Origin of the sequence: Pantoea sp. UBA5923 (genome assembly GCF_002431095.1) — a bacterium.
GTDB classification, from domain to species: Bacteria; Pseudomonadota; Gammaproteobacteria; order Enterobacterales; family Enterobacteriaceae; genus Pantoea; species Pantoea piersonii.
On record NZ_DJDN01000036.1, the window covers coordinates 1 to 57,671 of the forward strand.

At 55.4% G+C, this 57,671-nt stretch carries 53 protein-coding genes and 1 pseudogene (1 of these 54 running past the window's edge); 25 read left to right on the top strand and 29 right to left on the bottom strand.

The features are described from left to right. The coding region (gene mpaA, locus B3797_RS09070) for a murein tripeptide amidase MpaA (protein WP_311790915.1) at window positions 1-689 on the top strand (689 nt) is incomplete at its 5' end. On the opposite strand, the gene ycjG is transcribed toward mpaA, so the two are convergent. Next, window positions 664-1,647 (bottom strand): L-Ala-D/L-Glu epimerase, encoded by a 984-nt coding sequence (ycjG, locus tag B3797_RS09075; RefSeq protein ID WP_311790916.1) that lies wholly within the window; start codon window positions 1,645-1,647, stop codon window positions 664-666. The two genes, mpaA and ycjG, sit on opposite strands and share 26 nt — an antisense overlap. A gap of 150 nt (window positions 1,648-1,797) precedes the next feature. Between ycjG and tpx the strand changes: the two genes are divergently transcribed. After that, window positions 1,798-2,301 (top strand): thiol peroxidase, encoded by a 504-nt coding sequence (gene tpx, locus B3797_RS09080; RefSeq protein ID WP_311781339.1) that lies wholly within the window; start codon window positions 1,798-1,800, stop codon window positions 2,299-2,301. A gap of 21 nt (window positions 2,302-2,322) precedes the next feature. Here the strand turns inward: tpx and tyrR are convergent, their stop codons facing one another. The 7 genes from tyrR to pspA form a co-directional block, all read right to left on the bottom strand. Then, the gene (tyrR, locus tag B3797_RS09085) at window positions 2,323-3,903 is read right to left on the bottom strand and encodes a transcriptional regulator TyrR (protein ID WP_311790917.1); all 1,581 of its coding nucleotides are present in this window, start codon (window positions 3,901-3,903) and stop codon (window positions 2,323-2,325) included. A gap of 146 nt (window positions 3,904-4,049) precedes the next feature. Continuing rightward, the gene (locus B3797_RS09090; protein ID WP_311781337.1) at window positions 4,050-5,117 is read right to left on the bottom strand and encodes a TIGR01620 family protein; all 1,068 of its coding nucleotides are present in this window, start codon (window positions 5,115-5,117) and stop codon (window positions 4,050-4,052) included. Then, a complete protein-coding gene (locus tag B3797_RS09095) occupies window positions 5,114-6,508 on the bottom strand; it encodes a YcjX family protein (RefSeq protein WP_311790918.1) in 1,395 nt (464 codons plus the stop codon). Before B3797_RS09095 ends, B3797_RS09090 begins: the two co-directional genes overlap by 4 nt. Next, on the bottom strand, window positions 6,492-6,761 hold the full coding sequence (gene pspD, locus B3797_RS09100; RefSeq protein ID WP_414693055.1) for a phage shock protein PspD: 270 nt from the start codon (window positions 6,759-6,761) through the stop codon (window positions 6,492-6,494). Before pspD ends, B3797_RS09095 begins: the two co-directional genes overlap by 17 nt. Before the next feature lie 32 nt (window positions 6,762-6,793). Beyond that, window positions 6,794-7,153: an envelope stress response membrane protein PspC gene (gene pspC, locus B3797_RS09105; protein ID WP_376751036.1), complete on the bottom strand. Its 360-nt coding sequence runs from the start codon at window positions 7,151-7,153 to the stop codon at window positions 6,794-6,796. After that, a complete protein-coding gene (gene pspB, locus B3797_RS09110; protein ID WP_120452796.1) occupies window positions 7,138-7,362 on the bottom strand; it encodes an envelope stress response membrane protein PspB in 225 nt (74 codons plus the stop codon). Before pspB ends, pspC begins: the two co-directional genes overlap by 16 nt. A gap of 37 nt (window positions 7,363-7,399) precedes the next feature. Next, complete coding sequence (gene pspA, locus B3797_RS09115) at window positions 7,400-8,065, bottom strand: phage shock protein PspA (RefSeq protein WP_311781334.1); 666 nt, start codon at window positions 8,063-8,065, stop codon at window positions 7,400-7,402. Between the two features lie 163 nt (window positions 8,066-8,228). Here pspA and pspF point away from each other — a divergent pair, with 163 nt between their 5' ends. Next, on the top strand, window positions 8,229-9,218 hold the full coding sequence (pspF, locus tag B3797_RS09120; RefSeq protein WP_311790919.1) for a phage shock protein operon transcriptional activator: 990 nt from the start codon (window positions 8,229-8,231) through the stop codon (window positions 9,216-9,218). A 647-nt stretch (window positions 9,219-9,865) separates the two neighbouring features. Beyond that, entirely contained in the window at window positions 9,866-10,399 is a 534-nt protein-coding gene (locus tag B3797_RS09125; RefSeq protein ID WP_311790920.1) for a hypothetical protein, read from the top strand. Between the two features lie 883 nt (window positions 10,400-11,282). Here the strand turns inward: B3797_RS09125 and B3797_RS09130 are convergent. Further along, on the bottom strand, window positions 11,283-11,921 hold the full coding sequence (locus B3797_RS09130) for a TetR/AcrR family transcriptional regulator (RefSeq protein WP_311790921.1): 639 nt from the start codon (window positions 11,919-11,921) through the stop codon (window positions 11,283-11,285). A gap of 467 nt (window positions 11,922-12,388) precedes the next feature. Next, entirely contained in the window at window positions 12,389-13,135 is a 747-nt protein-coding gene (locus B3797_RS09135; RefSeq protein ID WP_311790922.1) for an SDR family oxidoreductase, read from the bottom strand. 99 nt (window positions 13,136-13,234) lie between these two features. Here B3797_RS09135 and B3797_RS09140 point away from each other — a divergent pair, with 99 nt between their 5' ends. The 5 genes from B3797_RS09140 (at window position 13,235) to B3797_RS09160 (ending at window position 19,417) form a co-directional block, all read left to right on the top strand. Beyond that, window positions 13,235-14,122, top strand: coding sequence for an AraC family transcriptional regulator (locus B3797_RS09140; RefSeq protein ID WP_311790923.1), 888 nt, complete (start codon window positions 13,235-13,237; stop codon window positions 14,120-14,122). 1,170 nt (window positions 14,123-15,292) lie between these two features. Further along, window positions 15,293-16,891, top strand: coding sequence for a PTS sugar transporter (locus B3797_RS09145; RefSeq protein ID WP_311784399.1), 1,599 nt, complete (start codon window positions 15,293-15,295; stop codon window positions 16,889-16,891). Between the two features lie 25 nt (window positions 16,892-16,916). Further along, a complete protein-coding gene (locus B3797_RS09150) occupies window positions 16,917-17,756 on the top strand; it encodes a histidine biosynthesis protein (protein ID WP_311790924.1) in 840 nt (279 codons plus the stop codon). 46 nt (window positions 17,757-17,802) lie between these two features. Continuing rightward, complete coding sequence (locus B3797_RS09155) at window positions 17,803-18,615, top strand: Cof-type HAD-IIB family hydrolase (RefSeq protein ID WP_311790925.1); 813 nt, start codon at window positions 17,803-17,805, stop codon at window positions 18,613-18,615. 46 nt (window positions 18,616-18,661) lie between these two features. Beyond that, the gene (locus B3797_RS09160; RefSeq protein ID WP_311784402.1) at window positions 18,662-19,417 is read left to right on the top strand and encodes a DeoR/GlpR family DNA-binding transcription regulator; all 756 of its coding nucleotides are present in this window, start codon (window positions 18,662-18,664) and stop codon (window positions 19,415-19,417) included. A 287-nt stretch (window positions 19,418-19,704) separates the two neighbouring features. Here the strand turns inward: B3797_RS09160 and B3797_RS09165 are convergent, their stop codons facing one another. After that, entirely contained in the window at window positions 19,705-20,205 is a 501-nt protein-coding gene (locus B3797_RS09165; protein WP_311790926.1) for a hypothetical protein, read from the bottom strand. Window positions 20,206-20,584: 379 nt separating this feature from the next. After that, window positions 20,585-20,746 carry a hypothetical protein gene (locus B3797_RS09170; protein ID WP_311790927.1) on the bottom strand — a complete coding sequence of 54 codons (162 nt, stop codon included), beginning with the start codon at window positions 20,744-20,746 and terminating at the stop codon, window positions 20,585-20,587. A 169-nt stretch (window positions 20,747-20,915) separates the two neighbouring features. Here B3797_RS09170 and sapA point away from each other — a divergent pair, with 169 nt between their 5' ends. After that, on the top strand, window positions 20,916-22,538 hold the full coding sequence (gene sapA / locus B3797_RS09175; RefSeq protein ID WP_311784404.1) for an ABC transporter substrate-binding protein SapA: 1,623 nt from the start codon (window positions 20,916-20,918) through the stop codon (window positions 22,536-22,538). Beyond that, entirely contained in the window at window positions 22,539-23,504 is a 966-nt protein-coding gene (gene sapB / locus B3797_RS09180; RefSeq protein WP_120454159.1) for a putrescine export ABC transporter permease SapB, read from the top strand. It begins immediately after the preceding gene. A gap of 132 nt (window positions 23,505-23,636) precedes the next feature. Here sapB and B3797_RS09185 read toward each other — a convergent pair whose 3' ends face one another. The 3 genes from B3797_RS09185 to B3797_RS09195 form a co-directional block, all read right to left on the bottom strand. Next, window positions 23,637-24,239, bottom strand: a complete 603-nt coding sequence (locus B3797_RS09185; protein ID WP_311790928.1) for a hypothetical protein — start codon at window positions 24,237-24,239, stop codon at window positions 23,637-23,639. 492 nt (window positions 24,240-24,731) lie between these two features. Further along, window positions 24,732-25,388, bottom strand: coding sequence for a VENN motif pre-toxin domain-containing protein (locus B3797_RS09190; protein ID WP_311790929.1), 657 nt, complete (start codon window positions 25,386-25,388; stop codon window positions 24,732-24,734). 79 nt (window positions 25,389-25,467) lie between these two features. Next, window positions 25,468-25,863, bottom strand: a complete 396-nt coding sequence (locus B3797_RS09195) for a VOC family protein (RefSeq protein WP_311790930.1) — start codon at window positions 25,861-25,863, stop codon at window positions 25,468-25,470. Between the two features lie 183 nt (window positions 25,864-26,046). On the opposite strand from B3797_RS09195, the gene B3797_RS09200 reads away from it, so the two are divergent. Then, entirely contained in the window at window positions 26,047-27,570 is a 1,524-nt protein-coding gene (locus B3797_RS09200) for a sensor domain-containing diguanylate cyclase (RefSeq protein WP_311790931.1), read from the top strand. On the opposite strand, the gene arnF is transcribed toward B3797_RS09200, so the two are convergent. The 9 genes from arnF to B3797_RS09245 form a co-directional block, all read right to left on the bottom strand. Beyond that, window positions 27,565-27,948 (bottom strand): 4-amino-4-deoxy-L-arabinose-phosphoundecaprenol flippase subunit ArnF, encoded by a 384-nt coding sequence (arnF, locus tag B3797_RS09205; RefSeq protein ID WP_311790932.1) that lies wholly within the window; start codon window positions 27,946-27,948, stop codon window positions 27,565-27,567. The two genes, B3797_RS09200 and arnF, sit on opposite strands and share 6 nt — an antisense overlap. After that, window positions 27,945-28,277: a 4-amino-4-deoxy-L-arabinose-phosphoundecaprenol flippase subunit ArnE gene (gene arnE, locus B3797_RS09210; RefSeq protein WP_311784414.1), complete on the bottom strand. Its 333-nt coding sequence runs from the start codon at window positions 28,275-28,277 to the stop codon at window positions 27,945-27,947. Before arnE ends, arnF begins: the two co-directional genes overlap by 4 nt. After that, window positions 28,274-29,935: a lipid IV(A) 4-amino-4-deoxy-L-arabinosyltransferase gene (gene arnT, locus B3797_RS09215; RefSeq protein ID WP_311790933.1), complete on the bottom strand. Its 1,662-nt coding sequence runs from the start codon at window positions 29,933-29,935 to the stop codon at window positions 28,274-28,276. Before arnT ends, arnE begins: the two co-directional genes overlap by 4 nt. A gap of 33 nt (window positions 29,936-29,968) precedes the next feature. Beyond that, window positions 29,969-30,853, bottom strand: coding sequence for a 4-deoxy-4-formamido-L-arabinose-phosphoundecaprenol deformylase (gene arnD, locus B3797_RS09220; RefSeq protein ID WP_311790934.1), 885 nt, complete (start codon window positions 30,851-30,853; stop codon window positions 29,969-29,971). Continuing rightward, window positions 30,850-32,829, bottom strand: coding sequence for a bifunctional UDP-4-amino-4-deoxy-L-arabinose formyltransferase/UDP-glucuronic acid oxidase ArnA (gene arnA, locus B3797_RS09225; protein ID WP_311790935.1), 1,980 nt, complete (start codon window positions 32,827-32,829; stop codon window positions 30,850-30,852). Before arnA ends, arnD begins: the two co-directional genes overlap by 4 nt. Beyond that, a complete protein-coding gene (arnC, locus tag B3797_RS09230) occupies window positions 32,829-33,812 on the bottom strand; it encodes an undecaprenyl-phosphate 4-deoxy-4-formamido-L-arabinose transferase (RefSeq protein WP_311784418.1) in 984 nt (327 codons plus the stop codon). The genes arnA and arnC overlap by 1 nt, the downstream gene beginning before the upstream one ends. 1 nt (window position 33,813) lies before the next feature. Continuing rightward, the gene (gene arnB, locus B3797_RS09235) at window positions 33,814-34,950 is read right to left on the bottom strand and encodes a UDP-4-amino-4-deoxy-L-arabinose aminotransferase (RefSeq protein ID WP_311790936.1); all 1,137 of its coding nucleotides are present in this window, start codon (window positions 34,948-34,950) and stop codon (window positions 33,814-33,816) included. A gap of 738 nt (window positions 34,951-35,688) precedes the next feature. Beyond that, window positions 35,689-36,093: a cupin domain-containing protein gene (locus B3797_RS09240; protein ID WP_311790937.1), complete on the bottom strand. Its 405-nt coding sequence runs from the start codon at window positions 36,091-36,093 to the stop codon at window positions 35,689-35,691. Between the two features lie 213 nt (window positions 36,094-36,306). Continuing rightward, complete coding sequence (locus B3797_RS09245) at window positions 36,307-37,056, bottom strand: SDR family NAD(P)-dependent oxidoreductase (protein WP_311790961.1); 750 nt, start codon at window positions 37,054-37,056, stop codon at window positions 36,307-36,309. Window positions 37,057-37,294: 238 nt separating this feature from the next. Here B3797_RS09245 and B3797_RS09250 point away from each other — a divergent pair, with 238 nt between their 5' ends. The 7 genes from B3797_RS09250 (at window position 37,295) to B3797_RS09280 (ending at window position 44,025) form a co-directional block, all read left to right on the top strand. After that, a complete protein-coding gene (locus B3797_RS09250; RefSeq protein WP_311790938.1) occupies window positions 37,295-38,179 on the top strand; it encodes a LysR family transcriptional regulator in 885 nt (294 codons plus the stop codon). Between the two features lie 141 nt (window positions 38,180-38,320). After that, window positions 38,321-38,722 (top strand): nuclear transport factor 2 family protein, encoded by a 402-nt coding sequence (locus B3797_RS09255; protein WP_311790939.1) that lies wholly within the window; start codon window positions 38,321-38,323, stop codon window positions 38,720-38,722. Between the two features lie 380 nt (window positions 38,723-39,102). Then, entirely contained in the window at window positions 39,103-39,993 is an 891-nt protein-coding gene (sapC, locus tag B3797_RS09260; RefSeq protein WP_311790940.1) for a putrescine export ABC transporter permease SapC, read from the top strand. Beyond that, complete coding sequence (gene sapD / locus B3797_RS09265; RefSeq protein WP_311784424.1) at window positions 39,993-40,988, top strand: putrescine export ABC transporter ATP-binding protein SapD; 996 nt, start codon at window positions 39,993-39,995, stop codon at window positions 40,986-40,988. Before sapC ends, sapD begins: the two co-directional genes overlap by 1 nt. Then, the gene (gene sapF, locus B3797_RS09270; RefSeq protein ID WP_120454116.1) at window positions 40,989-41,792 is read left to right on the top strand and encodes a putrescine export ABC transporter ATP-binding protein SapF; all 804 of its coding nucleotides are present in this window, start codon (window positions 40,989-40,991) and stop codon (window positions 41,790-41,792) included. A gap of 118 nt (window positions 41,793-41,910) precedes the next feature. Continuing rightward, window positions 41,911-42,699: an enoyl-ACP reductase FabI gene (fabI, locus tag B3797_RS09275; protein WP_120454114.1), complete on the top strand. Its 789-nt coding sequence runs from the start codon at window positions 41,911-41,913 to the stop codon at window positions 42,697-42,699. Between the two features lie 198 nt (window positions 42,700-42,897). Then, the gene (locus B3797_RS09280) at window positions 42,898-44,025 is read left to right on the top strand and encodes an oxidoreductase (protein ID WP_311784425.1); all 1,128 of its coding nucleotides are present in this window, start codon (window positions 42,898-42,900) and stop codon (window positions 44,023-44,025) included. Here B3797_RS09280 and B3797_RS09285 read toward each other — a convergent pair. Next, a complete protein-coding gene (locus B3797_RS09285; RefSeq protein ID WP_311784474.1) occupies window positions 44,001-44,918 on the bottom strand; it encodes a LysR family transcriptional regulator in 918 nt (305 codons plus the stop codon). The two genes, B3797_RS09280 and B3797_RS09285, sit on opposite strands and share 25 nt — an antisense overlap. Window positions 44,919-46,054: 1,136 nt before the next feature. Here B3797_RS09285 and B3797_RS09290 point away from each other — a divergent pair. Further along, window positions 46,055-46,264, top strand: a complete 210-nt coding sequence (locus B3797_RS09290; protein ID WP_311784428.1) for a hypothetical protein — start codon at window positions 46,055-46,057, stop codon at window positions 46,262-46,264. Window positions 46,265-46,446: 182 nt separating this feature from the next. Here the strand turns inward: B3797_RS09290 and B3797_RS19580 are convergent. From B3797_RS19580 to B3797_RS09305, 4 genes and pseudogenes are all read right to left on the bottom strand, one after another. Then, window positions 46,447-46,572: pseudogene (locus B3797_RS19580) on the bottom strand (integrase); the annotation flags it as partial. Window positions 46,573-46,751: 179 nt separating this feature from the next. After that, complete coding sequence (locus B3797_RS09295) at window positions 46,752-47,465, bottom strand: YoaK family protein (RefSeq protein ID WP_311790941.1); 714 nt, start codon at window positions 47,463-47,465, stop codon at window positions 46,752-46,754. 294 nt (window positions 47,466-47,759) lie between these two features. Next, window positions 47,760-47,969 carry a hypothetical protein gene (locus tag B3797_RS09300; protein WP_120454107.1) on the bottom strand — a complete coding sequence of 70 codons (210 nt, stop codon included), beginning with the start codon at window positions 47,967-47,969 and terminating at the stop codon, window positions 47,760-47,762. A gap of 50 nt (window positions 47,970-48,019) precedes the next feature. Then, window positions 48,020-49,606: a PTS transporter subunit EIIC gene (locus B3797_RS09305; protein ID WP_311790942.1), complete on the bottom strand. Its 1,587-nt coding sequence runs from the start codon at window positions 49,604-49,606 to the stop codon at window positions 48,020-48,022. Between the two features lie 250 nt (window positions 49,607-49,856). Between B3797_RS09305 and B3797_RS09310 the strand changes: the two genes are divergently transcribed. The 5 genes from B3797_RS09310 to pdeR form a co-directional block, all read left to right on the top strand. Then, window positions 49,857-52,160, top strand: coding sequence for an FdhF/YdeP family oxidoreductase (locus B3797_RS09310; protein WP_311790943.1), 2,304 nt, complete (start codon window positions 49,857-49,859; stop codon window positions 52,158-52,160). A gap of 122 nt (window positions 52,161-52,282) precedes the next feature. Then, window positions 52,283-54,217, top strand: a complete 1,935-nt coding sequence (locus B3797_RS09315) for an exoribonuclease II (RefSeq protein WP_311790944.1) — start codon at window positions 52,283-52,285, stop codon at window positions 54,215-54,217. A gap of 181 nt (window positions 54,218-54,398) precedes the next feature. Then, the gene (locus tag B3797_RS09320; RefSeq protein WP_311790945.1) at window positions 54,399-56,465 is read left to right on the top strand and encodes a carbon starvation CstA family protein; all 2,067 of its coding nucleotides are present in this window, start codon (window positions 54,399-54,401) and stop codon (window positions 56,463-56,465) included. Further along, on the top strand, window positions 56,458-56,742 hold the full coding sequence (locus B3797_RS09325) for a YbdD/YjiX family protein (protein ID WP_311784433.1): 285 nt from the start codon (window positions 56,458-56,460) through the stop codon (window positions 56,740-56,742). Before B3797_RS09320 ends, B3797_RS09325 begins: the two co-directional genes overlap by 8 nt. A 159-nt stretch (window positions 56,743-56,901) precedes the next feature. Next, window positions 56,902-57,671: the start of a cyclic di-GMP phosphodiesterase gene (gene pdeR, locus B3797_RS09330; RefSeq protein ID WP_311784434.1), read on the top strand. Its footprint extends 1,216 nt past the window's final position; the window shows 770 of its 1,986 coding nt (coding positions 1-770); the start codon lies at window positions 56,902-56,904; its stop codon lies beyond the right edge, outside the window.

Sequence of the window (57,671 nt, forward strand, 5' to 3'; positions counted from 1 at the left end):
GACCGCGACGCGGAAAACTTGAGATTCCGTTTCAGCGCTACGGTGACAGCGTGCTGGGCGCGCCGCTGCTCTGGTTTCCCGCGCCCGCCGCCGATGCCGACAGCGGACTGATTCTGGCGGGTACGCATGGAGATGAGAACGCGGCCGTAGCCAGGCTCACCGCCTCGATGCGCACGCTGCCGGACCGGCTGCGTCGTCACCACGTGGTGCTGGCGGTCAATCCGGACGGGTGCCAGCTTGGCCTGCGCGCCAATGCCCACGGCGTCGACCTCAACCGTAACTTCCCGGCGGCCAACTGGCAGAGCGGCGAGACGGTTTATCGCTGGAACAGCGCCGCCGAGGCGCGCGACGTGCTGCTCTCGACCGGGGATCGGCCGGGTTCAGAGCCGGAAACTCAGGCGCTGTGCGAGCTGATTCACGGGCTGAAGCCGCGCTGGGTGGTCTCCTGGCATGAGCCGCTGGCCTGTATCGACGATCCGCGCGGCAGCGATATCGGTCACTGGCTGGCGCAGCAAACCGCGCTGCCGCTGGTCAGCAGCGTCGGTTACGACACCCCCGGCTCGTTCGGCAGCTGGTGCAACGACCTCGGTCTGCCCTGCATCACCGCCGAGATGCCGGCCATTTCGGTTGATGAAGCGACGGAGCGCTATCTGGAGGCGATGATCAACCTGCTGCGCTGGCAGCGATAAGCACCCTGCCTGCGCTGACCTGTATGGCGGGCTCGACATCCACCGCCAGCCAGGTCGGCCCGTCGAGATCGGCGAAGCGCGCTCCCGCCGCCAGCGGCAGCGCGGCATGGATAGCGCGCGAGGTGCAGATCATGCAGCCGAGCATTATCTCAAAACCGAGCGACTTCGCCGCTGTCGCCAGCGCCAGCGCTTCGGTCAGGCCGCCCGCTTTGTCCAGCTTGATGTTAATCATTTCATAACGTCCACGCAGCGCAGACAGGCTGTCGCGGGTATGGCAGCTTTCATCGGCGCAGATCGGCAGCGGATGGATAAAATTGGCCAGCGCCGCATCCTGACCGGCCGGCAGCGGCTGTTCAAGCATCGCCACGTCAAGATCCGCCAGCAGCTGGCAGCGCGCCGCCAGGCCTTCAGCCTGCCAGGATTCATTCGCGTCAACAATCAGCGTTGCCTGCGGCACCGCCGCGCGGATCGCCACCAGCCGCTCGGTGATAAAGGTATCGTCCAGTTTGATTTTCAGCAGCGTCGCGCCGTGTTGCCACAGCGCTTTGGCGCTGCTTGCCATCGCTTCAGGGGTGTCGATGCTGACGGTCTGGGCCGTCACGACCTCATCAGGCGCCGCGACGTCGTTCAGGGTCCAGAGATCCTGCTGTTGCTGGCGGCTCTGCAAATCCCACAGCGCGCTGTCGATAGCGTTGCGCGCCGCGCCGGCGGGCAGCGCCAGCTGTAAGGCTTCACGCGTCATACCCTGCTGCAACGCCGGGAGAATATCAGCGATCTGCGCCAGTACAGAGGCTTCCGTTTCGCCGTAGCGCGCATAGGGCGTCGCCTCGCCGGTGCCTTTTACGCCATCCTCTTCAATTTCTACCACTACCACTTTCGCCTCGGTGCGGCTGCCGCGGGCGATAACGAAAGGGGTATGCAGCGGCCAGGACTCGGGATAGCTTTTTACCGTTCTCATACTCTCTCCATGTAGGTCGATAACTGCGCGTCGTCTCGGATAATCTGCGTTTTTAGCTCGTAAGTCTTTTATAGATATGTCATAAACACGTTTTCAAACCATACTTACCTGTAGCCAGTCACGCTTTTTTCTGACGTTTAAGGAATCGCTATGTCTCATACTGTTCACTTTCAGGGCAACCCGGTTGAGGTTGCTGGTCACTTTCCACAGGCGGGCGAGCAGGCTAAAGCCTTTTCGCTGGTGGCGAAAAATCTCACCGACGTGTCGCTCTCTGAGTATGCAGGAAAACGCAAGGTTCTGAATATTTTTCCCAGCATCGACACCGGCGTCTGCGCCGCCTCGGTACGCCGCTTCAATCAGCTCGCCAGCGAGCTGAACAATACGGTCGTGCTCTGTATCTCTGCCGATCTGCCGTTTGCCCAGTCGCGCTTTTGCGGCGCCGATAACCTGAATAACGTCGTCACGCTCTCGACGCTGCGCGGCGCTGAATTTAAAAATGACTACGGCGTTGAAATCGCCGCGGGCGCGCTGGCGGGTCTGACGGCGCGTGCGGTCGTGGTGCTGGATGAGCAGGATAAGGTGTTGTACAGCCAGCTGGTGGATGAAATCACCACCGAACCTGATTACGATTCCGCGCTGGCGGTACTGAAGTAGTATTAACGGCGGCGGCGCCTCTTAGCCGCCGCTTTTCTCTTCCTTTTCGCCGCGTTTCTGCCCTAACCCATATTCGCGCAGTTTATTAGCGATCGCCGTATGCGATACGCCGAGGCGTTTCGCCAGCTTGCGGGTGCTGGGATAGGACAGATAAAGACGCGTCAGCACAGAGCGCTCGAAGCGGCTGGTAATCTCGTCAAGGGTGCCTTCCATCGCCTCTTCGCCCAGCGAGGCATCCAGCGCCTGCTCAGGCAGCACGATATCCTGCGGGCGCAGCTCGTGCCCTTCTAACTGCGTCAATGCGCGATAGAGCGCATTCTTCAACTGACGCACGTTGCCCGGCCAGTTGTAGCGCGTCAGCAGTCCGTTAAGCTGCGGCGACAGGCGCGGACGCGGAATGCCCTGCTCATCGGCAAAGCGCGCCACAAACATTTCGGTGAGCGGCAGAATGTCCTGCGGACGCTCGCGCAGCGGCGGCAGATGCAGCGTTAATACGTTAAGGCGATAAAAGAGATCTTCACGGAACTCGCCGCGCTGCACCAGCTCAATCAGGTTTTTCTGCGTGGCGCAGATGACGCGCACGTCCACATGGACTTCATGCTCTTCCCCGACGCGACGGAACGTTCCGTCATTCAGGAAGCGCAGCAGCTTGGTCTGCATGCGCGGCGACATTTCGCCGATCTCGTCAAGCAGAACCGAGCCGCCATTGGCCTGTTCAAAGAAGCCTTTCTTGCCCTCTAAGGCGTTCGGGTAGGCGCCAGCGGCATGACCAAAAAGCTCGCTCTCTGCAACGTCATCCGGCAGCGAGGCGCAGTTCAGCGCCAGGAAAGGCTTCTTGCCGCGCGCGCTACGCAGATGGCAGGCACGCGCCAGCATCTCTTTACCGGTACCGGTATCGCCGACAATCAGCAGCGGCGCGTCATGCATCGCCAGCTTGCGCGCCTGGTCGATCACCTGACGCATTTTCGGCGTCACCGCAATAATATGATCGAACTCCGACTCGTCGGTCACCACCAGGTTTTGCAGCTGGCGTCCCATGCGCGCGGTAGATTTTAGCATCACCATCGCGCCCACCGGCTGGTCACCCGCACCTTCATCGGCGGTGAGATAGACAGGATGCGCTTCCATCAGAAAATCGCGGCCGTCGATCACAACATGCTGCGCCTGCGCCTCAACGCGGTCGCTCTCCAGCCAGCGTTGAAAATTAAAGCCGCTAATCAGATTACCTGCGCTGTAGTTGCGAATTTTCTGCTCGTCGAGATCGAACAGGTTCTGCGCCGCCGGGTTCGCCAGCTCGACTTTACTTTTCAGGTCAATGGAAAACACCGGCTCTGGCATCGCCACCAGCAGCGCGCTCAGGGCGCGATGCTCCCGCTCCGAAGGCATATAGGCGACGGTACGCACGTCGGTGACGCCAGGCGTACGGCGGATTTCCGCCATCAGGCTGCTGAACTGATCGAATTCAAGCGCAGAGAAGTTGAGATAAATACGGCCAAGGGCCGCAATTTCGATGCCGCGTAAATCAATATTACGGGCGACTAACAGATCGAGCAGCTCACGCGCCAGACCGATGCGGTCCTGGCAGAAGACTTCAAGACGCATTGCGATGGCCTTAGTCAGGTAAAGAATCTGGAGATAATACGCTAACTTGCAACAGGTCTGAAGAGGCGTGGAAGCAAAAGTTGACACCGGTGTTCATCCTGCGGTGCGCGCCGCCCAGGCGACGGCGCACCGGCAGGAAGAGGCCCTTAGCTTTCGCGCTTCGCACCGCTTTTTGGCAGCGTCTCTTTAAGCTGGCTAATAAGATCGCGACGAAAGTCGCCCAGGCGCGGCTTATCATCCTCCAGCCAGGGCAGTGGGCGACACAGCTCCATCGCCTTGATGCCGAGCCGCGCGGTCAGCAGACCCGCGCCGATGCCCTGGGCGGCGCGCGCTGAGAGTCGGGCGGCGATATCCTGCGACATCCAGTCCATCCCCACTTCCCGCACCAGCTCCGACGCACCGGCGAACGCCATATTCAGCAACACCAGTCGAAACAGCCGCAGCCGACTGAAGTAGCCCAGTTCGATACCGTAGATGGCGGCGATACGATTGACCAGCCGCAGGTTGCGCCAGGCGATAAACGCCATATCCACCAGCGCCAGCGGACTGACGGCAATCATCAGCGTTGACTCCGCCGCGTGGCGGCCGATTTCGCGCCGCGCCTGACGATCCTGCACCGGTTGCACCAGCTGCGCATAGAGCTGAACGGTTTCGCGATCGTTCTGGGTTTCATGCAGCGAGGCGTGCCAGCGCTGCAGCGCCGGGTGCGCCTGATCTATGCCCGCCTGCTGCGCCAGCTTTTCGCAAAAAGCGCGGCCTTTGCCGACGCTATGGCTGTGCAGCAGTTCACGTCCGACGTCGCGCGCTTCGGCGCGCTCGCGTAGCTTATAGAGACGACGCCACTCGCTGGTCAGCGCACCGACGCCAGCGATGACGATAAGCCCGCCAGCCGCGCCGCTGCCGAGCGCGAACCAGTCGCGCGTCAGCCAGGCGTCATGCATCCACTGGACGCTCTGCGCCGCAACGCTTACGGCAAACAGCGCGACGCCCACGCCAACCAGTCTGCGCCACAGGCTGCGCTTCGGGCGCAATGCCTGCTCAACCGCCCGCTCTCCCGCGCCCTCTTCCATCACGTCGCCAGCCTGCTCGTCAACGGCGAGAAACGCCTGCTGTGCCTCATCGTCAAATGCCTGCGCCGGGCGCAGCGGCCGCTCAGCTGGGGCCTCCAGCGGCCGGGCGAAATCAATACGCGGCTTCAGTTTTTCATCGTTCATCGCAGCTTGTCTCCTAATAAAAATTCCAGCGCGGCATCCATGCGGATATGGGGCAGCAGACGATCGATATCGAGCGGCTGCGGCCGGAACTGTTCAAACTGAAAACCCTGCTGCTGCCAGAAGGCCTGTCCCGGCAACCGCGGCGGTACTTCGCCTGGATAGAAAGTCAGGGCTTCGCCATCCGCCAGTCGATCGCCGCGCAGCGCCGGGATCTTCTCGCCGCGATGATCCACCAGCCCGCTTTGCGTAGCCTGCACCGACGCCAGCCCGATGCACTCCATGCTGATGCCCTCGAACGCCGCGTTTTGCCAGGCGTCCTGTACCAGCTGCTGCAGCAGCGACACCATATTCGCGTGCTGATCGGCGGTGATATGGTCAGCTTTGGTGGCGGCGAACAGCAGCTTGTCGATCACCGGCGCGAACAGGCGACGGAACAGGGTACGCTGTCCGTAGTGGAAACTCTGCATCAGCTGAGTCAGCGCCAGCCGCATATCGTTAAACGCCTGAGGGCCGCTGTTCAGCGGCTGCAGGCAATCCACCAGGACAATCTGGCGATCGAAGCGCAGGAAGTGGTTGCGGTAAAAATCCTTCACCACATGCTGACAGTAGTAGCGGAAACGCTGCTGCAGCATGGCGAAGTTGCTGCCTTTGTCGGCCTGCGCCAGTTTGCCGCGCTCAGATTCATCCTTCAGCGGCCAGGGAAAAAACTGCAGCGCCGGTGCGCCCGCCATCTCACCAGGCAGCACAAAGCGGCCGGGCTGGATAAAGTGCAGCCCTTCGGCTTTACAGCGGTGCAGATAGTCGGTCCAGGCGGCGGCGATGGCGGCCAGCCGGTTTTCGTCGGCAGGCGCAAAGGGATCGAGCGACGTGCACAGCTCACGCCACGGCTGCGCCCACTGTGCGCGATCGCCCTGCAGCAGGCCCAACATCTGTCGTGACCAGTCGAGGTAATCCTGCGCCAGCATCGGCAGGTCGAGCAGCCATTCGCCGGGATAGTCGACGATTTCCAGATAGAGCGTCGCGCTCTCTTTGAAATGGCGCAGCAGCGAATCCTGCGAACGATAGCGCAACGCCAGCCGCATTTCGCTGACGCCGCGCGTCGGGGTCGGCCAGGCGGGCGGCGTGCCATAAAGCTGCGCCAGCCCTTCATCGTAGGTGAAACGCGCTGTGCCCATGTCGCGTTGCGGAATGCGCTTGACGCCCAGCAGGCGCTCGTCGCGCACCACGGAAAAGAGCGGCAGCCGCGCACCGCTGTGCACGTTAAGCAACTGGTTAACGAGTGAGGTGATAAAAGCGGTTTTGCCGCTGCGGCTCAGGCCGGTTACCGCCAGGCGCAGATGACGATCCGCGCCGCGGTTGAGTAATGAGAGTAGTTCAGACTTGTTTATCATCTTTTTCCCTGATGAAGCGCGCCGCCGCCCGCTTCATTACGCGCTGCAGCAACGGCTCCAGCGCCAGGGAAAGCAGAATGCGCAGAGGACGACGCGCAACCGATTTTACTGCCCAGCCGGTCAGACCGGCAGGCCCGTAGCTCACGGCATTGATAATGATGAATTTCCCGACCGACTTCAACGCGGGGGTCGCGCGGCGGCGAAAAGAGGACGTACGTGAATATAACAAAGTAAACCTCCGGTTGATCAGCATAACGGGGCCAGAGCGGCCCCGCTCAGGAAAGGTCAGAGCTGGCGAAAGCGGCTGCGCACGCTGAAGGTTTCAGACGTTACGTAACGCTCTATCTCGCGCACGCTGTACTCATCGCGACGCAGCGCGCTCTCCAGCCGGTCCAGCAGTTCGCCAGCGTTCGGCTTGCCCGCGCCCTCTTCAGCATCCGCGGGTTTAGGATCGAGTACATATCCCAGGATAAAATAGGCGCTGACGGTAATGGCAAACAGGCCGAAAAAGAGCGACAGCACCACTATTACGCGCAGCAGACGCACCGGGATATCGAGGTACTCCGCCACGCCGGCGCAGACGCCCATCAGCTTCCCTTCTTCCGGTTTGCGCCACAGCTTACGTTTAATCATGGCTGCCTCCATTTAGGATGCTCAGCGTCCAGAATGGACTCCAGCGCCTGGATGCGGTCGCGCATCCGTTCAGCTTCCTGCGTTAGCTGCTGCAGGCGCTGAAGATCGCCTGCCGACAGGTCATTGCCGCTGCGGCGATTGCTGTAGTGCAGCCATAACCAGATCGGCAACACAAAGAGCACGAAAATGGTCAGCGGTATAGCGAGAAAAAGTGCGCTCATTGACTCTCCTTAATCAGTCTCGCAGACAGGATCATTATTATTCGCTACGGTTCATTTTGGCTTTCAGCGCTTCCAGCTGCTGACTGATCTCATCATCGGCCTGCAGATCGGCAAACTGCGCGTCCAGTGATTTTGGCTTACCGAAACGCTGGCTTTCCGCTTCTGCTTCCATATGGTCGATGCGACGCTCAAAAGATTCAAAACGCGCCATGGCTTCATCCAGCTTGCCGCTGTCGAGCTGACGGCGCGCATCACGGGAAGTAGAGGCCGCCTGGTGACGCAGCGTCAGCGCCTGTTGACGCGCGCGAGTTTCGCTCAGTTTTTTCTCCAGCTCGCCGATTTCGCCCTTCATGCGCTCCAGCGTCTCTTCAACGTGCACCACTTCCTGCTGCAGCGAGGCGATAAGGTCGGTGAGCTTCTGTTTTTCGATCAGGGCCGCACGCGCCAGATCTTCTTTCTCTTTGCGCAGCGCCAGCTCCGCTTTTTCCTGCCATTCGGCCTGCTGAATTTCCGCCTGTTCAATGCGGCGGTTCAGCTGTTTTTTCTCCGCCAGCGCGCGCGCCGAGGTGGAGCGCACTTCAATCAGCGTGTCTTCCATCTCCTGAATCATCAGGCGTACCAGTTTCTGCGGATCTTCCGCACGCTCCAGCAGCGAATTGATGTTGGCGTTAACGATATCGGCGAAACGAGAAAAAATACCCATAATGATGTTCCTCTTTGATTATGTTGGTGCGCCATGCGCTGATTGTTATATACAAAAGGCGTGCCAGTTTTTATTTACTTGATTTTGAAGGGTATTTATATTTTACAGCGCAGCGCGCGTCGCGTAAGGTAGTTAAATTGATTAACAGGTGGTGAATTTCATCATGGCTGGCAGCAACGATAATCTGTTGGGTGAATCCAACAACTTTCTGGAAGTGCTTGAACAGGTCTCTATGCTGGCACCGCTGGAAAAGCCCGTACTGGTCGTGGGCGAACGCGGCACCGGCAAAGAGCTGATCGCCAGCCGCCTGCACTATCTTTCCGACCGCTGGCAAGGCCCGTTTATCTCGCTTAACTGCGCCGCGCTAAATGAAAATCTGCTCGATTCTGAGCTGTTCGGCCATGAGGCCGGTGCCTTTACCGGCGCGCAGAAGCGTCACCTGGGCCGCTTTGAGCGTGCAGATGGCGGCACGCTGTTTCTCGACGAACTGGCGACCGCGCCGATGCTGGTGCAGGAGAAGCTGCTGCGGGTTATTGAATATGGTCAGCTTGAGCGCGTCGGCGGCAATCACGCTTTGCAGGTGAATGTAAGGCTGGTTTGCGCCACCAACGAAGATTTACCCGCGCTGGCGGCGGCAGGAAAATTCCGCGCCGACCTGCTCGATCGCCTCGCCTTCGACGTAGTGCAGCTACCGCCGCTGCGCGAGCGGCGCAGCGATATTCTGGTGATGGCGGAGCATTTCGCGATTCAGATGTGCCGTGAACTGGGGCTGCCGCTGTTTCCGGGCTTTACGCCCGAGGCGCAGGAGACGCTGCTGGCGTACCAGTGGCCCGGCAACGTGCGTGAACTCAAAAACGTGGTGGAACGCTCGGTTTACCGTCATAACAGCAGCGAAGCGCCGCTGGACAGGATTATCATTAATCCCTTTGCGCCGCGCACGCAGCCAGCGATTACAGCGCAGGAAGAAACAAGCGGCGACCTGCCCGCTTTGCCGCTCGATCTGCGCCAGTGGCAAAACCAGCAGGAGCGCGCGCTGGTAGAGGCCAGTTTGCAGCAGGCGAAATATAATCAGCGCCGCGCCGCCGAACTGCTGGGCGTGACCTATCACCAGTTGAGGGCGATGATGAAAAAACACGGGGTGGAAAAGGAATGAAAGCATTAAAAATAAGTCAGTTGGATGACAAAACGCATGGTTTCAAGTGCTTGCTTTCCATTCAGTAAATGGCTGTTTGTAGTAATTTTTAATTGAGATTTGGGGAAGGGATTTTACATCAAATCGGCGAGGCAGCACGTCAGAAGCTAATGATCTCTTACATGATCTTACTCAGCATCACCCTTTTCTTTTACTCTTCGTCGACAATGCGTTGGCCGGTTTCGGTGGGCATGCAGTGTTAGCCCTTCATTTTTCAAAGATATTTCCTTTTGCAATAGTCCCAGGCTGGCAATTTTAAATGAATTTGTTCGCTTTATTGCCCCTGCCTCAGCCCAGGATATTGCTACACGATCATAATCGAGAGAGTAACCTCCCAGACATTGGGCTCGGCTGGGATAAACTTTCACTCGTCACTATAAAGAGAGCAATTGAGGATCCGAGCCCAGGGTGGGCCCTAATGCAGCGGTGTTACAGTCTTAGCTGGCCTGGGATGAATGCCCGCTTTGTGCAAAAAGCACAGATTATTCATGTATAAGGTCGGTTGACTGGTCAAAGACTATCTCCTGATAGCTGACTTAATATTTTTTTAAGGTTTTTCCCGTATGGGTCGATAAAAACAAGAACGACAGAAACGTAAGGAGATGCGCATGTATGGAAAACTGGTCATTACAGGAATAATGGTAACGTTGTTGAGTGGATGTACAGCGGGGTTTAGGCCTTCGCTGGAAGACTATAAGGGTTCAGATGCGGCCCGGATTCGTGCTGCATCTGATGGCAACACAGCCCTGCAATTTTATGAAAAACAGACGAATGGCTGTTATAAAAAAGTTTTAGAGCGCCGTATTACGGCAGGTCTGGCAATTCTCGGTATTCCGGTGACAGGAAATAAAAGAATTGGAATGCCAGACTCATCTAACAACAAGGGAAGTTTTATAAATGAATTTACTATCAAGCCGGGGCAACTGGTGACGGTAATTCATTACTGGACACAAGCTGGCTACTATCAAAATACAGAACGATCTGTCTCTGATAGATTCATTCCTCAGCCAAATCATGATTACGATATCGTCGTTACTGGCTCAGAATTTGGCGGAGATAGCGTATCGGTAAGAGATCTGGATTCAAGCGCTAAGATAGTAGGATGGGAAGGCAATTATTGCCCCTCCGGTATATTTGATTAACTTCATGATGCAGGTCGCCGTCTGTACGTTTAAGCCCACCCAAGAGTGGGCTTTTTAATACTCGCTGGATAAAAACTTTTCTGTAAAATGATAAAACAACAGGTTTCAGAGAGTAACAGCGGAAACTTTTCTCAATATATGGGCCGAAGCGCAGAAAATAGCCATCAGGATCCTGGACGAGAAACACTCTGGTTACTCCATGTTCATGCACCCGGGCAAATATTTGTTCGGTATCATCTACCTCTATCTGAAAATTGACGCCTCGCCCTGAGGGTCTGGCAAGTTCTGTTGTGTTTCATCCACCTGGATGATATTGCTAAAGCATTAGTTGCGCCTCACCAAGGCTAATACAGGCAAAAACCGGTACTCTGGCCTGATCTTAATTCTGAAGCCAGGCAAATTAGTATAGAAGTTCAAGGAAAAGGGAAAATCCGTTACGGTGAGCTCGGGAACGATGCGGTTTCAGTAAGATTCGTTCGTATCAGTCATGTTTTTCATCTTTTTTGACTTCTGCAGCATACACCAGATGACTTGTAGGGGTTTCGTGGCCGGGATGTTATGTTCAACACAAGGGAATTAACCAGTCATTATAACTGAAACGTCTCCTGTTTGATCATAGCGGGCATTGCCTGCGCATCGGTCCGCTTTGTGCCACAAGCAGATGATAATGCATTGCCTCAGCATTGGGATGCAATGCAACACTCTCAGGTAAAAGGCCAAAAATTTGAATAAGGCACACATATTTTTAACTGAGACAATGGAAAACGTCTCTTAAAAAACCGCCCTTTATCGACCCAACCGCATAAGGCCATGCCCTCTTCGCATTCAAGCACAACCATTGTTCTTCTTCTTTTTCGACGTCGAACAATTGTGCCCGCTTCAGTCATGTTGATGCCTTTCTTGAAAAATCTTTCTCATCAACAGCTCTGTTCAAGAGCACCGATTTGACAATAAATTCGTTACACCTGTTGAGTTCTTCCTTATCAGGCTGAATTTTTCCGTATACCCGCATCCCTTCCAGCATCATAAAAATGCTCAGGGCCATTACTCGCGCGTCCTCATCCCGCCGAAAGACCTGTTGCGCCTGCCCCTTGCTCAATATACTTTCTAACTGATTGATTATTGAATTAAATTTAGTAGATACCTTTCTTTTTACTTCTTCATCACCCGGTAAAAGTTCACTGGCAGCAGCAATGGTAAAGCAACCTTTCTCTCCATCAGGGGCAGATGATACTAGAGCCACAAATTCGAGCGTTTCACGCAATGCAGCTTCTGGCGATAAATCCGCATTGCGTTTCGCTCCTCTGGTAACGCCTTCATCCATGTATTGTTGTAATGCCGCAAGATAGATTGTTCGCTTATCGGGATAGAGTTTATAAATACTGGCGCTTGCTAAGCCTGACGCTTTCATTAGATCGGCCATAGACGTTGCCCGATATCCTTTCTGCCAGAAACATTCCAGCGCAGTATTCAGAAAATCCTCTGGATCGAATTCTCGGGGTCTGCCAACAGATGATTTCATTTCATTCTCCCATGCTGATGATCAATTGTAGATCGATCAATCTACAATTGAAAGCACTTGTATATCTCTCGCTTTCAAACCCACCTTTTCTGCTTGGTGCTGCTTTAAGTACACCAACGGTATGTCTGCTTTTTGTTTATAGCGGACAGATGAGATCAGCAGCAAGCTGGCTTACAGCGTACCGCCAGGCAGGCGCGCCCATTACGGAAATCAAATAGCATATTCAGTAAAGCGCGAACGGCCGGATTTAAGCGACCACTTTCGAGCCAGAGAACGATCAGGTTATGCCGTTCAACGGAAAATTCAGCCAGAACTGAATGGCAATATTCATGCTTCGCTGTTAGCGATATCTGCCAGCAGGAGCGTCGTTACAATCCTGTTCCTGATTGCAGGCATAAGCCCCTGATGACATGACTTCCTGGCGAACTGCCCCTGATATTTACAAGGGCAGTCGCAACACCTAAGAATTAACCTACTTCCTGCATCAACGCTACCGCATCTTCTCCCGCAGGAATACGCAACGGTGCAGTGGAATCGGTGGCGGCACGCCATATCGCTTCCGCAACATCAAGCGCTTTGGTAGTGGATTGCGGCTGCTGCATACCGGTAAGTACCCGGTCAAACAGGGGCTGATAGGGTTCAGGCTGGGTGTGATCCATGCGCGACATGGCGTTTTTGCCGAAGTCAGTGGTCGGAGCCATGCCCGGTAGAACCAGATGTACGTTGATGTTGAACGGCTGTAACTCAAGCGCCAGCGATTCCGTAAAGGCATTCACCGCTGCCTTACTTGCCGTGTAGACCGCCAGTAATGGAAGAGATTTAAGCGTTACCGTAGAGGTGACGTTAATCACCGTACCGCTTTGTTTCGCGCGAAACTGCGGCAGCACAGCCTGCGTCATCGCGATGGTGCCGAGAGTATTAGTCTCAAACACATCGCGCACCGTAGACATTTCCATGCCTTCCAGCGCTGCAAGTACCCCTATCCCGGCGTTGTTCACCAGAACATCAATCTCGCCTGCTTCTGCGACAGCCTGCCTGATACTGGCCTCATTACTGACATCCAGTGGCAGCAGACGCAGATTTTCTGAATCTGGAAACAGATCGGCTTGTGGTTTACGCATAGTGGCGATCACTTTCCAGCCACGCTCGAGGAAATAGAGAGCCGTTTCATGCCCAAAGCCTGAAGAACAACCGGTGATTAAGATAGTTTTCACATTTCACTCCTGTCTGGTATTGAGTCAGGTGATTACTATATAGTCAGCCCTCTGTACTCACTACAACGCAGCGTCCAGCATTCATTCGCAGGAGTCCAAATGATCGATCCTTTAGCCGAGATAGTGTCGCTGCTGCAGCCGCAAGCGGCATTCTCTAAGCGTGTGTGCGCCAGTGGCCGCTGGCGAGTAAATCGCAGTGAAACTGGTCAGCCGTTCTACTGCCTGATGCTGGAAGGTTGCAGTGAGCTGACTATAAAAGGAAACCCGCCCATTACCCTGGAGAAGGGAGATTTTGTACTTATCCCCGCGGCGCTGGAGTTTTGTATGAGCAGCGTCGAACCGCCAGCCGCCGATGCGCCGGAAACCCTGCCGCAAATGCTCGCGCCCGGGGAATTCTGGGTAGGCGATCCAGGACAACCCGCTGATGTACAAACCCTGATTGGCTATTGCCAGTTCGACGCGCCCGATGCCGGGCTAATAGTCTCGTTGCTACCGCAGTTTATTCATGTTCGAGGCGAGTCACGTCTGACGATGCTGGTCCAGTTGGTGATAGATGAATGTCGCGCACAACGTTCCGCGCGCGATATAGTCCTGGAACGATTGCTGGAGCTGTTATTAATTGAAGCGCTACGATCGATATTGATCTGCAATGCATGTCCGGGCGTGATGAGTGGGCTGGCTGATGAGCGCGTGTCAGCGGCGATCCGCGCCATTCACGCCCGGCCAGAGTATAGCTGGACGGTCGCCGAACTGGCGAAAACAGCGGCTATGTCACGTTCCGCATTCTTTGTACGCTTCCGGGAAGCGGTTGGCGTGGCGCCGATGGACTATCTGCTGACCTGGCGAATGGCACTGGCAAAAAAACTTTTACGCGGCAAAGATATGACGGTGGCCGAAGTGGCTGAGCACGTTGGCTATCGCTCTGCCAGCGCTTTTAGCGTTGCTTTTTCCCGCCATGCTGGGATTACGCCGGTAAAATATGAATAGGTTTCTTTCGGTGTCAGCAGACATTGCCTGAGGGCTTATGGAGGCGGTGCTTCAGGCTCAGTCAGAACCGTAAAGCTTTCGGAGTCACAACGAATAATGCTGCATATGCACTTTATTGTTCCTGCGGTTTCACTGTGGGGGGCACCTGACACCGCTGCGCTATATGTCGATGGCGTAATCCATGACTGATTTCGGATGAGACGAAAACCTAAAAAAGGCTCATAACGGGGCCATGATGATAAAAATAATAAGTTATACCGGTGGTTTATTACCAGTCGTGAAAGGCTAAGGCCCGCCTTTCGCTGATAGCAGAAGACTAAGAGCAACATGATGCTCTGTCGACCTCCCCCACCCCGGAACCCATATGGAATCTCATAGCCCTTATCAGGTATCGCGTTAACGGTTGCCCGCCAGCCTCCCTCACTATTTGGGACTTTGGTATCGGGTCGTTTGCCCCTGTATTATTTGGGAGAGTAATGCACTCAAGCCAGAGTTGGGCGATGGCTTATCTGGTGCTGGCTGCCGGAGGAGTAATTACAGCCATGACTGCTGTAACGCTCAGGCTAAGAAATTAACCTGAGCGTTATGATTTTATTCGCTCTGTTCTGACCTGAGCGCTGTGCTGTCAGAAATAGCAGAAATGTAATGGTTTTTTTATCGAATCCCTTCCTTCAGTAGCCAGAGCTATATGAGCCCAATTGCGGTCATATCATTGCTGGGGCACATTTTCGAGCCAGAAGCAGAGCCCAATCGACAATACTTGCCTGTGAAGAACAGACACGTAATAAAATCCATTTAACTCAAATAATTACCTGTTCAGCTTAGCCCGCCCTGTCTTACCAGGGCCTTCATTTAGCTCTTTTCAACCCCCGTGGAGCCATCAATTCACTACCTGTTTTCGTTTGATCCACTTCACACTTCCACAAAAAACAACACAAAACAATAACAAGATATAAATCTATAAAAAAGAAACATAATAAAATAAAAAACCAAAAAATAACCATAAAAGCCAATGAATAAATATTAAATATTGTTTTATCAAAAAATTCACTGCACCAACCCAGAAAGAACCTATTGATATAAGTTGTTTTGTTTGGGAATATCCTTGAAAGCAAAACATCAACAACAAAACAACACCAGAAGAGCATCTACCCCCGAGAGGTTTTTTTTATGAAAAAGATTGCCATTATCGGAAGCAGTGGAGGAAATCTCTACAACCTGGGCGGTGCAGACCCAGAGAAGCTGCTCGCCGAAATTTACGTTCAGTGTGAAGCTGCGGGCATCGAGGTTGGCGCAGTGCAGTTTATTGCTGCTGAAGCCTCCATGGATAATGCCAAACCCACCACGCCTGCCAGCGTGTATACGCTCCCGGACGGTAGCGGTTCAAAACCCAAACGAACTTTTGACGGCAAACTGTCCGAGGTTAATGACGCCATGAAGGACACTGACGCCGCGATCGCCAGTGAAATTCGCAGCGGCAATATCCACGGCCTCATCGTCATGAGCGCAGATCCAGGCAGTGCGAACAGAGAAGTATTCAGAGCTGCGGCCGAAACCAAAGTGCCGATTGTAGGCACAGGTGGCACCTCTATGGCTATGATTGCCGCCTCAGGGGCAAAAGTTGTCGCGACATCCGGGACAACCGGAACAACAAGCCGGACCCGGGCCGTTTCCTTTGCTGCCTCTCTCGCAAAACACTGGGGTATGAAATATCGCCCGAATCTGGGTGGCGCCACCACTGGCAGTGTGGGTTCTGGCCAGAGCCTGCTCAAACGTATCAATATCCGCAGCATTATGATCCCAGCCTTGCCGGGATTCATTGCCATGGCTCTGGTGCTGGCCGCAAGTCATATTCCCGGACTGGGAAAACTTAATGACATCTTTGAAATTCTGCTTAAGGGACTGCCGGTGCTGGTGGCCGTTCTGGCCGCGAAGCAGGTTTCAGAACTTGATGAGGTGTCAATCGTATCTGGGGTGGTCGCAGGCGTACTATCGGTAGAAGGTGGACTGATTGGCGGGATCATCGGCGGCCTGTTAGCCGGTATATTCGTGCGCTATCTGTTCGAGTTGTGCCTGAACTGGCGCTTTCCTATGACGACCGTCAACATCGTGGCGGGCGGTATTTCGGGTCTTGCTGCCGGTCTGATTATGCATTATCTGCTCAGTCCACTCGCCCTGATGGCCGGTGACTATATCAAGCTGGCTATTTCAGCCACCCTTGCCTACAGCCCTATCCTGGCGGGTTTGCTTGCAGGGCTGGTTATCTGGCCGGCAATACTTGCTGGTATATACCACGCAGTCATTCTGCCGCTGGTTCTGCTGGAAATGGAAAAATCGGGCGTTAGCTTCCTGGGTGCTGTAGATATGGTTGGCCTGGTTATGGTCGCCGCAGGCATCAACCTGGCCAATATGATTGCTCCACGCGAAAAAAGTGAAGCAGCTGTCGCCACGCCGGGATTACTGATCAATATCGGCTTCGGGACTTTTGTCGAATCTGCTTATCCCTTCATGTTCGCAAATAAAGTCGTGTTCATCTCAGCAATTGTTTATGCGGGGCTGGGCGGCATGTTGCTGGGATATTTCAAAATTATGGGCGTCGCTTATGTGCCCGCATTCGTTTCGCCTTTCATGTCAAGTAATGCGCTGAATATGGCGATTGTAATGGCCACAATCCTGGTGCTCACCTGTATTACGACCGTGATTGCCAACCGCTTTAAAGCCGTCTCGAAAAAAGAAGAGTCTACCCAGGTAGCTCAGTCTGTTAAATAACTCACCAGTCTCAAAGAGGTAAATCATGTTTAAAGGTGATATGAATAAAAAACGTGCCGCAGCCATTAAAAAAGTGAAGGATGCGATTGCACTTCACGGCGGCCAGACAATTTTAAGTACAGGGATCACTGGTGATGATGCGCGCCTCGCAAAAGCAGTCTGCGAAGCGGGTGTAAAACTGCTGGAACCTAACCATCCGGCACTGGCGCTTGCTCGCGGCCATCGTGGCGTAACAAATATGCATGCCGCTGAGCAGATTCGTCACGAAATTTCTAACACCCAGATGGCGGAAGCCTGTCAGGGCGTCCGCAACGTCGTGCCTGATGACGTCTTCATCACCGTGGGTATTTCAGGCGGCTTTACCGAAACGCTGCCAGTCCCGCTGACCGACGAGCATATTCTTGAAATCGCCCGTTCGGGTGCAGATGGCCTGCATACGCATAAATCAGACTGGGATGACCTGAAAGAAGTGGTCGATCTGGCACACAAATATGGTCTGACGGTAGATGCCTATATCGGCCACCCTGACGATTTGCATACCTTTGGCTTGCCGGCTCGTACACCTGAAGAGGTTGCTCAGGTCGCAAAACGCATGCAGGACATTGGCGTGGATATGATTGGTCTGATGACTGGAATGAGCTATGAAGGTGTCGCTGCAGGTGAGATCCCGCAGGTTATCAAAGACCGTTTGCATGCGCTGGTCAATGCAGTAGACGTACCGACCCTGGCTGAAGGCGGCATTAATGTCCGCAACGCGCAGGCTTTCCGCAATACCGGCGTAAACATTCTGGTAGTAGGTACGGCAATCGATAATATGGTGCAGGCAGCAGCAAAAGAAGCCGTTTTACCGTTTATTCAGCACTAATTTTCCTTTTAAAAAGGAGCTTCGGCTCCTTTTTTTGGAGTATAAGATGAAACTTATCGCTCTTGATATGGACGGAACGCTTCTGAACTCTCAGGGCCATATTTCTGCAGCAAACCGGAGCGCGCTTAAAGAATTCACAGAACGTACCGACGGTTATATTGCCGTCTGCTCTGCCCGACCGCTGAGAACCTTATTATCCCTTCTGAAAAGCGAACAGGTCATTGCAAGCATACGTTATGTTGCAGGATTTAATGGTGGACAAATCTTTGATGTTTTGAATGATAAAATTATATTTGAGCGAAAAATGACACGGACGGAAATCCGTAGCATTGACGCAGCCGTTAAGCTTTATCAGTATGACCATCATTTTTTCACAGACAAAGAGATTAAATACAGTAATTGCAATACCGTCTCACGCCACACTCTTTACGAAGCAAAACTTTTTAACTTAACGAGTAAGCAATATCCTTTATCAGAAATATTTAATTCAACCGATATATATAAAATCACTGTTTGCGGAGATCGTTTTTTTATACCAAAATATCAGGAAAACATTCAGGAAACGCTACCTCCAGGCTTTATCAGCTTGATCACGGGGGATCATTATATTGATATCCAGCCAGCAGGTATCGATAAAGGACATGCGGTTGAACGTATAAAGTCAGAACTTTCCCTGCTAACCGAAGAGGTGATGGCAGTTGGCGACCAGCAAAATGACCTGCCCATGTTCAGGGCGGCGGGAACAGGCGTGGCGATGGGAAATGCCGGGGATGACGTCCGTGAAGCTGCAGACATGGAGACGGCGCACAATGACCGTGACGGCGTGGCGTGCGTTATCAAAAGATTGCTTTATCAATAACATAATTGTATCTTTAAGCATATTACATTAAACAGAGATCCCTTGAATGAATCCGGTATCAAGAAAAAACTACATCCTTGACGCGCTGAATAAGTCAGGGGAAGTAAGCGTACTTTCTCTTTCTGAGGAATTAAATGTTACCTCTGAAACTATACGCCGCGATCTGTCACAACTTGCTGATGAAGGATACTTAGTTAAAATACACGGAGGCGCGCTTCGCAAACAGATTTATAAAGAAGATGAGTTTTCAGAAAGGCTTAAAAGCATGCGCCCAGCCAAGGAAGCCATTGGACGCAAAGCAACAACCTTGATTTCCCCTAATGATATTTTATTTATCGACTCTTGTACAACTAACCTTATTTTCTCCGAACAGATCCCCCCTCTTCCATTGACTGTTTTCACTAACTCGTCACTCATTGCAGAATCTATAAAACAGAATAACAATTTCGCACGTGTTTATGTGATTGGCGGGGAATATAACCTTGAGTTTCGTGCGAACCTTGGCGCAGAGGTCGTTGAGAAAATTAACACCATTCGTGCTGATATTTGTTTTTTAGGTGCAGGCGGCATTACATTAAATGGTGGTGTACAGGTTAAAAACATTGATGAAGCGCATGTATCCAAGGCAATGCTTAAAATGAGCAAAAAACGTATTATTCTAGCTGATCACACTAAATTTGGACAGGAGGGAGTAATGAGTATTGCCTCACTGAATCAAATTGATGCTATTATTTCTGACCAGTTATTTGATTCGCAGCAATCTCCGGCACAAGAATATGGAAAAAAACTAATTTTAACTTAATCAAAAAGGAAGTCCTTTTTACTGTAAAACATGTTTTGAAGGTATACGGTATTTATTCTTGGTTAACTTTCTTATTCCACATCGAATGTTAATTTTATTGCAAAAAATATTTTATTTTGCTGTGTAAACCTCTTAAGACATCTTTGATATATCATGACCTTATCCTTTCTCTATAAAACCCTCTGGTTTCTGGATAAGTCGCATCATTTCTTCGACTTTTTCCCTAAAATTTTCTACACCTTTTATTAAAGCATTTCGGCGTAGAAGCTCCCCTAAAATTCTTATGTTTATTCACTCGCGAGAGTACTGTATGTTTTCTTTTCTCGATCTAATCTCATCAGACATCTGCTTTTCCATGTATTCTTTGAGCTTGTCGCCATAAGCGCCGCTCTGGCTTTTATAAAATATGAGTTAAGCTCCTGCTGCGTTGGCTCAATAAATGGCGCACCACAAATACCATCTACATTATTAATGTCTACAAATTTTAATACCTCCGCTGGATTTTCAGCTAAAGCATAAGCCATTGATATATTGAGTCCTTCCTGAAAATAGGCAACTCCCAGGAATGGAGGCTTTATTAGCTCAGGATAAAGACTTATCCACTGAGACTTCCCTTTCGATATATAATTCAAAACTTCGTCATATTCAGATAGCGCAATATGATTGCTATTATTTTTATGAATCGCCATCTTAATCTTTCTGTAGGCAACCTGCTCTTTATCATCATGAGGATTCGCCGCGCACATAGCAAGAGGCAACAACAAAATAATAATCACCAGCCATTTCATCTTATGCTTAACTCTCAACTTCCGGCATCGACGTTTTCTTTCTGACTAAAGAGCAACAGCCCTTGGCAATTGAAATTGATTAACAACCAAATAAGGTAACTCCGCTTCGTTGAGGATGCACGTTGAGCGTTTAATTACTCCGATCACGAAGCATAAATTTTCACTCCAAAACTGGAGTATTATTTAAATAATTGTTTATTCCTCATGGCTTATTTATCTTTTAATTACTCTTTCCATTAACCTTACTAAGTATCAGCCACTTAATTTATTAGATAAAGTACTGGCCTGAGCTAATCCCATGCTTAAAGGAATAAGTTACTGTAACCGTTTAGCCAGTGCGCCATGAACGAGGGTATTGATGCTAATGCGGGATATTTTTTCAGAAATCGGTTACAAACGGGCCTGAAGGCGCAGCGCCAAAGCTAGCGGGGAAAACAAAAAAAAGCCCGCTTACGCGGGCAACAATACTGGAAGCAATGTGAGCAATGTCGTGCGCTTCATCAGTAGAGCCACCGCTGAAGCGCAATGAAATAATAATCATTCTTGTTCTCACTTGTAAAGCGCTAATTGAGAATTTTTCTCATTACCATGCTAATGGTGTGTCTTTACTCTTCTGGATGGCGAAATTACCTGCAGCCGCGCCGCCATGTTTTGGGTCATCGTCCCCTTTGCGATACACTCAGCCTATTGCCCGGACACCGTTGAGTTCTATGTCAAAACTAATCCCGTCGCTGATGCTTATTCTCAGCGTATTAAGCGTCTCTGCCTGGTCGGCAGAGAACCGCGATATCCGCCACAGCGGCTTTGTCTACTGCGTTAACGGCACGCTGAGTACCTTCAATCCGCAGATGGCAAGCAGCGGCCTCGCCGTGGATACGCTCGCCGCGCAGCTGTATGACCGCTTGCTGGATGTCGATCCCTATACCTATCGTCTGGTGCCCGACCTCGCCTCCGCCTGGGAAGTGCGCGATAACGGCGCAACCTACCGTTTTCACCTGCGCAGCAAGGTCTCGTTTCAACATACTTCGTGGTTTACGCCCACGCGCGCGATGAACGCCGATGACGTGGTGTTCAGTTTCGGGCGAATGTTTGATCGCAACCACCCGTGGCATAACGTCAATGGCGGCAGCTACCCCTACTTCGACAGCCTGCAGTTTGCTGATTCTGTGCAGAGCGTAAAAAAGCTCGACAGCAATACGGTTGAGATCCGGCTCAATAGCCCTGACGCGTCGTTCCTCTGGCATCTGGCGACTCACTACGCGCCAATCCTCTCAGCGGAGTATGCTGACCAGCTGACTCGCAGCGGCCGCCAGGAAGAGCTGGATCGCCAGCCGGTCGGTACTGGCCCCTATCAGCTCAGCGAGTATCGCGCCGGGCAATATATCCGGCTGGCACGTAACCCTGCCTACTGGAAAGGGGTGCCGCGCCTGCAGCAGGCGGTGATCGATTTGGGCGCAGGCGGCACCGGCCGTATGTCCAAATTGCTGACTGGCGAATGCGATGTGCTCGCCTATCCCGCCGCGAGCCAGATCTCAATCCTGCGCGACGATCCTCGTTTACGTATGACGCTGCGACCAGGGATGAATATCGCCTATCTGGCGTTTAACACCCGTAAACCTCCGCTCGATCGACCGGAAGTACGTCATGCGCTGGCGCTGGCGATCAACAACGAACGGTTGATGGAGTCGATCTATTACGGTACGGCGGAAACCGCTGCCTCAGTGCTGCCGCGTGCCTCATGGGCATATGATAGCGAAGCGCGCGTTACTGAATACGACCCGAAAAAAGCGCGCGCGCTACTCGAATCGCTGGGCATTACCGATCTGCATCTGCGTCTGGTGGTGCCCTCCGCTTCGCAAGCCTGGAATCCCAGCCCGCTGAAAATGGCGGAACTGCTGCAGGCGGATCTGGCGCAGGTGGGCGTGAAAGTCAGCATTGCGCCGGTAGAGGGCCGTTTTCAGGAAGCGCAATTGATGTCGATGAACCACGATCTGACGCTAACCGGCTGGGCGACCGACAGTAACGATCCAGACAGTTTTTTCCGTCCGTTACTAAGCTGCGCGGCGATCCGCTCGCAGACCAACTACGCGCACTGGTGTTCTCCTGGCTTCGATGAAGCGTTGCAGAAAGCGCTGCTGTCGCAGCAGCTTGCGGGTCGAATTGATAACTATCATCTGGCGCAGCAGATGCTGGCGCGCGATTTACCTGTACTGCCGCTCGCCTCTTCGCTGCGTTTGCAGGCCTATCGCCACGATATTAAAGGCCTGGTGTTAAGTCCGTTCGGCAACACCTCTTTTGCCGGAGTTTACCGTGATGAGCGCGAGGAGCCGTAAGTGATCATCTATATGTTGCGTCGTCTGTTATTGCTGGTGATTACGCTGTTTCTGCTGTCGCTGGTGGGCTTCAGCCTGAGCTATTTCACCCCCAACGCGCCGCTGGAAGGCGCCTCGCTGTTCGATGCCTGGTGGTTCTGGTTCAGCGGTATGCTGCAGTTTGATTTCGGCGTCTCCAGCACCAACGGCCAGGAGATCGGCCTGCAACTGCGAGAGGTGTTTCCCGCCACGCTGGAGCTTTGCGTGCTGGCGTTTGTACTCGCGCTGTTAACCGGGATTCCGCTGGGCATCTGCGCGGGCGTGATGCGTAATAAATGGCAGGATAAGGTGATTAGCGCGCTGGCGCTGCTCGGCTTCTCCATGCCGGTATTCTGGCTGGCGCTGCTGTTTACCCTGTTTTTCTCGCTGACGCTCGGCTGGCTGCCGGTCTCCGGACGTTTTGACCTGCTCTATCCGGTGCAAAACATTACCGGCCTCGCGCTGGTGGACGCCTGGCTTAGCCCCTCGCCGTGGCGTCACGAGATGCTGGTGAGCGTATTGACGCATATGATCCTGCCGGTGATTGTGCTGGCGGTCGCTCCCGCCACCGAGGTGATGCGCCTGCTGCGTGCCAGCACCAGCGAAGTGATGGATAAAAACTACGTTAAGGCAGCCGCCACGCGCGGGCTGTCGCGTTTTACCGTGATCCGTCGGCATGTGCTGCACAATGCGCTGCCGCCCGTGATCCCGCGTCTGGGCTTACAGTTTTCCACCATGCTGACGCTGGCGATGATTACCGAAGTGGTATTTAACTGGCCTGGTCTGGGCCGCTGGTTAATTAACGCTATCCGCCAGCAGGATTACGCGGCCATTTCAGCAGGTGTAATGGTGGTTGGCGGTCTGGTGATCCTGGTGAATGTGATTTCCGATATCATTGGCGCGGCGATGAATCCGTTGAAGCATAAAGAGTGGTATGCGTTGCGTTAGATGCCATACTCTTCTTGCTAAGGATGTTAGCAAACCATGTGAGTTTACAAAGGCATCGCCTCACAACTGAACATCAGGATTTGTATCGTGCAGTAATAAGTAAAATCCCAGCCAAAGGGCTGGGACTTAAAATCACATTTGTAATTTCCAAAAATTCATACCATCAATAAGCCAGTATTGCTCTTTATCTGGGACCAATAAACCAAAATCATTGTTTGCCTGAGCATTCCAGTCAGACGGTACTAAAGCTTCATGGCCTCTATCCCAGTCAGTATGTCGATATATTTTTTTATCAAAATTAATATAGAATTTAGGCAGGCGCATTTTCCAAGCGTCCCACTCTGTTGCAACAGGCTCTGTTAAAGTAGATAAAAACCTTTCAATATAAGTGTAAAATTTAACAATTTCCGCATTATTTCGCCCTGAAACAAAAAACCCTTTCATCCAGTCAGATGAGTAAAAAGAAATACCATTTTTATTTATATAATCTTTAAAGGCTTCTTTATTTAATACAGGAACGCCACTTCTAAATGATTTTATGGCTTCGTCATAAAGAGACTCTTTTAGCCACCCTTTAGCAATATAGGATTTATACTCTGGCCTAACATCAATGCAGTAGTTATCCTTACTATCAAAAAGATAATAATGATTTCCATCCACAACAAAAATGGCAATATCTTTTTCGCCATTAAAGATGGCATTGAGTAATTCCTGATATTTATTTTCCAAATTCATCCAAAAACTCCTATTTTGTTAGCACTCGAGCCTTCGACGAACTTTGCTCTGTTAATCTATTCCATAATTTAGGCAACTCTAATGATACACTAGGTTGCCCTTTTGTCGGGTCTACTATCTTTGGAGCGCTTGGATCTTTAGGTACGCCCGGGAGAGGTCTTTGTGGGATTGCAGCTTCCATTATTTTTTATGGAGAACCGCATCCACCTCAAAAACAACAACACTGCCATCTTGTCTTTTATTTGTTAAATAATAAGCAGCATGATTTGGTCCATTAGCGCTGACACATAATTGACCACTACAGCCAGAATTAATGCTTATGCTTCCATCAGCATTCACATTGATTCTGTTCTGGCTTGTTTGTGTACCACTGCCCCCACCCTCAACCCGGGAATAATTTTTAGAAGATGGCTTAGATGCGTTCCCCCCAGAATTCGCTGGGGATGTATGTGGTTTTACTCCCGGAGTTAGCCCTTCCTCAATCGCTTTCCCTTAACCAATACTTGTAATACCTTCGGCAATATATATCGCACCAAGCTGATAACCCACCGCAGATTTGGCTGCTTCCTCGCTCATTCCAGTGCGTACATACGCAGCGACCATGCCGTTATATAGTTCCTGCGCCTGCTTCGCTGCCGCATTGGTACTGTTCAATAACTGCTGTATCTGCTGATAACCGACCTGGGATTCCTTCGTGTTCTGGTAACTTAAATTCTTATAGGTACTCTGCTTCTCCAGTGCATCCTGACGGGCTGCCCTACAGGCTTTTTCATCCCCTTCCATGCAGGCGTTAATCAGCGTAAGGCTGCTCTCTGCATCCTTATGATTTAGCGCATCCCGATCCTGCTGTTCCTCTGGCGTCAGGTTCTGTTTGTGGTAAAGCTCTGTCTGAAGGCTTTTCTCCAGACTGCTCAGATAATTATTCTCAACCGCATTCTTACCAACCACCGCCCCGGCACCGCCTCTCAGCGCCGAATCCGATGCTATCCCGCCAGCCAGCCCTGCCGCCATCTGGCTCAGCGCGCTCACCGCCCACGGCTCCCGCTGCGCCCGCTGCTGCGCCAGCACCGCGCCCGCCACCATGGACTCTTTCGCCTGTGAACCCCGGATCAGCAGCGCATCCGTAAAAGGGCTGGTGAGCTGAAGCATCAGGCCGCTCTGCTTCTGTTCATAGCTCTGACGGCGGGTCAGCGTGTCGTTACGACAGAAACGTAGCCGGCATACCGGGTTAATTATCGCCCCAGCGCATGTTCTGAATTACGACCCTGTAACCATCAATATCCCTGAAAGTGATGCCTTTTTGCTCCCAGTAAGGATTAAAAGATTCCACTCTGACAAAACCGGCATGACTCATTGTTGCGCAGCGCTTTTCCCAGCGTCCTTTGTCAGGCACATACAATACTAAAAGGTCTTCGGCCGACGGCGAAGGCGTCACCGGATGATGGTGACACTGCGTGAATTCAAGATGCCAGGCTAAATCCTCCCGGCCTAACATGCATCCGCTGAACCCGTCATGATCGCTAAATTCACCGATTTTTTTCAGGCCCAGGCCGTCGCAGTACATTTCACAACTTTTGCTGAGCAGGCTTACAGGCCTTGCGATGCGCATCTGTTGAAATTCCATAGTCACCTCTTTTTAAAATTGACCACCTTAGAACGAGCCCTAACGCAAAGCGCTGTGGCTTCGGCTATGACAAACGGCAAGAGAAGTGCCCTTTCATCGGCCGCCTGTCTGCGTACCGGCCTGCAGGTCCGCTTTTTACTGCTACCTTTTACTGATAACCCTCTGTTTTACTGGAGAGAGACTTTGCCATCACCCCGCACCAGAAGAACAGAGCGCTTTGTGCTGCTGTTTCTGCTTTTTATTAGCCTGTTTATCGTGACGGCATGCAGCTGGGCATTATGGCGATCCTGGCAGAACCGGCTTCAGGACGTCTCCGTCCAGGCCCGCAACCAGTCGCTCTCTCTGTCGCGGCAGGCGCAGGATACTTTCCTGCAGGTCAATATTGCGCTGGATGAAATAGCCCGCCAGACAGACCCGATCTTTAGCCACCCGGAGGCGTACAGCGGCGGACGTGGCATTCTCGCCGGACTCGCTCTTCCTCTGCCTCAGCTGGCTGGCCTGTTTGTTTATGATAAAGAGGGCAACTGGCTGGCCACCTCCCGCGACCAGCATGACACCAGGATGAATAATGCCGACCGGGAGTCGTTTATCTGGCACCGCGGCCACGCAGATGCGGGCGTTCATATCGGAAAGGTTATCCGCAGCCGCAGCGCTGATGAGCTGGTCATTCCGGTTTCTCTGCGGCTGAATGATGCTGAAGGTAATTTTCGTGGCGTAGCGCTCGGCTCGGTAAAGGTCGCCTTTTTTCGCCAGTTCTACGGCTGGTATGAACAGAGCCCTGGCGATCTGCTGGCGCTGATGAACACGGAGGGCCTTCTTCTCTATGCCCGCCCTTTCCCTGACAGCGTGCTCAACCGCAGCCTCTCCTCCAGCCCGCTCTTTACCCGCCTGCTGAGCCAGTACCGCATCGGCAGCGCCACCTGGAACAGCCGCCTTGACGGACAGGAGCGTCTTTTCGGCTACGCCCGACTGGAGCGTTATCCTCTGGTGGTGGCTGTCGGCTATGAAACCCGGGCGATCCGGCACGCCTGGTGGATGAGCAATATCACCGGCATCAGCGTTAATATTTTTACGTGGCTGCTGGTTTTGCTGTTCGGCTTTCTGGTGCTTCGGCAGCTGCATGCCAACCAGCAGAGCCAGCAGGCGCTGATGCGCTCGCAGGATGAGCTAACGCGACTCAACAGCACGCTCAGCGACCTGGCGATGCTGGACGGCTTAACCGGACTGGGCAACCGGCGACAGTTCGATTTTTATCTGGAGAAGAGCCTCGAGGGCGCCGCCTCGCCGGTCTCTCTGATTATGTTCGATGTGGATTACTTCAAGCGTTATAACGATGAGTATGGGCATATCGCTGGCGATCGCTGCCTGCAGGAGGTGGCGGCGGTGCTGAAGCACCTTCCGCTACGCAGTACCGACCGGGTGACCCGCTATGGCGGGGAGGAGTTTGCGATTATCCTGCCGGGCACAAAGGCCCGGGATGCGGAGAACGTGGCGCACCGGGCGCTGGAGGCCATTCGCCGGGCGGCGCTGCCTCATGGGGCGAGCGAACTGCCGGAAAAAATCGTTACCCTGAGCGCCGGGATCAGCGCTTCCTCTTCCGGAGACTCGCCTGACTCGCTGAAGCTTGCCGCCGACGAGGCGCTGTACGTCGCTAAAAAGGCGGGCCGTAACTGTATTGCCGGTACGGATGGCATCTGCCTGCTATAACCTGGCCTTGCGGCGTGGAACAGAGATAATGACCAGACCCAGCACGATCAGCAGCACGCCCGCGAGGCCGCTCCAACGGAACGGTTCGCCGAAGACCGGCAGCAGAACCGCAGCCAGCCACACCAGCACATAGCTCAGGCTAAGCAGCGGATAGAGCCGGTTAAGCGGCAAATGACGCAGCGCCAGCATCCAGCAAAGCATAGAAAGCCCATAGGCTCCCAGCCCGATACAGAGCAATACCAGCGGCTTGCTATGCTGTACCCAGTCGAGGTTCAGCCATTCAGCGGCGGGTGGAAAGTCCCGCATCGCCAGACGTAATACCAGCTGAGCCAGCGTCACCAGCAAAACAGAGCACAGCGCCAGACCAAGGCCTTTCACAGGTGGCTCCCTATCAGCGCCACGCCAGCGACGATCGCCAGCGTGCCGATCCACTGCTGCAGCGTGTAGCTTTCCCGCCAGATAAGACGCGCGGCAAGCGCCACCAGCACAAAATTAATGCTGAGCATCGGATAGGCCACGCTGACCGGTACCAGACGCAGCACCCAGAGCCACACCAGCATCGCGACGCCAAGCAGCAGCAGGCTTAACGCGATCCACATCAGCAGGCGTTTTTTGCCCTGGCGCGCGCCGAGGGTGGCCGCCTGTTTCTGGCACAGCTGCGCTGCGCAACTCAGCAGGCTCACCAGCATAATCAGCAGCAGATTCATGGTTTTTCGTCGTAGCCGTAATAAACCAGCCGCCCCTGACGATAAACCTCATCCGGCTTCGGCAGGCCCGCATCCGGTTCCTTCTGGCCAGAATCGAGCATCATCACCACGGATACCTTGCCAGTGCGACGATGCTCCTGCAGCCAGCCCGCGAAGGCGCTGCCATCCACATAGCGCGGCTGCGCATCGGGATAGCTGAGGCCATATTGCAGTTCGCCTTTAGCGTCATAGAGGGTAATATCGCTGCGCCGCAGCTCCCAGGCGATCGCCGAGGCGACGCCCGGATTGTCCGCCAGCAGATAGCGGCTGCCCGCCAGCCGCTCGCTTACCGCGCTGACGAAACTCTGCGGCTGTTTCGAGTCGCGCACCTTCTGTGGAATAGCGAACGCAACCAGCAGCGCCAGCGCCAGCGGACAGAGTGCCGCCAGCTGCCAGCGGTTATCGCGCGGCCGGAGGCTCAGCCAGCCCACCACGCCCCAGCAGACAAACGCCCCTGCCGCCCAGACCACGCGCATCTTCTCGTCGCTGGCGTAGAGCGGATGGTGTGCCAGCCCCCACGGCGCAAGGAATGCCACGACCGCGACCGTCGCGATCAGACCGAACAGCAGGTTGATCCAGCCGTTGATCTTAAAAACTTTGCCCAGAGCTGCGCTGCTGCCGTGGGCATAGCGCGCCATCAGCAGCGCCAGCGGCGCGAAGCAAGGCAGAATATAGGTGGGCAATTTGCCTTTTGCGATGCTGAAAAACAGCAGCGGCATCACTACCCAGCACAACAGATAAGCCGCGCCCGGCTCTTGCCCGCGCTGCCGCCACGCCGCTTTCAGCGAGCCAGGAAGCAGCGCCAGCCACGGCATACAGCCCGCCAGCAATACCGGCAGGTAATACCAGAACGGTGCTTTATGCTGCGCATCGGCTTCGGCAAACCGTTGTATATGCTCGACCCAGAAGAAGTAGTGCCAGAAATCCCCTTCCTGCCGATTGATCGCCAGCGCCCAGGGCGCGCTGATTAACAGCGCCGTTACGATGGTCAATAATCCCCAGCGCAACAGTTCAGCGAAGCGACGCTGCCAGATAGCCCAGGGCACGATTGCCAGCACCGGTACCGCCAGCGCCAGAAAGCCCTTGGTCATAAAGCCCATGCCGCAGGCGGCGCCGAGCAGCAGATAGCCGCCGAGCCGCTGCTGCGTGGTGCTCGCCTGCGCCGCCAGCCAGTAGCTGCACATCGCCGCCACCAGCCACAGCAGTAAAATGGGATCGATCACCGCATAGGTTCCGACACCATATACCAGCAGCGAAGTCAGAAAAATAAGGCCGCCGGTGAGCGCGATTGCCCGGCTGGCGAACATGCGTCTGCCAAGCCAGTAGAGCAGCAGCGCGCTAAAGGTGGTGCTGAAAATCGCCCCTGCGCGCACGCCGAAAAGAGTATGGCCAAAAATGAACTGGCCGATATTATTTACCCAGTAACCGGCAATCGGTTTTTCAAAGTAGCGTAAACCGAAAAAGTGCGGCACCACCCAGTTGCCGCCCGCGAGCATTTCGCGGCTGATTTCGGCATAGCGCGTTTCATCCGGCTGCCATAAAGCACGAAATTCAATCGGGATAAGGTAATAAAGCGCGAAGAGCGCCAGCAGCAGCGCGGTTTTAGTGCCTGTACGCATCCATGTTTCCTGTGCAAATAATTACCGTTACGTTCAGCCCTGACAGCCCAGCCAGCCTTCGCGTCCGGGGATGTGACCGCGGACGACGCTGCCACGCGGCAGCGTGCTGAGATCGGCGGGCAATAGCTCGCTGAGCGGGCAGAAGCGGATACCCTGATCTTCTGCGCGTTTCAGCAGTTCCGCGAAAGCAGATAATCCAACAATGCCTTCAACCTCGGCATGAATGGTGTAAACCGGCGAGCCGGTAACAGCCAGCATCTGTTCGAGGATAAAGTCGTTGAAGCCTGCCGCACTGATCTGCTGACCGACCACTTCGTCCCAGGTCGGCAGCGTAACCGGTACCTGCACCGTACCCTTGCTGCCGTCGCTAAGCTGCGGAATAAAGGGCCCGATGCCGCGGCAGTCGCTGTTATAGAGGAAGCCAAACGGTTCTTTGGCGTCGACCACGCGCGTATCGGCGCGCCAGCCCGCCACCGCCGAACAAGTGACAGTGTCACCTGTTATCGCCTCCAGCGCCGCTTTGCCCCGCGCGATCTGCTCAGTCAGCTTCGCCTGCGACCAGACGCCCGCCCAGGTTTGCCAGGCGAAATGGTCCCAGGCATGCAGGCCAATTTCGTGATGCTCAGCCGTGGCGCGAATAATGTCAGCCAGCCCGCGCCCAATATCCCGGCCCGGCCAGGCGGTGCCGGCCAGCAGGATATCCCAGCCGTAGAGCGAGGCTGCGCGTGAGCGCAGCATCTTCCACAAAAAGCGCGGCTTCATCAGTCGCCACAGATGGCGTCCCATGTTGTCTGGCCCGACGCTGAAAAAGAAGCTGGCCTGCAGCTGATGCAGACTGAACTGCTCCAGCAGCGCCGGAACGCCCAGCTTTGTACCTCGCCAGGTGTCCACATCGACGCGCAAACCGACTTTCTTCATGGCTTGTCCTGTAGCTCAACGGTGCGCAGGAAGAAGTCCAGCGTGTTGTCGATGGTGGTATCCATCTCTACCGTCGGCGTCCAGTTCAGCAGACGGCGTGCGTTTTTGATCGACGGCTTACGGTGCTCTACGTCCTGATAGCCCTTCCCGTAGTAGCTGCTGCTCTCGACTTCGCGGAAACCGGCAAACGGCGGGAAACGGTCACGCAGCGGATGGCGTTCGAAGCTCGCCAGCAGATGCTCAGCCAGCTCTTTGATGCTGGCTTCATTGTCCGGATTGCCGATATTAACGATCTGGCCGTCGCAGTTGCCGTTTTTGTTTTCAATGATGCGGAACAGCGCTTCAATACCGTCACGAATATCGGTGAAGCAGCGTTTCTGCGCACCGCCGTCGATCAGCTTGATGGGCGAACCTTCCACCAGATTAAGGATCAGCTGGGTGATAGCGCGTGAGCTGCCGATACGGGCAGCGTTCAGGTTATCGAGACGCGGCCCCATCCAGTTAAACGGACGGAACAGGGTGAAGCGTAATCCCTCTTTTTCGCCGTATGCCCAGATAACGCGATCCAGTAGCTGTTTTGATACGGAGTAGATCCAGCGCTGTTTGTTGATCGGGCCGACCACGAGATTAGAGCTATCCTCGTCAAAATGGTTGTCGGTGCACATGCCGTACACTTCTGAAGTGGACGGGAAAATAATGCGCTTTTTATACTTCACGCAGTCGCGGATGATCTTCAGGTTCTCTTCGAAATCGAGTTCGAACACGCGTAGCGGGTTGCGGGTGTACTCAATAGGCGTGGCGATCGCCACCAGCGGCAGCACCACATCGCATTTCTTGATGTGGTATTCAATCCACTCCGAGTGAATGCTGATATCGCCTTCAACAAAGTGGAAGCGCGGCTGATCGAGGAAACGGCTGATGGCGTCAGACCCGATATCCAGCCCGTACACCTCAAAGTTATCATCCTGCAACAGGCGTTCAGTTAAGTGATTGCCGATAAAGCCGTTAACGCCAAGAATCAACACGCGGGTGCGCCGTTTGATCGCGGCGACCGGCTGCGAGTAGAGCAGCGCGCCCGGCACCATGCCGAGGTTTTGCGCCAGCTGGCTGCCGTTCATATAGACGCCGTTATCACTCTGTCCGGTCAGCACTTCCAGCGCGCCTTCGCCGCAGGCGATCAGGAAAGGATCGACCGACAGCACCGTACCCGGCTTCGCTTTTGGCGCATCCGCATGTACGCGCCCTTTCCATACCACAAACTTCAGCGTACCGGCGAAGGCAAATGCACCCGGCCAGGGATCGGTCACGGCGCGCACCAGGTTGTTCACCGACTGCGCAGGCCATTCCCAGTTGATACGCCCGTCTTCTGGCGTGCGGCGGCCGACCACCGTGGCTTCGCTGTCGTTTTGCGGCGTGGCGGAAATGTCGCCGCGCTTCATCGCCGGTAATACGCCATCCAGCAGCTCCGTCGCACAGGCGACCAGCTTGCGGTGCAGCGTCAGAGCGTTGTCCTGCTCCTCAATCGCCACGCGCTGCTGAACGACGATATCGCCAGCGTCGGCGCGCTTCACCATGCGGTGCAGCGTCACGCCGGTTTCCGTTTCGCCATTTACCAGCACCCAGTTAAGCGGCGCGCGGCCGCGGTATTTCGGCAGCAGCGAGCCATGCAGATTAAAAGCGCCAATCCGGGCGGTCTTGAGGATGCTGTCGCTCAGCAGCGCGCGGTAATAGAAGGAGAAAATAAAGTCAGGCTGCATCGCTTTAATACGATCGACCCACAGCGGATGGCTGGCGTCTTCCGGTGCGTAAACCGGAATGCCCTGCTCCGCCGCCAGGCGCGCCACGGAGGGAAACGCATGGCTTTCAGGCGAGGTGTCAGCATGAGTGAAGATGGCGCTGATTTCATAACCGGCTTTCAGTAGCGCGCTAATGCCCGCACAGCCCATTTCGGCGTAGGCGAAGACGATGGTTTTCATTACTCGGATTCCTGTACAGAAGAAGCTTTTTGCTGTGGGTGAATAACACGCTGGATAAAGTAGCGGGGACGCGCGCGGACATCGTTATAGATACGGCCGATGTATTCGCCAAGCAGGCCCATGCCGATAAACTGCGCGCCGACAAAAATAAAGAGTACGGCGAACAGCATGAACACACCGTCGCCCGCCCAGCTGGCGCCGAGGAACAGACGCAGCACAATCAACACCAGCGAGAAGGCGAAACCAGCCAGCGCGATCAGGCTGCCGATAATGCTCAGCAGACGCAGCGGCGTGGTGGTCAGGCAGGTCACCAGGTCGTACATCAGGTTAATCAGCTTCATAAAGCTGTATTTGGAGTCGCCGAACTCACGCTCGGCGTGGGTAACCGGCAGCTCAATAGTGCGGCGCGCGAAGGTGTTGGCGAGAATAGGAATAAAGGTGCTGCGCTCGTGGCAGTTAAGCATCGCATCGACAATATGACGACGATAGGCGCGCAGCATACAGCCGTAATCGCCCATCGCTTTGCCGGTAACGCGCTGAATCAGATGGTTGATGGCGCGCGAGGCGCGGCGGCGGAACCAGCTATCCTGGCGGTTCTGACGAACGGTGCCGACCACGTCATACCCCTGCTGCGCCGCCTGCACCAGCTTCGGGATCTCTTCCGGCGGGTTTTGCAGATCGGCATCCAGCGTGATGATCAGGTCACCTGAAACATGGCTGAAACCCGCCATTATCGCCGAGTGCTGACCATAGTTGCGGTTCAGCAATACGCCGACCACATGGCTGCCGGGCATATCGGCGGCATCGTTGATCATCTGGGCGGAGCGGTCGGCGCTGCCGTCGTCCACCAGCAAGATTTCATAATCCAGGCCAATCAAGCTGCAGGCCGCATCCGTACGGCGCACCAGCTCCGCCAGGCTCTCTTCTTCGTTGTAGACCGGAATAACAACAGATACTTTGTGAATCGCTTTTTCTTCCTGCATCTCAGACTCCAGCTACGTGACGCAAGGCGTCAATAACGCGGGTGACATCGTCATCGTGCATATCCGGGAACAGCGGAATGGAGCAGATACGATCGCTGTTCCATTCGGTGTTGGGCAGAGAGAGCTGGGGATAGCGTTCGCGATAGTATTTGTGGGTGTGCGCGGCGCGGAAATGCAGGCCGGTGCCGATATCCTGCGCCTTCAGCGCTTCCATCAGCGCATCGCGGCTGATGCCGCACGTCGCTTCGTCGACGCGAATGATAAACAGATGCCAGGCGTGCTGATGAGCCCATGTCGGTTGCGACAGCGGCAGGAACGGCGTGTCGGCTAATTCACGCAGATAGCGCTGGGCGATCGCCTCGCGGCGCGCATTAAAGGCGTTGAGCTTTTTCAACTGCACCAGCGCAATAGCCGCGCTGATATCGGGCAGGTTGTACTTGAAGCCAGGCATAATCACTTCCGCCTGCGGCTTGCGGCCGTGGGTATGGCGATCGTACGCATCGACGCCCAGACCGTGGAACTTCAGGCTGCGCATGCGATCCGCCAGTTCGGCGTCATCGGTAACAATCAGGCCGCCTTCGGCGCAGGTCATATTTTTGATGGCGTGAAACGAGAAGATGGCAGTGCCCGAACTGCCGACATGGCGTCCCTTGTAATAGCAGCCCGCCGCGTGCGCGGCATCTTCAATCACCGGGATATTGTAACGCTTGCCGAGGGCGTGAATCGCATCGCTGTCTGCCGGTGCGCCCGCGTAATGCACCGGGATAATGGCGCGGGTGCGCGGCGTGATAGCAGCTTCGATTTGTTCGGGCGTAACCATCAGCGTATCGCGATCGATATCGATCATGACCGGCGTGGCGCCCAGCAGCGTGATGATATTGATGGTGGAAACCCAGGTCAGCGAGGGTGTAATAATCTCGTCGCCGGGCTGAATATCCAGCGCCAGCAGCGTAACGTGCATACCCGCCGTTGCTGAACTCACTGCGATAGCGTGTTGATTACCCGTGAGCTGGCAAAAAGCCTGCTCCAGCGCAGCATTTTGCGGGCCAGTGGTGATCCATCCCGATTCAAACACCGCTTTTATCGCAGCCAGCTCTTCTTCACCCAGCGAAGGCCGCGAAAAAGGAATAAATGACATAGTTAGATTCCATCAAATTTAAGTTGCTCGAACGTGAAATAGTTAAGCGCCGCCTGGAGAAATAAATATTACAAATATGAAGCAATTGTTTCTTTTTAACGTAATTTTGGTGAATCTCACCATGACTCCCTTTTTTCAGAGAGGCGTCGGAGAAATAATGCTGACGAAACCTTAAGACAGCCTTAAAGAGGCTATCACTTTTTTCATCTGGTGTGGAAGGTAAAGCAAGAACAACTCAAGGAGGATGCCGCTAATAACCCGCGCCCGATTTTATCTCTTATTTGAGCATTGCGTGTCATATGCGTTATTAGTGTATATGTTCTTTCTGCAAGATCAACTTACTGGTGAAAAGTTCATTAAAAACATAGAGATTTTTTATCAACTGCGATTAATGCAGGCCTGGGGAGTTCATTAAAAACGGCTATCTTTCAATTGTTTATGCCTGGTTTATTGATTTGACTCCCTATTTTTGATTCTGCTTTTCACCAAAAAATATGCGAACAAAAATCAACCAACCACAGGCAACTTTAACGGCAGTTAAACAAAAGCTATAAATAGCGGCGGTAAGAACTTATTTCGGAAAACAAATGATGAGACAGTCCCCAAAGATAAAGCATTTATACGCGGCTGCTGCCGCGCAAAAGAGCGTTATTTAATAAGCCAGCTTATTAATGCCTTCTGGCGATAATCTACTTTGCCCGCTAAGTAAAAAACAGAACTTTATAAGGGCTGGCATTGTCAAAATTCCGCCTCTTCCCCTGGCAGCGGCAGGGAAAGTTCCTGACCTTCAACGCCAGCGTAGAAAATAAGTAATTCCGTCGGCTCTTCGGTGGTATAGCCGCGGTGCGCGCTGTCGATGGTTTCATTAAGCGCCTGCCCCGCGCTAACGCTAAAGCGTTCGCCGGTGTTCTTATCTTCTACGGTTAACTGGCCAGAGAGAATATAAGCGGTATTGGGCATAGGGTGTGTATGCCAGGGTAGCTCGCTGTGGGCAGGCAATGACATACGCATCACCGATATCTGTGGTTTGCCTGCCGGGTACGCCCTGTATGCCTGACCGTTCCAGGCGGTCCCGCTTTGTAACACCAGCGTGTGTTCGATATCCGTCGGGTTTTTGTCTGATAACTGCTTCTTCTCCGTCATGGCTTCTCCTGTCAGTTAGGGTCTGGTTCGAGTGTAGCTGCCCCCGGTAAAAGCGCCCTTTTGCAGGCCCCGCCTGCGGGTTTATTAGCCGGTTATAAAAAGGAAAGGCCGCATTAAGCAGCCTCTGAAACAGATTTCACAGCCTTCCTGAACCCGATGCTATCCGCACGCTTCTGGCCTGACAGCCAGATTAAAAAATAAAACGCGTGCCGATTAAACCTGCGCCAGACCGCCATCAACATAAAACTCAGCGGCATTAATAAAAGCAGCATCGTCAGAGGCGAGAAACGCCACCGCTTTGCCGACTTCCTCAGGCTCGCCCAGCCTGCCAAGAGGAACCTCAGCGGCCAGCACCTCAAACAGCCCCTGGCGCTGTTCTTCCGGGACCAGGCCGCCCAGGCCTGCGGTGCGGATCGGGCCTGGACTGACAACGTTCACTCTGATACCGCGATCTTTTAAATCCAGCGCCCATGAACGGGCAAAGTTCCTCACCGCTGCTTTACTGGCGCTATAAACGCTGAAGTTCGCTGTGCCTTTAACTGCGGCAGTCGAGCCTGTCAGGATAACCGATGAGCCATTATTCAGGAGAGGCAGCGCCTTCTGAACGGTAAAAAGCAGCCCGCGCACGTTCGTGCCGAAGATGCGATCGAAGTGTTCTTCAGTGATTGCCTCAAGCGGCATCATATCCCCGCCGCCGGCATTGGCGAACAGGATATCAAGTCGTCCTGATTCGCTGGTGATGGTCGCAAAAACCTTATCGAGATCGGACAGACGGGAGGCATCAGCGCGGATACCGGTCGCGGCCGGTCCAATCGCCGCTACCGCAGCGTCAAGCTCTTCCTGGCGACGGCCGGTGATATAGACTTTTGCGCCCTGTGAAGCCAGCTCCTGCGCAGAGGCCAGACCGATGCCTGAACTGCCGCCGGTAACCAGCGCGATTTTATTTGCAAGTTTATTGCTCATCATTTGCTTCCTCAGGTTAAGGCACGCATATGCCTGTTGAATGTCTTTTAAGCTCTCAAGCTGAACATCGCTAAATAGAGAATTAACGGCTGCCGACGGCGTTACTGACTAAGCGAGACCGGCGACTGTGGCGACAGAAGAAGCATATCGACGAACAACATTTTTCAAAATAGAATGATTTAAAACTCATCGTTGCAGATTTGAAATGAACAGATTCCCTGATTTCGAAGGACTCGCGATGTTCGCGAAAGTAGCAGAGGAAGGATCGTTCGCCGCCGCGGCGAGAGTTATGGGCGTCTCCGTCCCAACGGTATCGCGCGCCGTCGCCCGGCTGGAGGAGAGGCTGGGCGGCAGGCTGTTTAACCGCACCTCGCGCCAGGTGGCGCTGACCGAGTTTGGCCAGAGCATGGCCGCGAAAGCGTCTGAGATTTACCGGCAGGCAGAGGAAGTTGAAAGCGAGGCGCACGAGCTTGCGGTACAGCCGCGCGGTCTGGTGCGGCTGGCGGTGCCTATGGCCTTCGGGCTGCGCTGGATCGCGCCGCTGTTGCCGGAACTGATTCGCCAGTTTCCCGAACTCAGCGTGGATTTGCACCTCTCGGACGCGTCGGTCGATGTTATCGCCGAAGGCTTTGATGCGGCGCTGCGCATTGCCGCGCTGCCGGACTCGTCGCTGGTTGCGCGTCGCTTATGCGCGGTGACACAGTTTCTGGTGGCGGCGCCTTCCTATGTTGCTCGTCATGGCGCGCCGGAGCACCCCAGAGCGCTGACATCGCGTGCCTGCTTCAGCTATGCGTACCGGGCGCGCAGTCAGGTATGGCGCTTTACGCATACCTCCGGCGTGCATGAAGATATCGTTCCGAATGGACCGCTGCGGGTAACTAACTCAGACGCCCTGCTGCCGCCGCTGCTTGAAGGTCTGGGCATCGCCGAACTGCCGGAGTTTATCGCAGCGGAGTATTTGCGCGATGGCCGTCTGGTACGCCTTCTTGATGAGTGGTCGATGACCCAGGGCGGGCTCTATTTCGTCACCCCAACCGCGCGCAGTCGACCGCTTAAGGTCAGAGTGCTTTCCGATTTCTTTGCCAAACGTCTCAGCGATCCAGAGTGGCGCTACGCGCCATGAAAGCAAAATCAGCAGGGATGATTACATAAATGAAATGGTAGGTTTCATCCTTTGCTGTTTTGTGCGCTTCTGAAGTTAATTAGGCTGGTGTCAGGCCCGCAACACTTTGTCGGCCGGTAACCACTTCAGGAGTCCCTGACCATGAAAACCGCCGTACAGCTACTGCAACTTTATCTGGATTCAATACGCGATCCCCGCGCCGCCGCGGCGCTTTTCGCCGCTGATGGCGCGCTGGAGTTGCCCTACCTGAAAACGCTTGGCCTGCCGCATCGCGCGCAGGGCGCGAAAGAGATCGAGTTCTTTATTGCTGGCCTGCTGGAGAAAGTGCCCGATTTCCGCTTCCGTAATATTGAGTTTTTGATCGATACGCCGACGCAGGCTTTTGGCGAATACAGCGTCGAAGCGGGTATCGCAGGCACCGACCGCATCTACAGACAGACCTATGCTGGTCGCCTGGTAGCGGAAGCGGGAAAAATTACCCTGCTGAGGGAGTCGCTTGATACGCTGGCCGCCTGGCGCGCCTTTTCCGGCGAACAGAGCTGAGCTGGCTTAACTGCGGAAAAGAGCACCCCGCTCTTTTCCGGCTCGCATAGCGCTCGCTTCAGGCTGGCCTGACAGCGCAGAAGCTGACCTTCTGTTACCCCTGAATGAAATTGCTGCCGCCGTTCCCTTGCCTGTAAGAGGGTTATCGACGGATAATCCTCTGTGACGAGCGGCGCGCGCCTGCGCCTTTCGCTCTTTGCTGTCTTCTGCACTGTGTACGCTCCCTTTTCGTATACGCAAGCGTGGCAACTGAATCCGTACCGCCGTTCCTGCTAAGCGCAGTACGACACGATAACGCTGAGAACCTGAGCAACACATTGATATGACAGAAAACTTTAAATTGCCGCAACCCATCCAGACCAAACCTCAAGCGACTGCGTATGCCCTACGATAATGTCTATGCCGAGAAGCGGCTGCCCGGCGCGTTTCGCCGCAGCTGGCACCACTTTTATCGCAACACCACCGCCATGATCGGCCTGTATGGCTTTGGCGCGCTGCTGTTCCTTTGCCTGTTTGGCGGACTGCTGGCGCCCTATGGCATCGATCAGCAATTTCTCGGCTATCAACTACTGCCGCCCTCCTGGTCGCGCTATGGCGATGTCTCTTTTTTCCTCGGCACCGATGACCTGGGCCGCGACGTACTGAGCCGTCTGCTGAGCGGCGTGGCGCCCACCGTCGGCTCCGCCATTCTGGTGACGCTGTTTGCAACGCCGTGCGGACTGGCGCTCGGCGTGCTGGCGGGCATCACCCACGGCTTACGCTCAGCCGTTATGAACCACGTACTGGATACGCTGCTGTCGATACCGTCGCTGCTGCTGGCGATTATCGTGGTGGCGTTTCTCGGCCCACGCCTGGAGCACGCGCTGCTGGCGGTCTGGCTGACGCTATTGCCGCGTCTGGTGCGCGCCACCTATAGCGCGGTGCACGACGAGCTGGAAAAAGAGTATGTGGTAGCCGCGCGCCTCGACGGCGCTACCAATGTCGATATTCTGCGGCACGCGATTCTGCCCAACGTGCTGCCGATGCTTATCAGCGAAGTGACGCGCTCGCTGTCGCTGGCGATCCTGGATATCGCCGCGCTCGGCTTTCTCGACCTCGGCGCGCAGCTGCCTTCGCCCGAATGGGGCGCGATGCTCGGCGATTCGCTGGAGCTGGTCTATGTCGCGCCCTGGACGGTAATGCTGCCGGGCGTGGCGCTGATGATCAGCGTATTAATTGTTAACCTGCTGGGCGACGGCATCCGCCGCGCCGTAGAGGCGGGAGTAGAATAATGCCGTTACTCGATATTCGTAATCTGACCATTGAATTTATGACCGCCGACGGCCCCGTGAAAGCGGTGGATCGCATCAACCTGACGCTTATGGAAGGCGAAGTGCGCGGGTTAGTGGGCGAATCGGGCTCGGGCAAAAGCCTGGTGGCAAAGGCGATCTGCGGCGTGACCAAAGATAACTGGCGCGTTACCGCCGACCGTATGGTGTTTGACGATATTGACCTGCTGCGTCTGTCGCCGCGCGAGCGCCGCCGCATCGTCGGGCACAACGTCTCGATGATTTTTCAGGAGCCGCAGTCCTGTCTCGATCCTTCGGAGCGCATCGGCCGCCAGCTGATGCAGGCTATTCCGCGCTGGACCTATAAAGGGCCCTGGCTGCGCCGCTTCTGGTTCTGGCGTAAAACCCGCGCCATCGAGCTGCTGCACCGCGTCGGCATCAAAGATCACAAAGATATTATGCGCAGCTTTCCCTATGAGCTGACCGAAGGCGAATGCCAGAAAGTGATGATCGCTATCGCGCTGGCCAACCAGCCGCGCCTGCTGATCGCCGATGAGCCGACCAACGCCATGGAGCCGACGACCCAGGCGCAAATTTTTCGCCTGCTGAGCCGCCTTAATCAGAATAACAACACCACTATTCTGCTGATCAGCCACGACTTGCGCACCATGAGCCAGTGGGCGGATCGCATCAACGTGATGTACTGCGGGCAGACGGTAGAAACCGCGGGCAGCGACGACCTGATGACCACGCCGCACCATCCTTATACGCAGGCGCTCATCCGCGCGATGCCCGATTTTGGCCGCTCGCTGCCGCACAAGAGCCGTCTTAATACCCTCTCCGGCGCTATCCCTTCGCTGGAAAGCCTGCCGATCGGCTGTCGACTCGGCCCACGCTGCCCTTATGCGCAGCGCAAATGTGTTGAAACCCCGCGTCTGAGCGGCAGTAAAACGCACCTGTTCGCCTGCCACTTTCCGCTGAATATGGAGGAGCAGTAGATGGAAACGCTGCTTGAGGTGCGCAATCTGAGCAAAACCTTTCGCTACCGCACCGGACTCTTTCGCCGTCAGCACGTCGAGGCGGTAAAGTCAGTCAGCTTTATCCTGCGCGAGAAGCAGACGCTGGCGGTTATCGGCGAGAACGGTTCCGGCAAGTCGACGCTGGCGAAAATGCTGAGCGGCATGGTGGCACCAAGCGCAGGCGAAATCCTGATCAACGATCATCCGCTGGAGTTTGGCGACTATGGCTACCGCAGCCAGCGCATCCGCATGATCTTCCAGGATCCCTCGACCTCGCTTAATCCGCGCCAGCGCGTTAGCCAGATCCTCGACCTGCCGCTGCGGCTGAACAGCGATCTGCCGCCGGAAGCGCGCGAGAAGCGCATCATCGCGACGCTGCGCCAGGTGGGTCTGCTGCGCGATCACGCCGGATACTATCCGCATATGCTGGCGCCGGGACAGAAGCAGCGTCTTGGCCTGGCGCGCGCGCTGATTTTACAGCCGAAGGTGATCATCGCTGACGAAGCCCTCGCCTCGCTCGATATGACGATGCGCTCCCAGCTGGTTAATCTGATGCTGGAACTACAGGAGCAACACGGCATCACCTATATTTATGTGACGCAGCATCTCGGTATGATGAAGCACATCAGCGATCAGGTGCTGGTGATGCACCAGGGGGAAGTGGTCGAGCGCGGCGGCACCGCCGACGTGCTGGCTTCGCCGCTGCACGACCTGACTAAACGACTGATTTCCAGTCACTTTGGCGAAGCGCTGACGGCAGAAGCCTGGCGACGCGAACGCTAATACAGGTTGGTTTACCCCATTTGCCTGAGACGTGCTAGAATCCGCACGTCGATTAACGCGGCCGCCTGTTTTTTAACCAATACGGCCGCCAACAACAATGACCATAAGGATTACAGCTATGGGTTTTCTTTCCGGTAAGCGCATTCTGATTACTGGCGTTGCCAGTAAACTCTCTATTGCCTACGGAATTGCGCAGGCGATGCACAAGCAGGGCGCAGAACTGGCTTTCACCTACCAGAACGACAAACTGAAAGGTCGTGTGGAAGAGTTTGCTAAAGAACTGGGTTCAGACATTGTTCTGCCGTGCGATGTGGCTGAAGACGAGAGCATCAAATCGCTGTTTACTGAACTGGCAAAAACCTGGCCAAAATTTGACGGTTTCGTTCACTCCATCGGTTTCGCCCCTGGCGACCAGCTGGATGGCGACTATGTGAACGCCGTTACCCGTGAAGGCTTTAAGATTGCCCACGACATCAGCGCCTACAGCTTTGTTGCGATGGCGAAAGAGTGCCGCGAGATGCTGAACCCGGGCTCCGCCCTGCTGACGCTCTCCTACCTGGGCGCAGAGCGCGCGATCCCGAACTACAACGTGATGGGTCTGGCGAAAGCGTCACTGGAAGCGAACGTACGCTATATGGCGAACGCGATGGGCCCTGAAGGCGTGCGCGTGAACGCCGTTTCTGCCGGTCCGATCCGTACCCTGGCGGCATCAGGCATCAAAGATTTCCGTAAGATGCTGGCGCACTGCGAAGCGGTTACCCCGATTCGCCGTACCGTTACCATCGAAGACGTCGGCAACTCAGCGGCGTTCCTCTGTTCTGACCTGGCCGGCGGCATCACCGGCGAGATCGTTCACGTTGACGGCGGCTTCAGCATCGCCGCGATGAACGAGCTGGAACTGAAATAAGTTGTAAGGGCGAGCCTGGCTCGCCCTCTCTTTTACCGCTCATTTTTCCCGCCTTATAGCTACAGGCTATTAATTATCACCGATCGATCTTTTGCCCTTCTCTACCGTTAAGCGACGATAAGCCAGCCCCCGGGCGCGCGTCACGGTTTCGGATTCACGCCATGCGCGACGTGCCAGTTATTTGCAAAAGGAATAACCATGGAACAACGCCGCTATCCTGGCCATCACCACTGGTTTTACGAGAGCCAGACCAGCCCGCACGCCATCCAGGCTGAGCCGCTGGTTCCCGAAGCAGCCCTTATCAACGACCGTTTCCTGCTCGGTTTACAGCAGGAGGCCAGCGCGCTTCAGCCGCTGTTGCAGGCCAGCCAGCCGATGCTGCTGGCCTCAAGAGATCTCAGCCAGCTGCTGTTTCCCGATCGCGTGACGGCGACGCTGACCCATACCCTGACCCTTTACGATCGACTCAGCACCGCGCTGACCGTCGCGCAGATCGCGGGCGTGCAGCGCCTGTGCAATCACTATTCGGCGCGCCTCAACCCGCTGCCCGGCCCCGACTCTTCACGGGAGAGCAACAACCGCCTGACCCAGTTAACGCAATATGCGCGCCAGCTGGCGATGCAGCCGGAACTGATTAACGCGGCGGCGCTCCGGGCGCTGGACGCCGTGGGCCTCACCGAACCGGATATCGTCACGCTGAATCAAATCGTCGGCTTCGTCAGCTATCAGGCGCGCGTCGTCGCCGGTTTGCATGCGCTGCTGGCGCTGCCGGTGCGCTGGCTGCCGGGCGTAACGCCGCCGCCTGACGCCAGCCGCGACGGCTTTGCCGAGAAGCAGACGTGGAAACCGGGCATTAAGCCGCTGGAGCTGCGCTACGCCAGCGCCGAGCAGCTTGCCGCCGTCACCTTTTGCCAGCCGCATCCCGATCTTGCCGATACGGTGTGGCTGCTGGCGCACGATGCCGCCGCGCTCTACGGCTGGCAAACGCTGCGCCTGCGCATCATCCCTGCCGCCTTTACGCCGCTGGCAGAGGCGACCTGCGCCCGCGCGCTCGGCTGCCGCTGGGCGTTTCAGTTTTTCCCGGTTGAGGTGCGCGATGCGCTGCTGGAGTCCGTTGATGAGGCCGCCAGCCAGCCGACGACGCAGGGCCGCGTTGTGGCGCTGGCGGCGCAGCTGACGCGCTCGCCGGAGCGCTTCAGCGCGGCGCATCTGCAACCGCTGGTCGCAGAAGGCTGGCAGCCGGAAGCGCTGTTCGCCCTGATTCAGGCGGTGGCGATCGGCAACTGGAACAGTCGGCTGTTTTACGCCATGGGTGAAACGGCGTAGCTTTCGAGGTGGCTGCGCGCCTCGTCGAAGAAGTGCTGCGACAGCGGCGACGCGCGGCCCGGCTCGGCAATCACCAGCGCCGCCTGGCGCGCCATATGGGTAATAGTAATCGGCCGCTGCGCCATGCCGTTCAGCATCGAAGGCAGCAGATGGCCGACAGGCGACACCAGCACCCCTAACCCCACCTGTGCGCTCTGCACCAGCTCAAGAATAGCGGCGCTCTCTACCATGACCTGCGGCGTCAGGCCCGCTTCGCGGAAAGCCATATCCAGATAGCGGCGGAAATAGCGCGTCGGCTCCGAGAGGCAGAGCGGCAAGGCGGCGAGCGCAGCCAGCGAGAGAGGCTCATCGCTGACCAGTTCGGGAAACTGCGCGGGATCGAAAATCGCTTCTACCCCGCGTTCAGGCAGAAAGGCCGTCTGAAAATGCAGCTCGCGCAGCGTCGCCAGCTCAAAAAAGCCGATGCCAACGTCAACCGTATGGCTGTTCAGCGCCTCCAGCAGCTGATCGGCGCTCAGCGCGGCGATCCGGTAGTTAAGCTGCGGATAGCGGTTCTGCACTTTTTTCAGCAGCTCCGGCAGCGCCACGCTGCACTGCGGCATCACGCCGATGCGCAACGTACCGTTGACACCATGCTTCAGCGACTCCACTTCCAGCTTTAGCCCCTGATAGACCGAGACGATTTCCCGCGCCCACGCCAGCACGCGGTCGCCTTCCGGCGTGAAGCCGACAAAGTTATTGCTGCGGTTAATCAGCGACAGTCCGAGTTCGCGCTCAAGGTTTTTCAGGCGCATTGAGAGCGTTGGCTGACTGACAAAACTGGCCTCCGCCGCCCGCCCAAAGTGGCGCTCGCGCTCAAGGTTACAGAGGTAAATTAACTGTTTAATGTCTATTTTCTTTACCTATCAATCACTTAACAAGGTTTTCTGTGTGTAAAAATAAAATTATGTACTGGCAGGCGTACTCAATAAAAAATGCCTTTGTAATTTACCTTTGATCTTCAGGTAGGGCCGCCGGGTTGTCAACGTGAAGCCCAAAATGAGATGGAAACTGCAACGCTCAGATCGTCGACCGGAACCTATTTTCATCATCGACAATTGTCGCAGTAACTTTACCTGGCACGATAATTCTCCCCATCACCTCTCCCTCCATTGTTTCTCCGTCTGGCGTGATTAGCCCGGACGCGAACAAAATCCCGATTATCGGATAACCATCATACTGAAACGCCACTTTATCACCTGGTTTCGCCTGTTCCGCGCTGTCCACGATGACAAAGCATCCTGCGTTTCGATGCGATATGTACTCGAAGCGTAGTGCGCATAATCCGGATCCGCATGATGTAAGTCGTATAGTTCATGTGAAGCTGTCACATCACGTCCCTTATGTTACGGAGCGCCGCCTTGCCGTTGCGTAGCCAGCGTTGAAGAGTCCGCCTGAGTGCGGATTTTTTTATGGATAAAAATCGCCCTCCGCCACAGGTTGCTAAACCGAAGTATGCAGTGAATGGCAGGGACAAAAATTCAAAAAGGCCGCCCGCAGGCGACCTTTTTGAATTTGAATATGCCCCACCCGGCGCTTATCTCCGGCACTCGTAATGGCTTAGCTCTTGAAGGGGCTGATAACAGGTTACTAAAAATCCCGATGTGAAATTTTGCAACAACCCACACTTTTAAGATTAATCCTATTAAAATGCGACTGGCTGACTTGCGATTACTATCGGCGTAAGTAGCCGCGGCAATTAACGCAGGCACACCGGGCTCTCTCTCACCGGACGCGCAGTATCAGGTGAAACAGACCCTGATGTATCTGAAGCAGCGTAAGGCTGACAACGAGCGGTTCCGCAAAGCAGGTGACGCGCAGCCGCGCACGTTTGAGCAGTACGATCATCCGTAACGGATGATGGCTTAGCAGAGCAGAAAGCCGCCCACCGAGGCGGTTTTTTATTGCCCACGCGGCTATAGTTCTACAAAGAAGAGTCGATGAAGTTTCCACGGGGAATGGACCCGGTATATCAGAAGGACGTCAAGGAGTGAAAAAGACAATCTATCTTCCTCAGTTTGATAAGAGCGCTGTAGCAGAAATCTTCGGGAATAAAATCACTGTACGTTATGAAGGTAACGAAGATTTCCCGAGATCTTTGAAAGTAAAAGACCAGTACTATGTAGTTATTGACGGTGAAGAAAAGACCATGGTTCTTGTTCGTAAAGCTATTGGCTCATGGCAGTTTTCCCTGCAGTAACAACCAGACAATCTAACAGACCTCGCTACGGCGGGGTTTTTTATTGCCTACAGGAAACCGAAATGACACATCCAGATCCGATAGATGAAGCAGCACGCGAGCAGCATTTGATAGCAATGGCACTGGCGAACCATCTGTGGGTCTATTCCTTCTTCCAGAGCACGCCTGATGTTTAACAGTTCATCCCGAGCGTCTTTCAGTCGCAACAGGGGATAAGTTCCGATGTCAGCACGCCGCTGCTTGCCAGCAAACATGTAACGCATCTGGAAAACTATCTTGTCTTTTCGATACGTGGATAGAGAGACCATCGCGATCGGTTTTCCCGAATCTAAATAAAAAATGACCGCTCTTCAGGCGATCTTTCGGCAGTCTCATATTGATGTCACTGTTACAGCCTGATGCGCAGAAGCGCACCGCCCCCTTCTGCCCCGGCGCTTTGCGCTCTGCAGCAGATGGATCTGTGTCGCTTTATAAAAGATGGCAGACATTACCGTCGGGGCTGCCTGAAGATAGTATGCAAGGCCAGCAGCATAAGCATAAGGCCGATCAGAATGATAAAAAGATATCCCAGCAGGCGATAGAGCCAGATACCGGCCACGCCGCCTGACAGAAAAGAGAGGAGCGTTAGGGCATGAAGTTTTAGACGATCAAGATAAAGCGGCGTGTACTCAGGAGACTCTTTGCGTCTCAGGATATCGAACAGCATTGCCAGCTCAATACCGATATCGGTTGAGGTTCCGGAAACGTGGGTAGTTCTTACCCGGGCGTTCGATATCCTCGTCACCACCGCATTTTGCAGCCCCATCAGGAAGCTCAGGCATAATATTAATACCACCCCAGGTGAAAGCGGCGTTAGCCAGGTTTCAACCACGCCGAGACCCACCAGTCCCGCTCCCTCAATCAATATATTCAAGGCGTAGACCGTGGGTATCTTTCGCCTGCGCCCGATATTAATAATGACCGTTGAGAAGGCGGAGCCAGCGATAAAAACCGCGATAACCGACAGAAAAAAGATGGCCGGGGCAATATTGGCTTTAGCAAGATTGTCTGAAAGCGAGGAAACATTTCCTGTCATATTGGCCGAGAAAAAGCCTACAACTTCAAATGCTGCGGTATTGAGCGCGCCAGCCACGGCGGCAAGCGTAGAGGCGAGTCGGATATCCGCTGAGGTGCTGCGTAATTGTTCAGTGCTGATCAGCATAGCGTCTGCAGTGCCGGAAAAACGTAGCGCTATGTTCCTCTTATCCAGTCTCAGTGACAAGCTGACAAAAGCCTGTTTTTATCTGGCCAGCTCGCCGCGCTTTCACCGGGCGTGTAACCGCTGAAAAGAAAAAGCATCAGGGTCTCCTGCAGGGACAAAGATAAAAAAGCGTGTTCGCAGCGCAAGATAAAGGCGGGAACGCCGATCGGCGGCGTGGTAACTGGAAAAGGCATTGATGCAGCTCCCACCATAACCAACCTTGTCAGCCAGGTGGGAACCCGATATGGCTAAGCGCTACTTTTTATCTCGATCCTGATAGGGATCTTTCTTGTCATCGTTATGGTCATCGCGGGTGCGAGGGATTTCGCCGTGTTCATTGGGCGCGTCAACCGCCGGATGATCGTCCTCTTCATAGGCGTTGCCAACGTGCGGCGTGCTTTCGGGGGCGCTCTTGCTCACGTCGCCTTCCTGTTTACGTTCTTCATTGGTTTTATGTTTAAACATTTCCGTCTCCTTGTTCACTTCCGGTCTGTTAAGTGTAGACGTAAATCGTTTCACGCCACGCCGAGCGCGCTTTTCACTTCGTTAGCGATCTTTTCGACCTGCGGCCCATAGATAACCTGGATATCGTGCTCGCTGACGCGATTGATGCCGTTAGCGCCGGTAGTGAGCAGCGTCTGATCCACCACCTCTTTCATATCTTTGACCCGTACGCGCAGGCGGGTAAAGCAGCAGTCGACATCCTCGATATTCGCCTCTCCCCCCAGGCCGCTGATAATAACTCTGGTGCGCTCACCCGCCGCCACCTGCTGCGGTTTTTCATCGTCAGACTCGCGTCCCGGCGTCTCCACGCCCATGCGCGTGATAACAAAGCGAAATCCGTAGTAGTAGAGCGGCGCATAGAGTGCGCCGAGCGCCAGCGTCCACCACCAGTGCGTTTTACTGCCGCCAAGGATGCCGAATACCACCAGATCGATTACGCCGCCCTGCACGTTGCCAATCATCAGATGCAGCATCGACATCAGCATAAAAGAGAGACCGGTAAGCAGCGCATGCATCAGGTAAAGCACCGGCGAAACAAAGATAAAGCAGAACTCCAGCGGCTCGGTGATGCCGGTCGTGAACGAGGTCAGCGCGCCCGCCATCATCAACGCCTTGACCCGCTGTTTATGTTCAGGGCGCGCGGTGTGGTAGATCGCCAGCGCGGCGGCTGGCAGACCGAACATCATGACCGGGATCTTACCCTGCGCGAGAAACTGGGTGGCGCTGCGCAGCGTGTCGTCAGGCACCGTTCCGGGGTGGGTCAGCGACGCGTTGAAAATATTGAGCGCCCCCACCAGCGTCTGGCCGTCCACCGTGGCGATGCCGCCAATTGGCGTAAAACGTACGGTTTCGTTGAGAATATGATGCAATCCGGTCGGGATCAGGATGCGTTCCGCCGTCCCGAGCAAAAAGGCACCATACTGCCCGCTTTTGCCGATCATCTGGCCGACCCAGGCGATGCCCGCGCCGAGCGTTGGCCAGATCAGCGCCAGCAGCACGCCCACCAGCGGCAGAAAGACCACGGTGACGATGGGCACGAAGCGACGTCCGCCGAAAAAGCTGATAGCGGTCGGCAACTGCTGGGTATAGAAGCGATTATGCAGCATGACCGTCAACAGCCCGGCAATGACGCCGCCCAGCACGCTCATGTTGTAGGTGAAGATGCCCAGCATCTGGATATATTCCGCCGAGGTCATCATTGCCGCGGTCTGATCCATGCCCGCCTTCTGTAGCGCTTCTGGCGTGGTGGTTGCCGCCGTCAACCCTTTCGCCGCCAGCGTGGCGTTGATGCCAACGTTCATGGCGATATAACCGATAACGGCGGCAAAGGCCGCCGTCGGCTTCTCTGCCTTCGCCAGGCCAATGGCGCTGGCCACCGCGAAAAAAACCGGCAGGTTGGCAAAAAGCGCGCCCGCCACTTTACGAATGAAACCGATAATCAGCTGCGGCACCTGCATCTGGGCAAAGGCGTCGCCGGTAATCGCCGGGTTCTGCATCGCGGCCGCGAGGCCGAGGAAGATCCCCGCCGCCGCGATCACCGAGATCGGCATCATTAAGGCTTTGCCAAATGCATGGATCTGACTGGTGAGCTGTTTCATGGGGTGCGCCCTTTCAGAGGAGAAGGTGCAAGTATTGACCCGATACGCCAGTAACTCCCGTTATCGGCGGGTTACCAGAGGGTAAAATTTGAGCAGCGTCACAATTACGCCTGCGCCGCGATAAATGGTGGCTATCGCACCATTAAGTCAATCAATTAGACAACTTATGATTGCAGTCGCACACTTCCCTCACCGTCAGGATATATCCTGATAACAAACTTCCTACAAAAAACATAAGCCTGCACTCACCATGAAATTCAAACGTAAAATTAAGCCTTACCGCGCCGCTGCGGGCGGTTGGGGTTCGCTGGAAGCCACTACCCGTTTCGTTTTCGACAGCAAGGCCGCGCTGAAAAATATGCGCAACCTGATGCGCATGAACAAAGCGCGCGGCTTCGACTGCCCGGGCTGCGCCTGGGGCGACGATAACAAAAGCACCTTTAGTTTCTGTGAAAACGGCGCTAAAGCGGTGACCTGGGAAGCGACGCGTCGCGTGGTCGATACCGATTTCTTCGCACAGCACAGCGTCACCAAACTCTATGCCCAGAGCGACTACTTCCTGGAGTATCAAGGCCGTCTGACCCACCCGATGCGCTATAACGCTGAAACCGACCACTACGAGCCGGTCAGCTGGGACGACGCCTTTGCGCTCATTGCGCAGCACATTAAGGCGATGGATAACCCGAATCAGATGGAGCTTTACACCTCCGGTCGCGCCAGCAACGAAGCCTCCTGGCTCTATCAGCTGTTCGGCCGTCTGGCGGGCACCAATAACTTCCCGGACTGCTCCAACATGTGTCACGAAGCGAGCGGCGCCGGTCTGAAGCGCAGCATCGGCGTCGGCAAAGGCACCATTCGTCTCGACGACTTCGATCATGCCGACGCGATCTTCGTCTTTGGCCAGAACCCGGGCACCAACCATCCGCGTATGCTGCACAGCCTGCGTCACGCTGCCGATCACGGCGCGAAAATCGTAACCTTCAACACGCTGCGTGAACGTGGCCTTGAGCGTTTCGCCGATCCGCAGAAGCCGCTGGAAGTGGTCACCTCCAAAGCGGGCACCATCAGCTCCGCCTACTATCAGCCGAATCTCGGCGGCGATATGGCGGCGGTGCGCGGCATGGTGAAAGCGCTGCTGGAGACCCATCGCGCCCGCGTAGCGGCCGGTGAGAAAGGCCTGTTTGACGAAGCCTTTATTAACGCCACCACCCACGGCGTCGAAGCCTATTTCGATGCGGTAGACAACACCGACTGGATGCAGATCGTGCAGCAGTCTGGTCTGAGCGAAGCGCAAATCCGCGAAGCTGCGGCAATTTACCAGAGTTCCGATCGCGTTATTGTCACCTGGGCGATGGGCATTACTCAGCACAAGCACTCGGTGGATACGGTACGCGAAATCGTCAACCTGCAGCTGCTGTTCGGCCAGCTCGGCAAGAAAGGCGCTGGCCTCTGCCCGGTACGCGGCCACAGTAACGTGCAGGGCAACCGCACTATGGGTATCGACGAGAAGCCCAGCAAAGCCTTCCTCGACGCGCTCGGCAGCCACTTCGGCTTTGAGCCGCCGCGCGAACATGGCCATAACACGGTTGACGCGCTGAATGCGATGCTGCGCGACGAGATCAAAGTGCTGATCGCGCTGGGTGGCAACCTGGCAGCCGCCGCCCCCGATTCGCCGCGCACCGAAGAGGCGCTGCAGCGCTGTGGTCTGACGGTGCACATCAGCACCAAGCTCAACCGCAGCCACCTGGTGCCGGGCGCAGAGAGCCTGATCCTGCCGACGCTGGGCCGTACCGAGCGCGACACGCAGGCGAGCGGCAACCAGTTCATCACCGTTGAGGACTCCTTCAGCATGGTGCACGCCTCTGAGGGCATCGGCATTCCGCTGGCGGAGACGCAGCGCTCAGAAACCGCCATTGTGGCGGGCATCGCGCACGCGGTGCTGGGCGATGAAAAAGTGAAGTGGCTGGAGCTGGCCGCCGATTACAACCTGATCCGCGACCATATCGCCGCCACGATCCCGGGCTTCGCCGACTTCAATGAGAAGTGCGACCTGCCGGGCGGTTTCTACCTCGGCAACGCGGCGGCGGACCTGCGCTTCAACACCCCGACACAGAAAGCGGAGTTCAGCAGCGCAGCGCTGCCTGAATCGCTCTTCCCGGCGGATGTGGCTGAGGTGCCGTTTACGCTGCAGACGCTGCGTTCGCATGACCAGTACAACACCACGATTTACGGCCTTGATGACCGCTACCGCGGCGTTTACGGCCAGCGCGAAGTGGTGTTTATCAACCCGGAAGATATGCAGGCGCTCGGCTTTACGGAAGGTCAGCTGGTGGATATCGAAACCCTGTGGAACGACAATATTTCGCGTCGCGTCAGCGGTTTCAAACTGGTGCCCTACAATATTCCGCGCGGTAACCTCGCGGCTTATTACCCGGAAACCAACCCGCTGGTTCCGCTCAACAGCTTCGGCGATATTAGCGGCACGCCGACCTCTAAATCGGTTCCGGTTAAGCTGGAGCTGTCGGTTTCACTGCCTACGCAGCGCATTGCGTAAGGTCAGAGTTTCCTTAGATAAAAGCCGGTTAATCCGGCTTTTTTACCCTCTTTTGCCTTGCCGCGCGCCCCTGATTCGCGTAAAACTAGCAGCCGCTCTTAGGCCACGAAACTAAACTGACTATGTTCCAGGATAATCCGCTGCTCGCGCAGCTCAAAGAGAAGCTCCACGCGCAGACTCCTCGCGCAGAAGGTGTTGTTAAAGGCACCGAAAAAGGTTTCGGCTTCCTTGAAGTCGACGCGCAGAAAAGCTATTTCATTCCGCCGCCGCAGATGAAAAAGGTGATGCACGGCGACCGTGTTTCCGCCGTCATCCACAGCGATAAGGATCGTGAAAGCGCCGAGCCTGAAACGCTGATCGAACCCTTCCTCAGCCGCTTTGTCGGCCGCGTGCAGAAGAAAGATGACCGTCTTTCCATCGTCCCGGACCATCCGTTATTAAAAGACGCTATCCCCTGCCGTCCGGTGCGTGGCCTGAGCCATGATTTCCAGGCAGGCGACTGGGCCGTCGCTGAAATGCGCCGTCACCCGCTGAAAGGCGACCGCGGTTTCTATGCCGAACTGACTGAATTTATCGTTAAAGCCGACGATCATCTGGCGCCGTGGTGGGTCACCCTGTCGCGCCATAATCTGGAGCGCGAGGCGCCGCAGGTTGGCTTTGGCGAAATGCTGGATGAAAACCTGACGCGTGAAGATCTGACCGCGCTCGATTTCGTCACCATCGACAGCGCCAGCACCGAGGATATGGATGACGCGCTCTATGTCGAAGAGAACGCCGACGGCACGCTGAGCCTCACTATCGCTATCGCCGACCCGACCGCTTACGTACCGGAAGGCAGCGAGCTGGATAAACTGGCGGCGCAGCGCGCGTTCACCAACTATCTGCCGGGCTTTAATATCCCGATGCTGCCGCGCGAACTCTCCGACGACGTCTGTTCGCTGCGTCCGAACGTGCGCCGCCCGGCGCTGGCCTGCCGTGTTACCGTCGCGCAGGATGGATCCCTGGGCGACGACGTACACTTTTTTGCCGCGTGGATCGAATCTAAAGCCAAACTGGTTTACGACGAGGTTTCCGACTGGCTGGAAAACAGCGGCGAATGGCAGCCGCAGAGCGAGGCGATCGCCCGTCAGATCCGTCTGCTGCACCGCATCTGCCTGGCGCGCAGCGAATGGCGTCACAACCATGCGCTGGTGTTTAAAGATCGTCCCGATTACCGCTTTGTTCTCGGCGAGAAAGGCGAAGTGCTGGATATCGTCGCCGAACCGCGCCGTATCGCCAACCGTATGGTAGAAGAAGCGATGATCCTCGCGAACGTCTGCGCAGGTAAGGTGCTGCGCGAGAAGCTCGGCTTCGGGGTCTACAACGTGCACACCGGCTTTGACGCGACGAACGCCGAGCAGGCTGCTGCTGTGCTGTCCAGCCATGGCGTGACCGTTGACGCCGCCGCCATCACAACGCTGGAAGGCTTCCGCCAGCTGCGCCGCGAGCTGGATGCGCAGCCGACGCAGTACCTGGACAGCCGTATTCGCCGCTTCCAGTCATTTGCTGAGATCAGCACCGAGCCGGGCCCCCATTTCGGGCTGGGTCTGGAGGCTTACGCCACCTGGACCTCGCCGATCCGTAAGTCGGGCGACATGATCAACCATCGTCTGCTGAAAGCGATTATTCGCGGCGAGCAAGGCGCGCGCCCTGATGAGGCGTTGACGGTGACCATGAGCGAACGTCGTCGCCTTAACCGTATGGCGGAGCGCGACGTCGGCGACTGGCTCTACGCGCGCTGGCTGGCACCCCATGCCGGCACCGACCGCAAGTTCAGCGCGGAGATTATCGACGTCTCGCGCGGCGGCATGCGCGTGCGCCTGCTGGAGAACGGCGCGGTCGCTTTTATCCCGGCGCCCTTTATCCATGCGGTGCGCGACGAGCTGGTGTGCAGCCAGGAAAACGGCACCGTACAGATCAAAGGCGAGGTCGTCTATCGCGTCACTGACGTAATTGACGTCACCATCGCCGAAGTGCGTATGGAAACGCGCAGCGTGGTTGCCCGCCCCGCAGTCTGAGCATAAAAAAACGGGGGGATAACGATTGTTATCCCCCTTTCTTTCTCACCGCTGCTACAAATGTTAAATTTGTTCCCCGCTTCACACTTCTCAACACATTAACTTTCACTTACATTCCATTACATTACTTTTGACTCGTTGTCTTTGAACGTCCCTTTCGGTTCATACAAGGAGTGAGGTCATGAAGAACGTCAAAACCGGCGCAATCTGGTTAGCGGTGGCGTTAGTCGGCGCGGGCGCATTCGCTATGCTGGCGTTAAATCGCGGCGAACAGGTTAATGCAGTCTGGCTGGTGGTGGCCGCCGTCGCCTGCTACAGCATCGCCTATCGCTTTTACAGCCTGTTTATCGCACGCAATATTTTTGAACTGGACGACCGTCGTCGTACGCCAGCCGAACGCTTCAATGACGGCCTCGACTATGTGCCGACCAATAAATGGGTGCTGTTCGGCCACCATTTTGCCGCCATTGCAGGCGCGGGTCCGCTGGTCGGCCCGATACTGGCGGCGCAGATGGGCTTTTTGCCCGGCACCATCTGGATCCTCGTCGGCGTGATGCTGGCGGGCGCGGTGCAGGATTTCCTCGTGCTGTTTATCTCAACCCGCCGCGACGGTCGCTCGCTGGGCGAAATGGCGCGCCAGGAGCTGGGCGCTTTCGCTGGCGTAATCACCATGCTCGGCGCGCTCGGCGTGATGATCATTATTCTCTCCGCGCTGGCGCTGGTGGTGGTGAAAGCGCTGGCTAACTCGCCGTGGGGTCTCTTTACTATCGCCGCGACGATCCCGATTGCGCTGCTGATGGGCGTCTATATGCGCTTTATCCGCCCTGGCAAAATCGCGGAAGTCTCCTTGATTGGCTTTGTGCTGATGATGGCGGCGATTATCTACGGCGGAAACGTCGCCCAGGATCCCTTCTGGGGCCCCTTCTTTACCCTGAAAGGCACCTCGCTGACCTGGGTGCTGGTGATCTACGGCTTTGTTGCCTCGGTGCTGCCGGTCTGGCTGCTGCTGGCGCCGCGCGACTACCTCTCGACCTTCCTGAAAATCGGCGTGATTGTCGGGCTGGCGATCGGCATCCTGTTCGCCATGCCGGAAATGAAAATGCCAGCCGTTACGCGTTTTATTGACGGCAGCGGCCCGGTCTTCTCGGGACAGCTTTTCCCCTTCCTGTTTATCACCATCGCCTGCGGCTCGATTTCCGGCTTTCATGCGCTGGTCTCCAGCGGCACCACGCCGAAGCTGGTGGAGCGCGAGAGCCATATCCGCTTTATCGGCTATGGCGCGATGCTGATGGAATCTTTCGTCGCCATTATGGCGCTGATCTGCGCCTCGGTTATCGATCCTGGCGTCTACTTCGCCATGAACTCGCCTGCCGCGCTGATCGGCACAACGGTAGAGAACGCCTCGCAGGTGATTAACGGCTGGGGCTTTGTGGTGACGCCGGAGACGCTCGCCAGCATCGCGCGTGACGTCGGCGAGACCTCAGTGCTGTCGCGCGCGGGCGGCGCGCCGACCTTTGCAGTCGGCATGGCGCATATCATCACCGACGTCTTTAACAGCCGCGCGATGATGGCCTTCTGGTATCACTTCGCTATTCTGTTTGAAGCGCTGTTTATTCTTACCGCCGTGGATGCCGGCACGCGCGCCTGTCGCTTTATGGTGCAGGACCTGGTCGGCACCGTAGTGCCGTCGCTGGCGAATAGCCGGTCGTGGGCGGGCAATATGGCGGGCACCGCGGTGTCAGTCGCCGGCTGGGGCTTTTTCGTCTATCAGGGCGTGGTCGATCCGCTGGGCGGCATTAATACGCTATGGCCACTGTTCGGCATCGGCAACCAGATGCTCGCTTCGATGGCGCTGATCCTCGGCACCGTGGTGCTGTTTAAGATGAAGAAGCAGCGCTACGCCTGGGTAACCATTCTGCCGACCGCCTGGCTGTTTATTACCTCCATGACGGCGGGCTGGCAGAAAATTTTCCATGAGAAGCCCTCAATCGGCTTTCTGGCGCAGGCCAATAAGTTCCGGAAAGGGATCGACGAAGGCGTGATTATCGCGCCGGCGAAGAGCGTGGCGGATATGCAGACCATCGTGTTCAGCAATCAGATCAACGCTGTGCTGTGCGGCTTCTTTATGCTGGTGGCGGTGACGATGCTTATCGCCGCGTTCTTCGTTATTCGTCGCGCCCTGCAAAGCAACGTGCCGACCACGCACGAAGCGGAGCCGTCGCTGCGTAAGGAGGTTCATCATGTCTGACGCGATTCGCCGCGCCGTCCGCCCGGCTAGCCTGGGCGGCATTATCTGCTGCCGCCCGATCGCCGCGCCCGCACGTTTTAGCTGGCGCAGGTTATGGCGTGGGCTGCAGCAAAGTTTCCGGCTGATGGTCGGCGTGCAGGATTATCAAAATTATCTTCAGCATATGCAGCGTCAACATCCGGATCTGCCCCCGATGAGCGAGCGCGATTTCCATCGATACTGTCTTGATGCCCGGTTCCCCAGCCAGGCAGGCAAGCTGGGGAAATGTCCTTGTTAAGCAGGGAAATCGGCCCCGCGGTGCGGGGCTTTTTTGTGCCATTGTTAATCAGACCGGAAAATATATTTGGCTGGCATCTTGTGCTGAAGTCAGATGCCGAATACTGTTGATAAAATAATGAGATAACGCCAGCAGAGCACTCCCCCGGAGGACCTTTCCATGACCGATGAACAAGGGCAAACGTTGCTATACACCTTGTTTGGCACGACCAGCCCTCATTGGCGCCTGACCACCGACAGCGATGCTTTGCATTTAGCAGAGGATGAAAATGCGCATACCAACATCGCCGTTGCGCTGACCCCCGCGCAGGCCAGCCTGTTGCGCGCGATGCCGGTGATCACCTCCAGCGTCAACCTGACGCTGTCGCTGCACGGCACGCCGGTGCCCATGCACTTTGTCGGCCGTAAGGTTAATCAGTCAAGCTGGGCCGGCACCGCTTCCGCCTGGGGCGATACCTCTGCGGTCGCGCGCGATCTGACCCAAGGCCTCTCTTTTGCCGAACAGGTGGTTTCTGAAGCCAACTCGGTGATCGTTATTCTCGATCAGCGCGGCAATATTCAGCGCTTTAACCGCCTCAGCGAAGAGTACACCGGCCTGAATGAGCATGAAGTGATTGGCCGTAACGTTTTCCAGCTGTTTATGACCAAACAGGAGGCGGCCGCTTCGCGCCGCAATATCGCCGGTTTCTTCCGCGACGGCAATTCCTATGAGGTTGAGCGCTGGGTGAAAACCCGTAAGGGCCAGCGACTCTTTCTGTTTCGTAATAAGTTCGTTCACAGCGGCAGCGGGAAAAATGAAATTTTCCTCATCTGTTCAGGAACGGACATAACTGAAGAGCGACGGGCGCAGGAGCGCCTGCGGGTAATGGCAAACACCGATACCGTGACCGGTTTGCCTAATCGCAACGCTATTCACCAGCAAATTAGCCT

What these genes read in the sequence shown, in the direction of transcription:
- B3797_RS09295 (WP_311790941.1), bottom strand. Translation starts at nt 47,465, where the DNA reads ATGCTGATCAGCACTGAACAATTACGCAGCACCTCAGCGGATATCCGA.
- B3797_RS09095 (WP_311790918.1), bottom strand. Translation starts at nt 6,508, where the DNA reads ATGATAAACAAGTCTGAACTACTCTCATTACTCAACCGCGGCGCGGAT.
- sapC (WP_311790940.1), top strand. Translation starts at nt 39,103, where the DNA reads ATGCCCTACGATAATGTCTATGCCGAGAAGCGGCTGCCCGGCGCGTTT.
- B3797_RS09315 (WP_311790944.1), top strand. Translation starts at nt 52,283, where the DNA reads ATGTTCCAGGATAATCCGCTGCTCGCGCAGCTCAAAGAGAAGCTCCAC.
- B3797_RS09240 (WP_311790937.1), bottom strand. Translation starts at nt 36,093, where the DNA reads ATGACGGAGAAGAAGCAGTTATCAGACAAAAACCCGACGGATATCGAA.
- tpx (WP_311781339.1), top strand. Translation starts at nt 1,798, where the DNA reads ATGTCTCATACTGTTCACTTTCAGGGCAACCCGGTTGAGGTTGCTGGT.
- fabI (WP_120454114.1), top strand. Translation starts at nt 41,911, where the DNA reads ATGGGTTTTCTTTCCGGTAAGCGCATTCTGATTACTGGCGTTGCCAGT.
- tyrR (WP_311790917.1), bottom strand. Translation starts at nt 3,903, where the DNA reads ATGCGTCTTGAAGTCTTCTGCCAGGACCGCATCGGTCTGGCGCGTGAG.
- B3797_RS09255 (WP_311790939.1), top strand. Translation starts at nt 38,321, where the DNA reads ATGAAAACCGCCGTACAGCTACTGCAACTTTATCTGGATTCAATACGC.
- B3797_RS09325 (WP_311784433.1), top strand. Translation starts at nt 56,458, where the DNA reads ATGTCTGACGCGATTCGCCGCGCCGTCCGCCCGGCTAGCCTGGGCGGC.
- B3797_RS09280 (WP_311784425.1), top strand. Translation starts at nt 42,898, where the DNA reads ATGGAACAACGCCGCTATCCTGGCCATCACCACTGGTTTTACGAGAGC.
- pspC (WP_376751036.1), bottom strand. Translation starts at nt 7,153, where the DNA reads ATGGAGGCAGCCATGATTAAACGTAAGCTGTGGCGCAAACCGGAAGAA.
- B3797_RS09320 (WP_311790945.1), top strand. Translation starts at nt 54,399, where the DNA reads ATGAAGAACGTCAAAACCGGCGCAATCTGGTTAGCGGTGGCGTTAGTC.
- sapA (WP_311784404.1), top strand. Translation starts at nt 20,916, where the DNA reads ATGTCAAAACTAATCCCGTCGCTGATGCTTATTCTCAGCGTATTAAGC.
- B3797_RS09125 (WP_311790920.1), top strand. Translation starts at nt 9,866, where the DNA reads ATGTATGGAAAACTGGTCATTACAGGAATAATGGTAACGTTGTTGAGT.
- B3797_RS09150 (WP_311790924.1), top strand. Translation starts at nt 16,917, where the DNA reads ATGTTTAAAGGTGATATGAATAAAAAACGTGCCGCAGCCATTAAAAAA.
- B3797_RS09185 (WP_311790928.1), bottom strand. Translation starts at nt 24,239, where the DNA reads ATGAATTTGGAAAATAAATATCAGGAATTACTCAATGCCATCTTTAAT.
- arnB (WP_311790936.1), bottom strand. Translation starts at nt 34,950, where the DNA reads ATGTCATTTATTCCTTTTTCGCGGCCTTCGCTGGGTGAAGAAGAGCTG.
- B3797_RS09160 (WP_311784402.1), top strand. Translation starts at nt 18,662, where the DNA reads ATGAATCCGGTATCAAGAAAAAACTACATCCTTGACGCGCTGAATAAG.
- B3797_RS09140 (WP_311790923.1), top strand. Translation starts at nt 13,235, where the DNA reads ATGATCGATCCTTTAGCCGAGATAGTGTCGCTGCTGCAGCCGCAAGCG.
- B3797_RS09250 (WP_311790938.1), top strand. Translation starts at nt 37,295, where the DNA reads ATGTTCGCGAAAGTAGCAGAGGAAGGATCGTTCGCCGCCGCGGCGAGA.
- B3797_RS09190 (WP_311790929.1), bottom strand. Translation starts at nt 25,388, where the DNA reads ATGCTTCAGCTCACCAGCCCTTTTACGGATGCGCTGCTGATCCGGGGT.
- B3797_RS09130 (WP_311790921.1), bottom strand. Translation starts at nt 11,921, where the DNA reads ATGAAATCATCTGTTGGCAGACCCCGAGAATTCGATCCAGAGGATTTT.
- B3797_RS09310 (WP_311790943.1), top strand. Translation starts at nt 49,857, where the DNA reads ATGAAATTCAAACGTAAAATTAAGCCTTACCGCGCCGCTGCGGGCGGT.
- B3797_RS09090 (WP_311781337.1), bottom strand. Translation starts at nt 5,117, where the DNA reads ATGAACGATGAAAAACTGAAGCCGCGTATTGATTTCGCCCGGCCGCTG.
- B3797_RS09195 (WP_311790930.1), bottom strand. Translation starts at nt 25,863, where the DNA reads ATGGAATTTCAACAGATGCGCATCGCAAGGCCTGTAAGCCTGCTCAGC.
- arnA (WP_311790935.1), bottom strand. Translation starts at nt 32,829, where the DNA reads ATGAAAACCATCGTCTTCGCCTACGCCGAAATGGGCTGTGCGGGCATT.
- B3797_RS09305 (WP_311790942.1), bottom strand. Translation starts at nt 49,606, where the DNA reads ATGAAACAGCTCACCAGTCAGATCCATGCATTTGGCAAAGCCTTAATG.
- sapD (WP_311784424.1), top strand. Translation starts at nt 39,993, where the DNA reads ATGCCGTTACTCGATATTCGTAATCTGACCATTGAATTTATGACCGCC.
- pspB (WP_120452796.1), bottom strand. Translation starts at nt 7,362, where the DNA reads ATGAGCGCACTTTTTCTCGCTATACCGCTGACCATTTTCGTGCTCTTT.
- B3797_RS09300 (WP_120454107.1), bottom strand. Translation starts at nt 47,969, where the DNA reads ATGTTTAAACATAAAACCAATGAAGAACGTAAACAGGAAGGCGACGTG.
- ycjG (WP_311790916.1), bottom strand. Translation starts at nt 1,647, where the DNA reads ATGAGAACGGTAAAAAGCTATCCCGAGTCCTGGCCGCTGCATACCCCT.
- B3797_RS09245 (WP_311790961.1), bottom strand. Translation starts at nt 37,056, where the DNA reads ATGAGCAATAAACTTGCAAATAAAATCGCGCTGGTTACCGGCGGCAGT.
- B3797_RS09165 (WP_311790926.1), bottom strand. Translation starts at nt 20,205, where the DNA reads ATGAAATGGCTGGTGATTATTATTTTGTTGTTGCCTCTTGCTATGTGC.
- arnT (WP_311790933.1), bottom strand. Translation starts at nt 29,935, where the DNA reads ATGCGTACAGGCACTAAAACCGCGCTGCTGCTGGCGCTCTTCGCGCTT.
- pspF (WP_311790919.1), top strand. Translation starts at nt 8,229, where the DNA reads ATGGCTGGCAGCAACGATAATCTGTTGGGTGAATCCAACAACTTTCTG.
- sapF (WP_120454116.1), top strand. Translation starts at nt 40,989, where the DNA reads ATGGAAACGCTGCTTGAGGTGCGCAATCTGAGCAAAACCTTTCGCTAC.
- arnE (WP_311784414.1), bottom strand. Translation starts at nt 28,277, where the DNA reads ATGAATCTGCTGCTGATTATGCTGGTGAGCCTGCTGAGTTGCGCAGCG.
- arnC (WP_311784418.1), bottom strand. Translation starts at nt 33,812, where the DNA reads ATGCAGGAAGAAAAAGCGATTCACAAAGTATCTGTTGTTATTCCGGTC.
- pspA (WP_311781334.1), bottom strand. Translation starts at nt 8,065, where the DNA reads ATGGGTATTTTTTCTCGTTTCGCCGATATCGTTAACGCCAACATCAAT.
- B3797_RS09155 (WP_311790925.1), top strand. Translation starts at nt 17,803, where the DNA reads ATGAAACTTATCGCTCTTGATATGGACGGAACGCTTCTGAACTCTCAG.
- B3797_RS09145 (WP_311784399.1), top strand. Translation starts at nt 15,293, where the DNA reads ATGAAAAAGATTGCCATTATCGGAAGCAGTGGAGGAAATCTCTACAAC.
- pspD (WP_414693055.1), bottom strand. Translation starts at nt 6,761, where the DNA reads ATGCTGATCAACCGGAGGTTTACTTTGTTATATTCACGTACGTCCTCT.
- B3797_RS09170 (WP_311790927.1), bottom strand. Translation starts at nt 20,746, where the DNA reads ATGATTATTATTTCATTGCGCTTCAGCGGTGGCTCTACTGATGAAGCG.
- arnD (WP_311790934.1), bottom strand. Translation starts at nt 30,853, where the DNA reads ATGAAGAAAGTCGGTTTGCGCGTCGATGTGGACACCTGGCGAGGTACA.